The 42,590-nt window shown below is 48.1% G+C and carries 36 protein-coding genes and 2 pseudogenes; 23 read left to right on the plus strand and 15 right to left on the minus strand.

The annotated features are described in order from the left end of the window. From C1I60_RS15800 to C1I60_RS15815, 4 genes are all read left to right on the plus strand, one after another. Window positions 1–807, plus strand: an 807-nt coding sequence (locus tag C1I60_RS15800) for a carbohydrate ABC transporter permease (RefSeq protein ID WP_252361737.1), incomplete at its 5' end; no start/stop codon positions are given. A gap of 74 nt (window positions 808–881) precedes the next feature. After that, on the plus strand, window positions 882–2,267 hold the full coding sequence (locus C1I60_RS15805) for an arabinan endo-1,5-alpha-L-arabinosidase (RefSeq protein ID WP_137062602.1): 1,386 nt from the start codon (window positions 882–884) through the stop codon (window positions 2,265–2,267). Window positions 2,268–2,308: 41 nt separating this feature from the next. Beyond that, window positions 2,309–3,280 (plus strand): glycoside hydrolase family 43 protein, encoded by a 972-nt coding sequence (locus tag C1I60_RS15810; protein ID WP_137062603.1) that lies wholly within the window; start codon window positions 2,309–2,311, stop codon window positions 3,278–3,280. 305 nt (window positions 3,281–3,585) lie between these two features. Next, window positions 3,586–5,673 carry a class I SAM-dependent methyltransferase gene (locus C1I60_RS15815; protein WP_137062604.1) on the plus strand — a complete coding sequence of 696 codons (2,088 nt, stop codon included), beginning with the start codon at window positions 3,586–3,588 and terminating at the stop codon, window positions 5,671–5,673. A gap of 87 nt (window positions 5,674–5,760) precedes the next feature. Here C1I60_RS15815 and C1I60_RS15820 read toward each other — a convergent pair whose 3' ends face one another. Then, a complete protein-coding gene (locus C1I60_RS15820) occupies window positions 5,761–6,399 on the minus strand; it encodes a copper amine oxidase N-terminal domain-containing protein (protein ID WP_137062605.1) in 639 nt (212 codons plus the stop codon). Between the two features lie 324 nt (window positions 6,400–6,723). Between C1I60_RS15820 and C1I60_RS15825 the strand changes: the two genes are divergently transcribed. Then, window positions 6,724–7,149 carry a VOC family protein gene (locus tag C1I60_RS15825; RefSeq protein ID WP_137062606.1) on the plus strand — a complete coding sequence of 142 codons (426 nt, stop codon included), beginning with the start codon at window positions 6,724–6,726 and terminating at the stop codon, window positions 7,147–7,149. 24 nt (window positions 7,150–7,173) lie between these two features. On the opposite strand, the gene C1I60_RS26200 is transcribed toward C1I60_RS15825, so the two are convergent. The 5 genes and pseudogenes from C1I60_RS26200 to C1I60_RS15855 form a co-directional block, all read right to left on the minus strand. Further along, a complete protein-coding gene (locus C1I60_RS26200; RefSeq protein WP_137062607.1) occupies window positions 7,174–7,332 on the minus strand; it encodes an ankyrin repeat domain-containing protein in 159 nt (52 codons plus the stop codon). 607 nt (window positions 7,333–7,939) lie between these two features. Next, window positions 7,940–8,830, minus strand: coding sequence for an alpha/beta fold hydrolase (locus tag C1I60_RS15840; protein ID WP_137062608.1), 891 nt, complete (start codon window positions 8,828–8,830; stop codon window positions 7,940–7,942). A gap of 18 nt (window positions 8,831–8,848) precedes the next feature. Next, complete coding sequence (locus tag C1I60_RS15845) at window positions 8,849–9,289, minus strand: DUF1330 domain-containing protein (RefSeq protein WP_137062609.1); 441 nt, start codon at window positions 9,287–9,289, stop codon at window positions 8,849–8,851. A gap of 55 nt (window positions 9,290–9,344) precedes the next feature. Further along, window positions 9,345–9,956 (minus strand): DUF2239 family protein, encoded by a 612-nt coding sequence (locus C1I60_RS15850; RefSeq protein WP_137062610.1) that lies wholly within the window; start codon window positions 9,954–9,956, stop codon window positions 9,345–9,347. 150 nt (window positions 9,957–10,106) lie between these two features. After that, window positions 10,107–10,274 (minus strand): annotated as a pseudogene (locus C1I60_RS15855) (transposase); the annotation flags it as partial. 228 nt (window positions 10,275–10,502) lie between these two features. Between C1I60_RS15855 and C1I60_RS15860 the strand changes: the two are divergent. Next, a complete protein-coding gene (locus tag C1I60_RS15860; RefSeq protein WP_137062612.1) occupies window positions 10,503–10,766 on the plus strand; it encodes a hypothetical protein in 264 nt (87 codons plus the stop codon). A gap of 299 nt (window positions 10,767–11,065) precedes the next feature. Here C1I60_RS15860 and nrdF read toward each other — a convergent pair whose 3' ends face one another. From nrdF to nrdI, 3 genes are all read right to left on the minus strand, one after another. Beyond that, a complete protein-coding gene (gene nrdF, locus C1I60_RS15865; protein WP_137062613.1) occupies window positions 11,066–12,031 on the minus strand; it encodes a class 1b ribonucleoside-diphosphate reductase subunit beta in 966 nt (321 codons plus the stop codon). Window positions 12,032–12,238: 207 nt separating this feature from the next. Next, on the minus strand, window positions 12,239–14,323 hold the full coding sequence (gene nrdE / locus C1I60_RS15870) for a class 1b ribonucleoside-diphosphate reductase subunit alpha (RefSeq protein WP_137062614.1): 2,085 nt from the start codon (window positions 14,321–14,323) through the stop codon (window positions 12,239–12,241). Then, the gene (gene nrdI, locus C1I60_RS15875; protein WP_137062615.1) at window positions 14,310–14,669 is read right to left on the minus strand and encodes a class Ib ribonucleoside-diphosphate reductase assembly flavoprotein NrdI; all 360 of its coding nucleotides are present in this window, start codon (window positions 14,667–14,669) and stop codon (window positions 14,310–14,312) included. The genes nrdE and nrdI overlap by 14 nt, the downstream gene beginning before the upstream one ends. 404 nt (window positions 14,670–15,073) lie before the next feature. Between nrdI and C1I60_RS15880 the strand changes: the two genes are divergently transcribed. Continuing rightward, on the plus strand, window positions 15,074–15,439 hold the full coding sequence (locus tag C1I60_RS15880) for a DUF2500 domain-containing protein (protein WP_252361738.1): 366 nt from the start codon (window positions 15,074–15,076) through the stop codon (window positions 15,437–15,439). 64 nt (window positions 15,440–15,503) lie between these two features. After that, the gene (locus C1I60_RS15885) at window positions 15,504–16,067 is read left to right on the plus strand and encodes a GNAT family N-acetyltransferase (RefSeq protein WP_137062616.1); all 564 of its coding nucleotides are present in this window, start codon (window positions 15,504–15,506) and stop codon (window positions 16,065–16,067) included. A gap of 210 nt (window positions 16,068–16,277) precedes the next feature. On the opposite strand, the gene ahlS is transcribed toward C1I60_RS15885, so the two are convergent. Next, a complete protein-coding gene (gene ahlS, locus C1I60_RS15895) occupies window positions 16,278–17,126 on the minus strand; it encodes an AhlS family quorum-quenching N-acyl homoserine lactonase (protein WP_137062617.1) in 849 nt (282 codons plus the stop codon). Window positions 17,127–17,299: 173 nt separating this feature from the next. On the opposite strand from ahlS, the gene C1I60_RS15900 reads away from it, so the two are divergent. Next, complete coding sequence (locus C1I60_RS15900) at window positions 17,300–17,683, plus strand: winged helix-turn-helix transcriptional regulator (protein WP_137062618.1); 384 nt, start codon at window positions 17,300–17,302, stop codon at window positions 17,681–17,683. Between the two features lie 364 nt (window positions 17,684–18,047). On the opposite strand, the gene C1I60_RS15910 is transcribed toward C1I60_RS15900, so the two are convergent. Further along, entirely contained in the window at window positions 18,048–19,736 is a 1,689-nt protein-coding gene (locus tag C1I60_RS15910; RefSeq protein ID WP_137062619.1) for an ABC transporter substrate-binding protein, read from the minus strand. Between the two features lie 281 nt (window positions 19,737–20,017). On the opposite strand from C1I60_RS15910, the gene C1I60_RS15915 reads away from it, so the two are divergent. The 6 genes and pseudogenes from C1I60_RS15915 (at window position 20,018) to C1I60_RS15940 (ending at window position 25,936) form a co-directional block, all read left to right on the plus strand. Next, on the plus strand, window positions 20,018–21,085 hold the full coding sequence (locus C1I60_RS15915; protein WP_137062620.1) for a LacI family DNA-binding transcriptional regulator: 1,068 nt from the start codon (window positions 20,018–20,020) through the stop codon (window positions 21,083–21,085). A 212-nt stretch (window positions 21,086–21,297) separates the two neighbouring features. Beyond that, window positions 21,298–23,850 (plus strand): beta-mannosidase, encoded by a 2,553-nt coding sequence (locus tag C1I60_RS15920; protein ID WP_137062621.1) that lies wholly within the window; start codon window positions 21,298–21,300, stop codon window positions 23,848–23,850. 124 nt (window positions 23,851–23,974) lie between these two features. Then, window positions 23,975–24,267 (plus strand): annotated as a pseudogene (locus C1I60_RS15925) (sugar phosphate isomerase/epimerase); the annotation flags it as partial. A 187-nt stretch (window positions 24,268–24,454) separates the two neighbouring features. Further along, window positions 24,455–25,024: a hypothetical protein gene (locus C1I60_RS25715; protein WP_252361756.1), complete on the plus strand. Its 570-nt coding sequence runs from the start codon at window positions 24,455–24,457 to the stop codon at window positions 25,022–25,024. Continuing rightward, on the plus strand, window positions 24,927–25,667 hold the full coding sequence (locus tag C1I60_RS15935; protein WP_137062622.1) for a DUF1361 domain-containing protein: 741 nt from the start codon (window positions 24,927–24,929) through the stop codon (window positions 25,665–25,667). Before C1I60_RS25715 ends, C1I60_RS15935 begins: the two co-directional genes overlap by 98 nt. Before the next feature lie 71 nt (window positions 25,668–25,738). Further along, a complete protein-coding gene (locus tag C1I60_RS15940; protein ID WP_137062623.1) occupies window positions 25,739–25,936 on the plus strand; it encodes a YwbE family protein in 198 nt (65 codons plus the stop codon). 96 nt (window positions 25,937–26,032) lie between these two features. Here the strand turns inward: C1I60_RS15940 and C1I60_RS15945 are convergent, their stop codons facing one another. Together C1I60_RS15945 and C1I60_RS15950 are read right to left on the minus strand one after the other, a co-directional pair. After that, window positions 26,033–27,202, minus strand: a complete 1,170-nt coding sequence (locus C1I60_RS15945) for a glycosyltransferase family 4 protein (RefSeq protein WP_137062624.1) — start codon at window positions 27,200–27,202, stop codon at window positions 26,033–26,035. A 93-nt stretch (window positions 27,203–27,295) separates the two neighbouring features. After that, on the minus strand, window positions 27,296–28,618 hold the full coding sequence (locus C1I60_RS15950) for an MFS transporter (protein WP_434784400.1): 1,323 nt from the start codon (window positions 28,616–28,618) through the stop codon (window positions 27,296–27,298). Window positions 28,619–28,806: 188 nt separating this feature from the next. Between C1I60_RS15950 and C1I60_RS15955 the strand changes: the two genes are divergently transcribed. The 5 genes from C1I60_RS15955 to C1I60_RS15975 all read left to right on the plus strand — a co-directional run bounded on the left by C1I60_RS15955 (window position 28,807) and on the right by C1I60_RS15975 (window position 35,558). Next, window positions 28,807–29,838 (plus strand): FUSC family protein, encoded by a 1,032-nt coding sequence (locus C1I60_RS15955; RefSeq protein ID WP_170970828.1) that lies wholly within the window; start codon window positions 28,807–28,809, stop codon window positions 29,836–29,838. Between the two features lie 308 nt (window positions 29,839–30,146). Further along, window positions 30,147–32,525 carry an RNA polymerase recycling motor HelD gene (gene helD, locus C1I60_RS15960; RefSeq protein WP_252361752.1) on the plus strand — a complete coding sequence of 793 codons (2,379 nt, stop codon included), beginning with the start codon at window positions 30,147–30,149 and terminating at the stop codon, window positions 32,523–32,525. Window positions 32,526–32,633: 108 nt separating this feature from the next. Further along, window positions 32,634–34,475 carry an adenine deaminase gene (locus tag C1I60_RS15965; protein ID WP_137062626.1) on the plus strand — a complete coding sequence of 614 codons (1,842 nt, stop codon included), beginning with the start codon at window positions 32,634–32,636 and terminating at the stop codon, window positions 34,473–34,475. Window positions 34,476–34,553: 78 nt separating this feature from the next. Continuing rightward, entirely contained in the window at window positions 34,554–35,135 is a 582-nt protein-coding gene (locus tag C1I60_RS15970) for a Crp/Fnr family transcriptional regulator (RefSeq protein ID WP_137062627.1), read from the plus strand. 81 nt (window positions 35,136–35,216) lie between these two features. After that, a complete protein-coding gene (locus tag C1I60_RS15975) occupies window positions 35,217–35,558 on the plus strand; it encodes a darcynin family protein (protein ID WP_137062628.1) in 342 nt (113 codons plus the stop codon). A gap of 83 nt (window positions 35,559–35,641) precedes the next feature. On the opposite strand, the gene C1I60_RS15980 is transcribed toward C1I60_RS15975, so the two are convergent. Further along, window positions 35,642–36,571, minus strand: coding sequence for an AraC family transcriptional regulator (locus C1I60_RS15980; protein ID WP_137062629.1), 930 nt, complete (start codon window positions 36,569–36,571; stop codon window positions 35,642–35,644). A 187-nt stretch (window positions 36,572–36,758) separates the two neighbouring features. On the opposite strand from C1I60_RS15980, the gene yicI reads away from it, so the two are divergent. After that, window positions 36,759–39,083, plus strand: a complete 2,325-nt coding sequence (yicI, locus tag C1I60_RS15985; protein WP_137062630.1) for an alpha-xylosidase — start codon at window positions 36,759–36,761, stop codon at window positions 39,081–39,083. Between the two features lie 145 nt (window positions 39,084–39,228). Here yicI and C1I60_RS15990 read toward each other — a convergent pair whose 3' ends face one another. Beyond that, window positions 39,229–40,179 (minus strand): serine hydrolase domain-containing protein, encoded by a 951-nt coding sequence (locus tag C1I60_RS15990; protein WP_137062631.1) that lies wholly within the window; start codon window positions 40,177–40,179, stop codon window positions 39,229–39,231. Window positions 40,180–40,457: 278 nt separating this feature from the next. On the opposite strand from C1I60_RS15990, the gene C1I60_RS15995 reads away from it, so the two are divergent. Then, window positions 40,458–42,173: a methyl-accepting chemotaxis protein gene (locus C1I60_RS15995; RefSeq protein WP_137062632.1), complete on the plus strand. Its 1,716-nt coding sequence runs from the start codon at window positions 40,458–40,460 to the stop codon at window positions 42,171–42,173. Between the two features lie 90 nt (window positions 42,174–42,263). After that, a partial coding sequence (locus tag C1I60_RS25720; RefSeq protein ID WP_252361740.1) for an MFS transporter occupies window positions 42,264–42,590 on the plus strand: 327 nt, incomplete at its 3' end.

The following is a 42,590-nucleotide window of genomic DNA, read 5'->3' on the forward strand; positions in this document are numbered from 1 at the left end:
ATTATCTTTATTGCCCTGGCCATTGGAGCTATTGTGATGATCGCACCGTTGCTCTGGATGCTGTCCACCTCGGTTAAGGAAAAGCAGGATGTTTTTGCTCTTCCGCCAGTATGGATACCAGAAGTGTTCCAGTTCAGCAAATACAAGGAGATTTGGGAAGCAGGGCCCTTGCTCAGCGGGATTAAAAACAGTGTGATTGTGGCCGTAAGTGTTACCGTTATTGGTACTTTTACATCCAGTGTGGCCGCTTTTGCATTCGCAAAGCTGAGATTTCCTCATAAAAACAAGCTGTTTCTGGCCCTGATCGCATCCATGATGATTCCGTATCCGACGGTTATGATTCCACAGTTTATGATGTTTTCCAAGCTCGGTTGGGTAGACACGCTTCTGCCGCTGATCGTTCCGGGTCTGTTTGGGAATGTGGTCATGATCTTTTTCCTGCGGCAGTATTTACTTAGCATACCTGATGCCATTATCGAAGCTGCCAAAATTGACGGAAGCTCTTATTTCCGACTCTACTCGTCGATTACGTTCCCGCTCATTAAGCCAGCTATCGCCGCGCAGCTTATTTTATGGTTCATGGGGATATGGAACGATTATCTGGCACCTATTATTTATTTGAATTCACCGGAAACGCAAACATTGCAGCTGGTCATAGCGAACTTTAATGCGACCTATGCCATTCAGACGGATTATCCGCTCATTATGGCAGCTTCTATAGTCGCTTTGTTACCTGTGCTGATTATATTCCTGATCTTCCAGAAACAGATTATTGAGTCGGTTGCTATTTCCGGTGTCAAAGGTTAAGTGTAGCCACTGGAGGGCACGGATGAATGATGCAAGGCAATCACAAATCTAAAGGAAGGAGGGAGATAACAGTTATGGTGATGCTGCTTATGCTGGGCCTATCCGGTTGTGAGAATAACACCCCGGACCCTGTGTATCCGCAGGCTCCGCCTCCCGATCACTTGTATGATCCAAGTACGATAAATGATGAGCAGCGCTGGACGATTAACAATGCGCATGATCCTGCGATTATCAAAACAGATCAGGGCTATTATGTCTACTCCACGGATGTAAAGGTAGGCGGAGAGCTAAGACCGGGGGTCATGGTACGTAAATCAACCGACCTGATCCACTGGAACTGGGTGCAGTATGCGCTGCCTGGCATTCCAAAGGAAGCAGAGGTATGGTCGTCAGCAACCAATCTGTGGGCACCGGACGTTATTAAAATGGGCGATATCTATCGGATGTATTATTCAGCTTCTACTTTTGGCAGCACACGGTCAGCCATCGGATTGCAGACATCAAGCTCGCCGGAAGGCCCGTGGAAGGATGAAGGGCTGGTCGTTAAAACGAAGGAGCATGACAAGCTGAATGCAATTGATGCCAATCCGGTGCTGGATGCGGAGGGGAATCCGTGGATGGTATACGGCTCGTTTTTTGGAGGCATTTATATTACGCCACTTGATCCCCAGACTGGAAAGCTGAAGGAGTCTGGCTACGGGAAAAATATTGCCGCCAGAGATCGGGCAACAGAGGATGGTGCTGTGGAAGGGCCGTACATTGTGTACAATCCCGCATTCCGCAAATATTACTTGTTTGTCTCATATGATTCTTTGTTCGAGGACTATAATGTACGCGTTGCCCGCTCGGATTCGATTACAGGTCCGTATGTGGATATCAATGGACATGATATGGCAGATACCAGCTATTTGCCCCAATATGAGATCGGAAACAAGGTATTGGGTGGCTATCGGTTCAGCGAAGGAGAAGGCTGGGTTGCGCCAGGTCACAATTCCGTTCTGAAGGACGGAGAGGATTATTATATCGTGCATCATGCACGGGGAGAGACGGATAAGCGATGGCCGTATCTGCATGTACGTAAAATATTATGGACCGCTGAGGGCTGGCCTGTCGTATCGCCGGAACGGTATGCGGGCGAGCAAGAGCAGGATATACCTCAAAGATTATTATCCGGCAGTTGGGAACGCATCGTGATGAAGCAGGAAGTGGACGGTCAAGTGGAAGCTGAACCGCTTCGTCTGGAAGATGGAGGTCGGGCAACCAGCGGAATGCTTGAAGGCCAGTGGAGCTTTGACGGCAAGCGTACTTTAACAATGGATTGGAGCGATACGCCCGTTGGGACCAAGGAGCAACTGTTATTGCTTCCTTCATGGGACTGGGAGTTGGGTCGTCACACTTTAGTTTTTACAGGTATGGACGACAAGGGGATTTCCATTTGGGGTAAGCGTATCGGCGATTAATTGTATGAACTACATACTTATAAATAGAGGAGAGAAGAACTATGAATCAACCTATACCTTTTATTAATCCGGTTATTGAGCAACGGGCAGACCCTTGGATTTACAAGCATAGTGATGGATATTATTACTTTACCGGGTCTGTACCCGAGTATGATCGTATTGAGGTTCGGCGGGCACTTACTATACAGGGATTAAATACAGCAGAGCCTGTCGCCGTGTGGCATAAATATGAAACAGGTCCGTTAAGCGCTAACATTTGGGCGCCGGAAATTCATTTTATTGAGGGCAAATGGTACATTTATTTTGCAGCAGCTCGCACTACTGAAACGAAGGAAGGTCTGTTTGACCACCGGATGTTCGTGCTGGAAAATGCTTCGGCCAACCCACTGGAAGGAGAATGGGTGGAAAAGGGGCAGATCAAAACCCGTTGGGAAACATTTTCGCTTGATGGAACAGCCTTCCAGCATCATGGAATTTTGTATTATGTATGGGCACAGAAGGACCCGGACATTGTCGGCAATTCCAATCTGTACATTTCTGAAATGAGCAATCCGTGGACGCTGCGCGGTGAGCAGGTAATGATCTCGACCCCTGAATATGATTGGGAAGTCATCGGTTTTAAGGTAAATGAAGGAGCGGCAGTTCTGAAACGGAACGGACGAATCTTTATCAGCTATTCAGCCAGCGCGACTGACTACAATTATTGCATGGGACTGCTGACTGCAGACGAGAATGCAGACCTGCTCGACCCGAAATCATGGGCGAAATCACCTGAGCCGGTATTCTGCACGAATGAGGAAACGGGCCAGTTTGGACCGGGTCATAACAGCTTTACGGTTGGGGCTGACGGTAATGACGTCATCGTGTATCATGCACGGAATTACAAGGAGATTACGGGTGACCCGTTGTATGACCCGAATCGCCATACACGTGTTCAGCCGTTGAATTGGCACGAGGACGGGACGCCTCATTTTGGCATTCCGGTATCGGATGGAGTTCCTGTCGGTAAATAAGCGATACGAATGTTACAGGAGTGGCGTGTTGTATAACAGCGACGCAGTTTTCTGAACAATGCAGGAAATGATAGATTAACTACGTATAACAAGGATGATTAGATATCTTCTAAGCCGTAAGGCTGGGAGATATCTTTTTTTTCGTGGCAGCGGAAAAACCCTTATCAAAAACTCGGCTTATAATTGTTAAAAAAGTTTAATATTTTCCACGGGATGTAAACAATAAATGTATGGTAAAGTGTATTTTATACAAGGCTCTTATCTACACGTATTTACCGAATCCGAATCAATCGAGGTGAGGAAAAATGCTGCAATCGTTAAAAGCCATTGCCAACTATCGGAAAGAAAACGATCTGGCCTGGGATACGCCGACTTGGCTCAAGCTGCTCGTTTCGGCTGAGGAGCGCATTGTGAACCTGGAACGAATCCACTCTATAGGGGAGTTAAAGGATGCTAATCCTGTACTGGATTATGTGGAGCGTACGTTGCTTATTTTGGACGGGCTTCCATTGTCTTTCTGGATTAAGGAGCTGCTGGAAGACGTGCTGGTATGGTCTGAGACGGCCAAAGGAGGCACAGTACGCGAACGGCTGCGTTGGCAGCAGGAGGGCATCAATTTATTTGTGCATAATATTGGTTCCGCCCAGCTGTACGTCAGACAGGCTCAAGCGGAGAAACCGGTGTTCCCCCGCAACACTATGACTCGGATTCTGATTGAGACCCATGGATTAATCGGACAGTATATACGGGGTGAAATTCCTTTTGCGGAAAATCGGGCGCTGCTGGAAATTACCCGTAAGGGCTGGTTAAGCCACGAAGAACTGGAGCTTGCCTTACGTGCGCTAAATGAATGCATTATCGCCGGGGTAGACCCTGAGTTATGGGAGCAGGTACGGAGTGAAGTGGAGCAACTGATTGGCTGGATCGCCTGGGATAACGCGCCTGTGGCCTGGAGTGTGAAGGAACGACTGGAGAGATTACGGTCGGTTTCTATTCATGAAGGGGAACCCTTCGAGCAGGCTTACGCCGAGCTGGAGCGCGAGTTGAATGTAGATAAGGCGTTGGCTCCGTTGGAGAATCGAACGCTTTGGTATGTGGAGTCGGCTTTACAGGATTTTTCGCTTCCGGAGCTGGTGAAGGTATTTTTAGTTGCGTTACGGGATGGTACGGGACAGGAATTGCCTGCAACGGTGCGACATATCAGCTTTGAATCCCTCATGAACACGATGCATTATGACTATCGAGGTATCAAGAAAATTAATGTATACAAAAAACGAATGATTGAGAAATATTTACATGCGCTATCCTGGCAGGATATCTTGCAAGGAAAACGGAAGCATAATCCTCATTTGAATGTGATCGTGGAGCATAAAGAGGAACTGCCGAGTACCGTATTTTTCAATTTTCATTTTTCATCTGCGGCTGAGAAGCTGATCGACTTTTGCATCGAGGCGGAAAAAACGCCTTTGTATGACAAAGCTATATTATTACTGTTTGACCTGTTCGGCTTGCGTCGTGATGCTTATGATCGTTTTCACAATGAGGAAACATACCTTATGGATATGAATCAAACTGTGGATTACAAAAAGGTCATTCTGGATTATGTGACGGGGACTCGTGTACTGGATATCGGACCTGGCGGGGGGGTGCTGCTGGATCTGATTGAACAGGAGATACCGGACGTGAAGCCGCTGGGACTCGATATTTCTGTGAATGTTATTGAAGCGCTCAAACGTAAAAAGCAATTGGAGGGCCACCGCTGGGATGTGATTAAAGGAGATGCTCTCCAACTGGAGGAATTTATAGAGCCGGGGAGCATGGACACGGTCATTTTTTCTTCCATTCTCCACGAGCTGTATTCTTACATTGAACGGGATGGAGCCCGGTTCAATCTGCATACGGTGGAGGCTGCTTTGCAAAGCGCCTATCATGTGCTGGCACCGGGCGGACGTATCATTATCCGTGACGGCATTATGACTGAACCGACAGAACAGCGCAGACGAATCCGGTTCTTGGAGCCGGACGGAATGGAATGGTTGCTGCGATATGCCGAGGATTTTGCAGGTCGCCACATTGAAGTTGAGCGTGTGAGTGAGCATGAGGCTATTTTGCCTGTGAACGATGCGATGGAATTTCTGTACACCTACACGTGGGGGACGGAAGCCTATGTGCATGAAGTGCAGGAGCAGTTTGGGTATTTTACCCCTTCACAGTATGAAGAGTGTATTCGCCGCACGCTTGGATCGCACGCTATAATCCGGGAGAGCCGTCACTATTTGCAGGAGGGATATGCGGAAGCGCTGGCCGGGCGTATTGAATTTACCGATGAGCAGGGTCAGCCTGTTTCCCTGCCGGATAGCACCTGTCTGATTGTGATTGAGAAGCCGCAATAGAGTAGGTTAAGCTGATCCAGTTGAACAAAAAAAGCCTTTTGATTGCGCCAAGTGCGATCAAAAGGCTTTTTGGCATATTCGAGTGGCTTATAGAGAGATTTTTAGCGTATTTGTGTTTTCATCATAGACTAACTGCGCACCCAATCCTTTGGCGAATACCTGTACAGGTACATAAGTGGTGTCATTGATCGTCTTGGGGGCCACAGCGATTTGTTCCGCTTGTCCATTGTAAAATACGGTTTGGCTTCCCAGGGTTAACGTAACTTTGTGATTGGCCTTGGTAACCCCTATGGTTCCAGTACCGTGATCCCACACGACCTCAGCCTTCAAGCTTTCTGCTATATCGCGCAAGGGAACAAGATTTGTATTTTGGTAGATAACGGGCTTGGCTGTAAAAGAAATAGGCGTTCCATTCACGAGTACTTTCAGATTGGTTGTAGTATAAGCGGGTTTTTGGCTCTGTTGTGTACTTTGCTGCTGTTTTGATTTTTGCTTTGATTTCGAGGTTTTCTTGGATGCAGAGCTACTGGAAGAGGAAGAACTGCTGGAGGAAGAACCCCCGTTATGATAGTGATATTCTCCGTAGGAAAGGCCCCATTTCGAGCAGTTGGTCCAGCAGGTATGGCCGCCACTGGAGTCTGTTCTGCCCGGATGAGCAGATACGGATAAAGAACCGGATAGAGCGAGCAGTAAGACAGAAGCAGTTATGCCGACTTTCTTTTTCATGAATTGTAAGCTCCTTGTTAATCGAAGTTTTTATATGACCCTCAAAGTAGAAGAGAACGTTTGCAGTGTTGGGTTCTATAGAATATATCGGTAACAGCGTCTCAATAATTTACCAAAATTAAGAAAAGACGATTTTGAAAAAAAGATTTGGCACAGCACCTTGGTATTTCGGTTGAAGAAAGATAACAAACAACTCTGTTTTTATTATTACTTTTTGCATATAATACAGGAGAAATGACGGGTAACTGAATCAATTTCATAATACCCTCAGTAGCTTTTATGAAATTGATTCAACTATAAAAAATGAAGGAGTTGTGCTGAAAAATGTCAAAGCGTTTGATCCCCTATATTACGATGGATGGAAATGCGAAGGACGCGATTCAATTTTATGAAAAGGCATTGGATGCCCAACTTCTTTTTATCCAAACCTTCGGTGAAATGCCTGAAAATCCGGAATTCCCCATTCCCGCAGAGGTCAAGGAACGTGTGGGACATGCCACTCTCAAAGTCGGTGAGACAGAGCTTATGTTTTCCGACACCTTTCCTGGTTCGCCGTTTAACAGCGGGAATCAGGTGAGCATCTGTATTACCACCGACAGTGTCGAGCAATCCAGAAAAATGTTTGACGCTCTACAGCAGGGAGGACAGGTGGGGATGGCTTTGCAAGAAACCCATTTTAGTCCTGCTTATGGGAATGTAACAGACAAGTTTGGTGTCACTTTTCAAATTTTCACGGAGGGTCGGCCTTAAACAATGGAAAACGGCCTGATTTCGCTACCTTGGCGATCTGGCTGTTTTTTGTATGAATCCTCGTTCAAGAGGTTGCTCCATTAACAGACGAATGATTTCCGGTTGATCGTGATGATATGCAGCCATATGCAGACAAGTATGACCATCGCTATCCTGAATGGCGGTTCTGGCCTGGTGGGACACAAGGAGAAAGGATTTATCCCCTCGTTAGTTTTAAATAAAAATACTTATCGCTGAGTATATCAACAACAAACACATAATTAATCGAAATGACTTGTCATGTTTAGCAAAGAACTTTTGAAAATCGAGCCGAACCCTGACCATAAAAGTAACGCCAGCCATCCTAAAAAAATGGACAAAGCCAAATAAAAAACGATGGATTCAAACGAATGATTAAACGGCAAGATAAAAGCACTCATGACCGTTAAAAAAAACAATGTGGAACCCTTTATGCTTAACTATCGTTTCCCTTTACTTGAATAATTCGTTTCTGAATCTGACCATCGTCTGTTTGGAAAAATCCCCACAGAAAAAGCGCCGGCTCACGATGTTATCATGAAACCGGTGCTTATTCGATCGTTTCTACATATACGTTCAAATGGAGTCTCTGTTAGGAAGCCCCGTTAATTGATGAAATGGAACTGCTTTAACAACCGTTCCAAGAGCACCGCCGCTTCCACCCGGGTCGTATGCGCCAAGGGTGCAAATTGATTAGCGCTGCACCCCTGGGCCTACTCAGCCCCATTGGACACCGCGGGACTCCGGCTGGTTGCTATTCAGGAAGCGCGTGTTAATTGCGACGAGCCGTTCGCTCTATGCCATCAGCGGTTACTTTGTACAGTTGGTGCGGCAGGTCGTGTCCCATGCCGTCAACCAACATTAGCTCGGCGCCCGGGATGGCAGAAGCCGTGTCCTCGCCACACGCTGGGACGAACAGGGGATCGTCCACCCCATGAATGACAAGTGCTGGTACTTTTATGGTCGCCAGCCGCGGACGCCGGTCACCGGAGACAGCGATCGCAGCAATTTGTCGTCCGACACTGCCTGGATCGTAGGCTCGCTGGACTTCCTCCAGAATGAGCGCCCGATAAGCGTCCTCTTCAAACGGATAGCCGGTGCCGGAGATGAGTTTGGCAAAAGCGAGGCTGTGCGCCAAAAATCCTGCTTCATTCTCAAATGGGTTCGGCGCCGGTGTAGTCATCATCGCCATGACTTCCGGTGGAGATTGCGGAAGGGTGGGATTACCGGAACTGGACATGATGGAAGTGAGTGATAAAACCCGTTCAGGGTACTCACTGGCTGCAATCTGGGCGATCATTCCGCCCATCGACCTGCCAACGAAATGTGCCCGGTCAATTGAAAGGGCGTCGAGCAGTTCGATAGCGTCGTTGGACATGTCATCAAGAGTGTAAGGGATGTCCGGTCGCTGTCCCGACATACGAGCAGTCGCCAGTGCGTCAAAATCTAGGGTCTGATAATGGCTAAAGTGCGTCGAGTAACCTACGTCGCGATTGTCAAAGCGAATCACGCGAAAGCCCCGCGCTGCTAATATCCGACAAAACGAAACTGTCCATCGGATCATCTGGGTTCCAAGCCCGGCGATTAGGATGATAGCCTCGTCATTTTCGTTACCGAAACTGTCATAGGCCAAATCGATGCCGTTTACTTTCAGGATGTTCATGATCATCCTCTCCTCCAATTAATTCGATATCGGAAATTCTGTCATAGGCAGAAGGCGTGAATCTTCGATCGCTGCAGTCCGATGCCCAATACCGGCCAGGTAGTCTTGATGACTTGAAAAAGCAAGAAAAGACTGCGCACTGCTCTGGCGGATCAGCATAACAAGATCCCATCTTTCGTCTTCGGGTCCGATAAGAAACTCTCCGCCATCGCCAAGAAACAGCACTTCACCTCCGCTTTCACGGAGAAATGGGAGGGTGTGCTCAATGTAGCGGTTGAAAGCTTCGGCACCGCTGATCGGGACCTCCGGTGTTAGTTCAGGATTGGCTGTGTAATCGGCAACGTCACGAAAACGCAGCAGGTTCAACATGACGATGCTGCCCTCAATGCCTCGTTGCATAAACCTCATGCCAGCGCGTTGCGATGGTTCGATGTAACGAATAGATTCAAACTCTGTCATAGCGGCTCCTTTCGTAGTTCCTTATTTAAATATTTACGCCTCCACATGCTCTCATTCATAAGTTCCCTTCAGGGAATGCATTAGCGGCTAATTTTTTGACATGGTTTCTGATATCAGGTGCCCAGTCATCGATGAAGTGGTAAAAACGATCCAAATCACCAGCATACAGTGCCCGTAGAGCTTCTTCGTATTGATGGAAGTTCCCGGCCATAGCTGTCATGAAGTTATATGTTGCTTCTTGTGACTCTCGGATATTGCTCTGTTTTTCTCCAGCACGGCGAGCCTCATCAATGAGTTTTCGTAATGTTACCGACGCCCCTCCAGGTTGACTCTTGAGCCATTCCCAATGCCGTGGCAATAACGTAACCTCACCGGATACAACCCCCAGCTTGGGTCGACCGACCCGCCGTATAGGCTGGTGATTCACTTCCGTACCGGGTAGGTCACCTAACTGTTCTCCTAATCGTTTAAGCACATCATCTGTCTTCTCACGAAAATCAACATCTATTGGCTTCCCTGTGGAATCGTCAAATATAAGCAACTGTGTGAGGTCTCTGTCATCCAGAGCATCCTTCACTGTAGTAACAACGTGCTGTAACGAACCACTGGCGACGACTCCCACACCCAAAAATGCCGTGCAGTAAAAGTGCGTTAGGGCATTACTCATGCTGACCTCCTCTCTGATTGCCTCACCAATTATACCCGGGTAAAAATAAAAAATCAATATTACCCGGGTAATATTGATTTTATCGTTCGTTATGGAGGAAATAAATGCAAAAGACGCGGCCTAAGAGGACCGCGCTGTTGAGGGCTAAGTGAAATACTGTTTTAATGCATAGCAATAAGTCTTTAGTGTGTTGTTGCTTTTACCTGTCTGATCGAGGTGTTTTAAATACTTCATCACAGGAACAACTGGAACTCCTACCTCATCCAACAGCAAATATCTCTTTTTATTATCATTAAGAATTACTTCCTGTACTCTCACAATGCCACTCCCAAAGAAAGCATTTATCCTCAATATATTAAATAATTTATACTAAACTTTAAAGCTATAGTTAATATTTCTTTTAAACAAAAAATAGAGGAGATTAGTACATATAATGAACTAACCATTGAGCGGTATGGGATTACAGGTAATTGTTTTGACTTAGCGATATGGCTGCTGCACGAATTTAAAAAAGAAGGAATTGAGGCTTATCCCATCGGCCATGATTTGGGGACAGCAGAGGCGCACGTCGCTGTAATCGCTAAAAACGAAGATGGCAGACGTTATTTATGCGACTTGGGAGACCAATGGCTGATTCCAGTATTAGTAGATGCAGATCATCCAAGCTTTACATCAGAGAAATTAACAGGCTTTTTTCCAGCAGCAGATATTGAGGTTCAACCGCATCAGGATGCAGTTACAATCTTATATCACAGACCTAATGGTAAAATGAGTCGTCAGAAGTTCGATCTTGCATCCAAAGATATATGACTCAGTATGCAGAGATGACTATAACTCGTTCTTAGATGGTGCCTGTATGGTTTGTAAATATAAATAACTCAACGACTTATATGAATATGTAAAATACTTTTGGATATTGAATCATGCTGAGAAACGCAGCGAGTGGATGGATTTTGGAGAAGCGAAGCGTTCGCCTTTGCCGGGGGACTCTAACCTTAAATTCTAATCCAAAAGAACCCCCTGACAACGGCGATCGGAAAAACCATCCACTTGCGGATTGGTCTTCCTCAGCATCACCTAAACAAACTATTTTCACATATTCCTATTATCTACACTCCAAAATTAAAATCATCATCAGTCAGCGGCTCCACATTCATTGCACGCACGTAGCCGTTTCCTTTTTTAGAAAAGAAATCATGCTGCTTGGTGTGAGTGCTGATGCCGTTGATTACAATTGGATTGACTTCTTCTTCTTCAAACAGTGGATCAAAGCCCAGGTTCATCATAGCCTTATTGGCGTTGTAGCGTAAAAAGACTTTGACATCGTCCACCAGCCCGATGGGAGCATAAATTTGCTCGGTGTATTGTTCCTCGTTATTGTGCAAGTAGCGCAGCAACCCTACCAGCGTCTGGTACAGATCCCGTTGCTCTTCCTCGTCCAGCTCTGCATAAATCTCCTGTGCCAGCACACCCACATAAACACCGTGAATACTTTCGTCCCGTAAAATCAAGTCGATAATTTCTCCGCTGCATGTCATCTTGCCCTGACCCGCCAGATAGAGAGGATAGAAGAAGCCGCTATAAAATAAATAGCTTTCTAACAGCACAGACGCTGCCATAGCGAGATACAAGTCTTTTGGTGTATGAATATTCAAATAATACTGACGAATGGTTTCCGCCTTGGTCTGAAGATACGGATTTTCCTCTACCCAACGGAATATATCATCGATCTCTTCCGTAGAAGCTAGGGTTGTAAAAATGCTGCTGTACGACTTCGCATGAATTTGCTCCATCATCGCCATAAAGCTTAGTACAGCTTTGCGTTGCAGCCCGTCCACATGCTCCATAATTTGCGGCATACCTATGCCGCCTTGAATCGTATCCAGCAACGTTAAGCCGCCTAATACTTTCATATAGGCTTCTTTTTCAATATCACTGAGGGTTACCCAGCTCATTTTATCGTCGGACAGCGGAATTTCATCATCCGTCCAAAATTGCATAATGTTCTGATTCCAGAACATCAGTGTAAAATCATCGTCCGAGCGATTCCAGTTTACAGCTTGTATACCTGTCATTGTTTAGCATTCTCCCTTCAGCTTCCGAGATTTCCTAGAGTCATAACGAAATGACATAGGCGAATCATCGTATGCTTGACATACGGAAGCTGCATCCGCGAGGCCGTGTCCCAACCCATAAAGGGCGGAACATCACGCTGGATACAGCTTCTAATGAAAAGCATCGATATATATGAGGACTTCTAATGTTAATTTATGAGTACGGTCTTAGATCGAGCAGGTGAGGCACTCTTCTACAGACAGCTTTTTGGTACGTGTGTAGTACAACGATTTGAGTCCTTTGTGAGCAGCATACAGATAGCAACGTGCCAATTGGCGTGTAGTCACGTCACTGTTCACATGAAGCACGGTTGAAATTCCTTGATCCACGTGAGGCTGAATTTCTGCAATCAGGTCAAGCACTTTGAATTGATCCATTTGATACGCGGATTTATAAAAGAACACATTATCTCTTTGCAAGTAAGGCATTGGATAATAGGTCGTCGAGTTCGCATAGGTACGTGTTTCAATTTGTTCCACGATAGGCATTACGCTGGACGTCGCATTTTGAATATATGAAATGCTGGCCGTCGGCGCAATCGCCATACGGTACGCGTGATACAGGCCGTTCTTCTGCACATCTGCTTTCAGCTTGTCCCAATCCTCTGGAGAAGGAATATAAATACCGCCAAATAGCTCTTGTACGCGTTCCGTTGTCGGACGGTAATCGGTGTTCAGATAACGGTCAAAATACACCCCAGTCGCGTAATCCGATTCCTCAAAGCCATAAAAGCTTTGTCCGGCCGCTTGCGCGATCTCCATGCTCTTCTCCAGCGAGTGATAGTTCATCGTCATAAAGAAGGTACGGACAAAATCCTTCGCTTCGTTGCTTTCATAAGCAATTTTGTTCTTGGCAAGGTAGCCGTGCAGGTTCATGACACCCAGACCGACAGAATGCATCTCACGGTTTGCCTTGGCAACACCCGGCGCGTTTGCGACTTGAGTCATATCGCTGACCGAGGTCAGGGCAATCATCCCCTCGTGAACGGATTCGCGGATTTTGCCATGCTCCATCACATTTACAATGTTGAGAGAAGCCAGATTACAGCTGATATCCCGACGGATTGTATCCTGTTGGCCGTAATCTGTAATTTCAGAGGTTTCCTGTAATTGGAAAATTTCTGTGCACAGGTTCGACATTTTAACCTGACCTACGTTTTTAAGGGCATGTGCTTGATTCGCGTTACTTTTGTTCATCATGTATGGATAGCCGGATTCCAGCTGGATCATGGCAATTTTGGTCAACATGTCACGCGCGCTCATCGCAACCTTTTTCTTCACCCGGTCGTCAGCGAGCAATGTATCGTACATTTCATCCAGATCCATATCGTCCAGATGCGTACCGTAAGCCTTGTACACACTATAAGGAGCGAATACATGCAGCGGCTCATTATCCTGAGCCAGCTTATAAAAGCGGTTCGGAACAATCAGTCCGATGGAGAGTGTCTTGAGGCGTACTCTTTCGTCGGCATTGATTTTTTTACTATCCAGGAACTCCAGTACATCCCAACCGAAAATGTTGTAGTATGCAGCACCGGACCCTTTACGTTGACCCATCTGATCCGCGTAGGAGAAGCCGTCCTCCATCAGTTTCAGCACAGGCATAATGCCTTTAGCCGCGCCCTCCACACCTTTAATCGCTTCGCCACGTGACCGCAGTTTCGACAGGTTGACCGCGACACCGCCGCCGATTTTGGACAACTGCATGCAAGTGTTCAGCACGTAGTTGATCGAGTTGAGAGAGTCGTCCATTTCGAGCAGGAAGCAGGATACCAATTCCCCACGACGGCTTTTGCCTGCATTCAGGAAGGTTGGTGTTGCCGGCTGGAGACGCTGCTCCATCATCGAGCGGGACAACAAGCGCGCTGTATCGGCGTTACCGCGTCCCAAATGCAGGGCGACGACCGCTACCCGGTCAGGATAGTGCTCCAGATAAACCTTACGGTCATTGCTTTTCACTGCATAATCCGTATAAAACTTGGATGCTGCCATATAGGAAGGGAATTTAAAATGATAACTATGAGTGATATGGAAAATATCCTTAATTTCGTCAGCTGTATAGCTACTATAGAAATTTTCGTAATAATCATTCTCAATCATGTAGAGCACTTGAGCCGCTGGATCTGCAAACTTCAAGCTCCGTTCTTCGACTTCCTTCATAAACTCTTCTACAGCCTCTTGGTCCTTTTCCAATTGGAAAAAGCCATCTGTATCGCGTTTCATCAACATGTTGTTCAGTTCAATATGCCGCAACTCGGCTCACCCCCTGTTTGAAACGCTCTACATCGCCGAACGTTCCGGATAATTCAAATTTACTGATGACAGGCACGTTGTAATGGTCGGAGATCAAATCCGCGCTTTTGGCAAAGCTCTCGCCCCAGTTACGGTTGCCGCTGGCAGCCACACCCACGAGGTTTTGAGCATTTTTTTGCAAAAAGGAAGATACCCTCTCAGGTATCTGTCCAAACCCCGTTGTATATGTAATGAGTACGTATGGTTCCTCTATAGTCATTTGCTCCTGGATTTGGACCGCCGGAAGCTTGAGCTTCCCGATAAATCTTTTTACATTGCCGGTCTTGGAATCATAAGCAATCAGCATTGTATTCATCCTCCTTGACATTTGGCAAAACAGCATCTGCCCAAGGCTCGAAATCCTGTAAAGATTCGCAACCCCTTGCTGGCTGTACTTCGCCAAAATTTTTACGCTATTTATATCGGTTCTTCCATATCTGTATTTTCAAGATATATGTGTAAAATACGCGTTGCACACTATATTTAGAGTACGATTTCTATTTTATATCTATATATAGGTGAGGTCAATCACTTTTAAAAGGTTGGGCACAAGGATTGGGGGCAAGTCCAAGCGGGGTGCGGGATAAGCAGAATAACTTTTTTTTTCGTGCGAATTTTACAATTGTACTGGAGTTTTGAAGGATGAAGATGTACGATTTGTCAATAGGAGATACTGAGGTAAATCTACCTTTTACTGTAGGGGGAATACGTATGATGGGAAATGGATTTATGGATTCAGGGTCGTTTGATGCCATATTTTTTATCGTTTTTGGAATCATTGCAATTGGATTTATTGCTATCATTGCCAAGGCAATCGGTACAGGGCTTTCGAATCAAGCCGCTGAGTTGGAGCAACGTTCATGCAAGGTGGTGGACAAGAGAACGAGGGTTCACGGGGGCTCAGGCGATTTTTCAGCTTCGACAGATTATTATGTTACCTTTGAGTTTGACGGGGGCGAGCGTAAGGAGCTGGAGGTGAAGGATAGGGATTTTGGAATGATTGTCACTGGAGATCGTGGGGAGCTTCGTTATAAAGGGACACGTTTTCAGGAGTTCGTGAGAGTGATGGAAGCGTAAGCCACATTAGCTGGGAGCGGGTCGTTGCCAGGATACCATTACATTACTGGAGGGAAGATGTAATATGCCACATGTTATTGGTGAACGCATTGTGCTGAGAGAGTATCGTCAGGAGGATATACCGGAAATACGAAAATGGGTCAATGACCCGGATATTACACGCGGGTTGAGCGATGCTTTTACTTATCCTCATTCTCAGACGAACAGCGAAGCCTATGTACAGATGATGATCGATGGTAACTCCGAGATCAAGGGCTTTGTTATTGCACATAAAGACACACTGGACTATATTGGACAACTGGATTTATTTAAAATCAACTGGTTGAATCGGCACGCCACGCTCGGCATTGTGATTGGGCGCGATGATAACCTGGGCAAAGGCTACGGACGTGAAGCGATCCGGCTATTACAGAAATTTGTATTTCATACACTGAACCTGAATCGGCTGGAGCTGGAGGTCTATGCATACAACGAGCGTGCATATCGCTGCTATCTGGCCTGCGGCTTCAAGGAGGAAGGTCGGCTGCGGCAAAAGCTGTTCAGGGAGGGCCAATACTATGACGTTATTCAGATGGGCATTTTGCGAAGTGAGTATAAGGCTGCGGAGCAAACGACGGAATCTCGATAATGAAAGTACATAAGTTATTTTATTCCGTCAGCTTTCTTCAATTTTTTATGAGTGAGATTACAGGGACTACGCTCATCTTATTTCTCTTAGCCAAAGGACTTTCTCTGCAAAGTGCGAACTTCTTACTACAGGTGCGATTGCAGACAAGCGAATCATAGAAGCCCGCGAGATTGCGGGCTTTTGGGGTAGATACCTGACATATTGAACATTTTATTCGTAATATCCCTCGGTTGATTTGCGTAATTGTTTGAATTGATTAGCATCATGACCGAACCACACTTGAGAATTCGTCCGTGCAGCCAGAGTGCGGATTTTTTCCACCGTATCCCGGTAACCAAGCAGATCATAAATAATGCCTGGCGGCTTGACGGGTGGACCGTAGCTTTCCGCTGAATAAATAGCATCCGAAGCGAGGATGATCCCCCCTGTCTCCGGCAGTTCAATATGCAAGCCTATCATCCCCCAAGCATGCCCGCTGCCAAAGTTGAGGATCTTGATGCCTTCAGCCAGCTCCAGGTTATCCTGATGGCGTTTGATTGTTTTCCACTGCAAGTGATTTTTGATCCATGCATCAATGTCCGCCCAGACATAAGCTCCTTCTTTTACATTACGGGCATAGCTCTGCAGCGCACCGTTCAACTCATCCTCATGTACGATAATGGTAGCGTTTGTGAACATTTCCAGGCACCCCGCGTGGTCCAAATGCAAATGAGAGGCAATGACGTACCTAATTTCCTCGGGTCTTACGTTCAACTGCTCCAGCCGGTTATGCAGGTAGCATTCCTCACTGGCCACCCAAGGAGATGCCAATTGCGTTGATTCGGCCCAACGCCCTTCGCTGCCCATCGAGTTCGGATTACATGCTGTATCAAACAGAATCTTTCCCTCAGGATGGTCGATCAATACTGTATAAATGGGGAATTCTGCGAATTCTGTTGACGCATTAGGATTGTTAATCGTAGCCGGGTTATGCATCGCAATGATCCAGTTCTTGTCCATGCTCATTCGTCCGTTATCCATCACATACAGTTTAGGCCGCGGTTTAATAATATTTGGCATGTTTGTTTCCTCCCAATGAAGAGTAATTTACAAGTAGATCTCTGACTTCACTCGTGACGATTACGCTGCCGTAGCGGCAGGTATAGACATACCTTAATATAAAATCTAAACTTACATAAGGAGGCACTTTAATGTGTCCAGGGTACTTTTAAGTGCATAGGAGGGGGTAGGATTTGACATCTTCAATCACCAAAAAACAACCCGACATCACGCTGGCGGGTTGTGGCTATAGCAGAGTTCTCGACATTATTTCCAACAAGTGGACGGCGCTCGTCATTTACGCATTGGAGAATGGGCGCATCAGATACGGGGATATTTCAAGAAGAGTCGAGGGCATCTCCAAAAAAATGCTGACACAAACGGTACGAAAGCTGGAGCGGGATGGGCTAGTCCAACGCCATATTACACCAACAGTACCTGCTACTGTGGAATATTCGCTAACCCCTTTAGGCGAAACCTTACTTCTACCGATGAAAGAATTAAGACAGTGGGGCAGAACGAATTATTCGCATGTAGAAGAGGCAAGAGTCAATTATGATCTGAAATACAGTAAGTGAAGATTTGGATTGTGCTTATCATCGGCTTGTTGATCAGCTTTTCGAACTCGGCGGGGAATACATTTCAACAGCCACGTCAGATCGGCCTTTCCGAACAAGGCATTTGGATCATGGGAATCATCAAGGCAGCCCTGTAATCTTTCATTATACAAGCCAAACTCGAACTATACTGAACTTGAAAAATAAACATCAAAACGGAGTAGGCGGAATGGTGCTGTACAACCGAAGCGGTCGCTTTTGTCCCCGGATTTTTACCTAGTTATATGATTATTCAAGAAATCCGGGGGAGGTGGCGATAGGAAGCACCATTCGACTGCGTAGTGGCACGATAAGTAACTTTTAAGTTCAGCCCCTTTGATCGTTATTATTCCGCGTTCCACAGCTTGAGACGATTTTGGATCAGTCCGGTGTAGATTTCTTCAGCCTTCGGCACGCCTGCCTGATCCAGCTCTTGGAGCATGCGGTCATAGATAGCATCAAATTGATCGGGCTTGGCGAGTACAGCTTCGGGAATCCGTTTGCGCACAATGTCCTGCGACTTCTGATAAATGACATTGTAGTTTGTATTGGTCGGAACGGGCATGTTGTAGGCGGCGCCCCATTCTTTCACCGGAAAATCCTTTTCGTTCGGGAACAGGTCCTTCCACGTTCGAGCATTGTAGGCTTGCAGTGATTTTTTTTCGGCCCGGCTGTAATTTTCAGTAATCATCTCTGGATAGTTCGTCGTATAGTAGTTGCCGGAAGGGTCCTTGATGCCGTCACCGTAATGCGGCCCCCATATCCAGTACAAACCGATGCCCGACTCTCTCATAAAGGCGGAATTATCGGTGTTTTTACGTTGCTGCACATCGGGCGGAATAACCCGTTTGCCGTTCTCTACATTGTAATGCTGGCCTTCGATTCCCCAGTTGCGCAAAATCTGTCCTTCGTCGGAGGCCAGAAAATCCAGAAACTTGATGGCACGCACGGGATTTTTGCACGAGGTCGTAATTCCGATCCCGTATGCAGCATCAAAGCCGAGCGGCTGGAGGGAATGATCCTTGTATTTCTCGCTTAACGTAACCGGGAAATGCGCGTAGGTAAATTCATCCTTGCCCGACGCTTTGAGCGCGTTTTCGGCATCCTGATAGTTCCACTCCTGATCAATGAGTCCAATCACACGACCTGCGGCGATTTTGGACTTGTATTGATCGCTTTTTTGCACAAAAGTATCCTTATCCAGCAGTCCTTCGTTGTACATATGATTCAGCCAGCGAAAATATTCCCGTTCCTCCGGGCGTTTGTAGTGGAGAATGGCTTTACGCGTCTTGGGATCGATATAATACTCTCCATCGTCCGGTCCGCCTGTAGCGGTAACTGCCGGATTTGTTACGGTAATTTGAATTTTCCAATCTTCGGCATCCAGGGAGAGGGGGATGGTAGGTTGACCGTTAGTGGTGGGATATAGGGCTACATAGTCCTTGAGTGCTTTTTCAAAATCCTGAACTGTGCGAATTTTCGGATAGCCGAGCTTCTCCAGCGCCTGATGCTGGATTTCGAACCCGGCTTGTGCGTCAAATGCAATGTGATCTACGCCTAAATTTGTCGGAATGGTATAGATGGCGGGGTCGTCATGGCTATATTTAATACGGTTAAAATAGTCTCCGTACACTTTCTTGATATTGGGGCCGTATTTATCAATCAGGTCGGTTAAGTCAATGAGTGCCCCGGCATCGACCAGCTTACCGACATCGTTTTTGGGATAGACTAGGTCAGGATACTCTCCGCTGGCAGCCATCAAAGCAAACTTTTCCTCACTCCGGCCATTGACGGCATGTTCTCCGTTCAGTGTCACGCCCGTTTTTTTGATAATTTCCTGTCCAATTGCATCCTTCATGTTATTCCAGTTCGAGCTGGCGTCACCACCAAAAAAAGTAAGTGTAACAGGACTGGTATCATCGGGATTTTCATTTTCTGCCGTACCGCCTGTTCCGTTTGCGCAGCCCGTCGTGACGAGCAGCAACAAAGCCAAGAGAAGGATGGAGCCTTGTCGTACCGACCTGATCTTGAACATCTGCAAAATCCCCCTTTATAAGTATGATTTACATAATGTAAGTGCTTTCAATAGTAAATTGTAGAAAATACCGAACCTTACGTCAAGTCATTTATGTTGATTTGTTATGTGTTTGTTTTTTTATTATGCAAACATATTTTGGTGGATGGTGTGGATTTGTGCAAATCTATCGTTTGATGATCTCAAACAAAGTGTGCTACGATGATACCAGTTTATGGGTACACCCATGCAATTGGAAAGGCAGAGGCAAAAAAAGATTCCGAATAGGGTTGGGTGAGAAGATGCGTGGAAAAGTAACGTTGCAGGAAATTGCGGATGCGGCTGGTGTTTCAAAGTTCGCTGTTTCGCGTGCATTGTCCGGCAAGCCCGGAGTAAGTGAGGAAACGAGGGCAGTGTTGGTCAAGCTGGCTGCCCAGATGGGCTATTTTCGCAATCATCCAAAGACAACGGGGGTGGAACCTCGGGACACAGATGCCGGGGAATGGTCGGGAACTGTGCTGGTGTTATTTCCAAATATACGGCACCAGAATAGAGAATCCAGGTATTGGGGTCCTGTGTTTGAAGGCATTTCTGAGCGCTTGAATGGAAAAGGAATGAACATGCTGACGTTAACGGAGCCTTCAACAGAGGATATGTTTGCTTTGCTGAATCCAGAAGCGATCAGGGGCATTATTACGGTAGGGTCGATTTCTACTTCTATATTGCTGAATATTTATCGGATGAGCATTCCGGTCGTTATGGTGGATCATTGGGATGCTGCGTTTTTAAGCGATACGGTGTTTACAGATAACCGCACATGTATGTCTGAGCTCATGAGAAATGTGCTGTGCAGGGGCTATACCCGCTTTCAATTTGTTGGAAATATCGACGATGCTCATAGTTTCTCTGAACGTTGGGAAGCTTTTCGCTCCACACTGGAGCTTGGAGGAATAGGATTAAAGCAAAATAGAGCCTTGCTCCACATGGGTGCGCAGAAGCTTGCCGAGGAATTGGACAAGCTGACCGAGGATGAATTGCCGGAGATGTTTGTATGTGTGAATGATGTGACTGCCGGGCACGTGGTGGATGCGCTCAAACGAAAGGGAATTGACGTCCCGAGGCGCTGTGGAGTGACCGGTTTTGACGATACGAGCGAGCAGATGCCGATTTATGCTACGGTTAGAGTGGATAAGGAGCTTTTGGGCATGCGTGCGGTGGATCAATTGCTATGGCGCATAACCAACCCGGATTCCCCCGTCGAGAAAAAGCTTCTGCACGCGGAACTGGTCGTACGAGAGGGGTATGCGCCGCGGCTCAGTCAGGGTAAGGATGATCATGAACACCCGATAAGTACAATCACATATAGTTGATGTCCAGATATAGATAGGTAGTTCCATACACGCGGACTGATAAAAAAGTCGCTTTTTAGCCTTTTGGGGCGAGGGCGGCTTCTCTTTGTTGTTTTGCAATTTTTTTTGTCGCAAAAAACGATTTGACTATTTTGTTAGCTTAATGTTATTTTTGTTATGTTTATAGAGGAGTCCAGATGTTCCCAATCATCCTTATAGGGAGGCTTGCGACGATGTTCAATGTGACAGGGTTGGATAACTGGAGGTTTAGGAAAGCACCAGGTGATGAGTGGCTTAGCGCGAAAGTACCGGGATGTGTGCATACGGACCTTTTACGACATGGCAAAATTCCAGATCCTTTTATCGGAACGAACGAGGCGGAGGTACAATGGATTGACAAACAGGACTGGATATACGAAGCCTGTTTTGAAATGAATGTGGAACAGCTTCAGTGCCCGTGTGTAGAATTGGTGCTGGAGGGCTTGGATACGTATGCGGAGGTAAAAGTGAACGGGCACCCCGTTTTGTCGGCCAACAATATGTTTCGGATGTGGAGGAGGGATGTGAAGGCATGGGTTCAGCAGGGAGGGAATCGGCTGGAAATCAAGTTCCGTTCTCCGGTAGCTGAGGATCTGCCCAAGCTGGAGCAATTGGGTTACGCGCTTCCCGCGCCGAATGATCAGTCCGAAGCAGGTGGTTTGGCGGACAAAAAGGTAAGCGTTTTCGCACGTAAGGCTCCTTACCATTACGGTTGGGATTGGGGGCCGAGGCTGGTGACGAGCGGCATTTGGAGACAGGTACGGGTGGAGGCATGGTCTGGTCTGATCGTAAGAGACTTATTTATCCGGCAGGATGAAATCAGTGTAGACAGAGCCAGACTCACGGCTGTTGCAGAAATTGAAAATGCGGGTGAGATCAGAGAAGCCGATCTGCGTATTTCTGCTGACGGCAGGGAATGGCTGAAGCCTGTTCGTCTGTTGAAGGGAAGGCAAACGGTGGAGCTGGAGCTGTACATGGGGCAACCCAGGCTATGGTGGTGCCGGGGACTGGGAGAGCCGCATCTATATACGTTTGCAGCCGAGCTTGTGGAGCAGGATGAAGGAGCTGTAATCGCGGAAAAAACGGTGAAAACGGGCTTGCGTTCGATTCGTCTTGTGCGTGAACAGGATGCGGCGGGAGAGAGTTTTTATTTTGAACTGAACGGGGTTCCAGTGTTTGCGAAGGGAGCCAACCATATTCCGAATGACAGCTTTGCCCCTGAAGTGACACGGGAAAGGTATCGGCATGAGATTGCCAGCGCTGCGGCCTCTCATATGAATATGTTACGGGTCTGGGGCGGCGGTATTTATGAGGAAAATATATTTTACGAGCTGTGTGATGAATACGGTTTGTTGATATGGCAGGACTTTATGTTTGCGTGCAGCATGTACCCGGGCGATCCAGCTTTTTTGGACAATGTGTCTAAGGAAGCGGAGGACAACATCAAGCGTCTGCGTAATCATCCATGTATCGCGTTATGGTGCGGCAATAATGAGATTGATTCAGCTTGGGCGCATTATGAGGAGAACGGGGGCTGGGGCTGGAAAAAGGATTATTCGCCAGCGCAGCGAGAGTGCATGTGGTCTGATTATGAGACGCTCTTTCACGGGATTTTACCGGAAATGGTACACACCTGGTCCCCGCAGACGGCATATTGGCCCTCGTCTCCACTGATCGGCCTGTCTGGAGACCGAAATCAGCATGCTCATCCGTCTTCGACGGCGGGAGATGTTCATTACTGGGGCGTATGGCACGCATCTGAGCCTTTTGAGCATTACCATGTGCATGTGGGGCGCTTTATGAGTGAATATGGCTTTCAGTCCTTTCCCGAATACAGGTCCGTGCGTGCCTATGCGGAAGAGAACGATCTGGAACTGGAATCGGTAGTAATGCTGGCGCATCAGAAGAACGGGGCGGGCAATCGCCTGATTAAAGAATATATGGAGCGATACATGCGGGAGCCGAAGGATTTTAAAGCCTTTCTTCCCATGAGTCAGATTTTACAGGCGGAAGCGATGAAAATGGCCATTGAGGCGCATCGGCGTTGCAAGCCTTACTGTATGGGCACATTGTATTGGCAAATGAATGATTGCTGGCCCGTTGCCTCCTGGTCGAGCATGGATTATTTTGGTCGCTGGAAGGCGCTGCAATATACGGCTAAGCGCAGCTTTGCCGATGTGCTGCTGAGCGTGGCGGATACGGAGCAGGGGAATAAGGCGCTGCATATTGTCAACGATACGCTAAAGCCAGTTCAAGGCACGCTGCGGCTGACGCTTTTGCATATCCGGGGTAGCAAGGCCGTCCGTGAAGAGGACATTCAGGTAGAGCAGCAAGCTAATGCAGCTGGGCTGGTACATATACTGCCTGCCGACAAATGGCTGAATGGCCTGAACCCTGCAGAGCATATAGTGGTAGCAGGTCTGATACAAAACGGTGAGCAGGTGGCTTCCTGTGAAGTTTATTTTGCAGACACAAAAGAGATGGAGTTGCCGCAGCCGAATATTGAAGTAACAGAGGTACAGGGAAGTGGAGGAAGCAGCTTTAGCCTTTGCTCGGATGTACTGGCGAGGCATGTATGGCTGTCGGCGGAGCGGGAAGGCATTTTTAGCGACAATCATCTGGATTTGGCTCCCGGTATTCCTAAAACGGTGGGATTTTTGGCTCTGGGCAGAGGGAGCTCGGCTTTTGAGGCAGCTTCTCCAGGCAAACTGACGGTATGCTCGTTGGTAGATTGGATACAGGGATAGAAAATAAACAGCTCAGGTTTATCCGTACTTCATGTAGGCGAAGCGGATAAGCCTTTTTGCTATCTAAAGCATTTTATGATGATATGTAGAGCGTTTTCATTATGTTAATATATTTAACAAAAATCACTTGGAAGAGGTGTGTGACCGTATCGTCTTCAAGGGCTATGATGTAGCAATTGGTATCGAAACGGGTTCACGCTGCTATCAGATGCCTACCTTACAGGAGGCCAAGACGATCATAGACGATTTGAAGGACGCGCCCGTATATCTATGGTATGCATTGGACATGGCATGATCATGGACCGAATGGGATTGTACGATAATGCCAAGGAAGCCAATGAAATGATCGACTATATTCTCGGTGTCCACATTCATGAAACGATAGGGTTATCCGATCACTGGTGCCCTTATGTTCATGTCACCTATAACAAGCTGCTGAACGGAGATTTTCCGAGAGCTGATTATCTGAGCCGGATAGATGAAGCAGGGCATCACCAGCACATTTATCACAGCAGGCTGCATACGGATTTTGGCGCTCCAGTTGCTCGATATCGGCAGAAGGATACCAGCGCGACGCTCATCCGAGGTTTCATCGTTCCTGTCGTTGCGGCATGGAGATGCGCGTCTGCTGGCGGTTCAGGCAGCTTCCTATTTCTCGCCAGGCTTTGTGCCTATGCAGGAGTTGACTGTCCATGAAACCGGCTGGACGCTATTGGGTCAGCAGGTCAAGGGCTATTACGGGCCTGTTGCTGCCTCCGATCTGCCGCCTATCTCGCAGGAGGAGATCAGTCCGTGGTATCTGCTCCCGCATCACAAACGACCACTAACCCATGAACAGAAGCATGAAATCCGGGTGGATGTGTGGACGCTTCGTTTTCGTTCAGAAGGTCCGTTGGATTGCATGACACAGATTTTATTTGTTTTTGGGCGTGAGGGAAAATTCACTTGCGGGGAATATAAACTGGTTAATGGAGCGCTTCCATTGAGCTTGAAGCGATTGTGGTGTACACTGTCCAGAACAGGTGTAAATTGGAACGACAAAAGGCTGGACGGCTGTAAAGGAGGAAAAGACACACATGTATGCCCGTTTAAGATCGCTAAATTATCCTATAAAAGGGTATGTTTTTATCGTATTAGCTGTATGCTCAGTGATCAGCACTCTATGGATCATTAACGTGCAGCTGCCCTCGGGAGGACGCCCTTATCGCTTTATATGGTGGAATATGATGCTAGCCTGGATTCCCATGATCTTGACCTTGCTGCTGGACGTCATTCATTGTTCCTGGAGAAGGGGGACGAGGACGTTTTTGTTGTGGATCACGGGAGCGGTATGGCTCTTTTTTTATCCCAATACTCCGTATTTAATCACAGATTTGCTGCATGTATTTGCAAGATATCCATTTCTTGGGGAGCAGCGCTTCTGGGGAGAGCCGTATTTCTGGAATCATGTACTGGGGATGCTGTTGGTCGCTGTCCTTGGGTTGACGATGGGATTTGTATCCCTCGAATCTGTGCGACAACTGGTACAACGTGCACGCGGCGGGTTTGTAAGCTGGCTGTTTGTGCTGGCGGTACTGCTGCTCAGCAGCTTGGGCATTTATATTGGCCGTTTCTTTCGAGGGAACACGTGGGACATTATTTCTGCACCTTCCCAGTTGTATGCGCAGGTGTCCTCCATATGGGCTGATACCCTACAGCGTACTCATTTTGTAGAGTTTAGCGGGATGGTATTTGCTATTTTGTTCATTAGTTATGTGTCCACAATGTGCGTGGTTTGGATCGGCAATAGCCGTCGGGATGAATGGCGTAACTGGTGATTTCGATGCGACCGAGTGGCTGAGTAGCCGAGTAGCTTCATAAGATTGAATAGAGAGGGGGGATAGAGACAATGAACGGACACAACCGATCAGATATTCGCGCAGGGCTTCAGGTGGATATTGTGCTTAAAAAAGATCAGCCTACCGGAAAGTTGACGCGAGGAACGGTGAAGGACATTTTGACCAATTCTCCACGTCATCCGCATGGAATTAAAGTGCGTTTGGCAGACGGACAGGTTGGGCGTGTCAAGCATATCGTAGCTAATTAGAATAAAGCTGTAATGATAGTGGAGGGTGGTTATAGAATGCATGCTAAAGCATTTTCTAACCACCCTTTGATGTATCCTGAGATCCAGTTTCTGGGGCTATATATGCGTCATGGGACGGTTGTTGAGATGTATGGTTGCGGCATCCATGTAGCTATCCAGCAGCCGTTCGAAAATGCGATCCCACGTCTGTTCCATGCTGTAGGCTCTACCCGCAACAGACATAGAATCACGAAATGGTCTGTCTTTGTACAACAGGTGCACAGCTTCGGCAAAGGCAGCGGCATCTCCGGCAGGACACAACAAGCCCGTCTTCCCATGGATGAGATTATCCTTTACCCCGCCTTCATCGGCACCGACCACGGGTGTTCCGCTCGCCATGGCTTCCAGCACGACGTTGCCGAATGTTTCTGTAGTGGAGGGAAACAGGAATACATCCGCTGCGGCGTATAGCTCCGCTAATTCCTGCCCTTTCACAAAGCCAAGCCAATGGACTGCATGCTCTGGCACCCCCATGTCTGCCGCTGTTTTGGCCTTATACAGTGGACCGTCTCCTGCAATGACCAGCACAGATTCTGCCCGGACAACGTCCGGCAACTGGAGATAGGCATCCAGTAAGGTGTCTATTCCCTTCTCCAGTGCAAGTCTGCCAACATATAAAATAACGAATGCGTCTGCACGAATGCCCCATTTTTTCCATACTGCATAACGGTCCACTTTCGGTTGGAAACGTTGGGTATCAATGCCCCTGCCCCAGATTTCGAGCTGACTCATTCCTTTATTGCGCAATAGCTCCATGGTTGACCGAGAGGGTACGTATACTCTTTCACAATGTCTGTGAAACCAGAGCATGTATTTCCACAAGGCAGGTTCAAGCCAGCGAAGCTTGTAATATTCGAGGTATTTATCAAAGTGGGTATGATATGAGGCGACGAGTGGAACATGGTGTTTGGCTGCGTAGCTTGTTCCGTACAGGCCAAGGTTAAACGGGGTAGCGACATGAATCAGGTGCGGGGAAAAGGCGGTCAAACGGTCGTTAATCTGTTTGGCGTTGGGAATTGCAACTCTGCATTCCCGGTACAGCAAAAAAGGGATGCTCCGAAACCGTTCTACACCCGGCCCAGAGGGCAGATGATAGTCTGCCTCTGGTGCGAAGACAAGTGTAGATACCCCATGTTTCTCCAGATAGCCAATCCATCGTTCCAGTGTCAGGGCAGCGCCATTTACGTCAGGCGCATACGTGTCCGTAAATAATGCGACTCGAAGCATGCCTTCATTCCTCCTCCGCCATTCTCATTTATCCTATGACGTACCAAGGGAGTCCGCTTGGAGGCTCCGGCTTTTATTGTGCCATGATTTTGTTTACGGGCTTGCCGGGTTTTGTAAAAGCTGACCCGCGGACGGGCGGTTTTCTCGGAACATCCAATAGTAGACGAGGGAGGACAAAATATAAAACACACCTGTCATGCTGAACGTGATGGCATAGCCCCAGTAATTGCCGTAGGTCGTAATCAGATAGGCTTGTACAGGTCCCATGCCTGCGGTTCCTAGCATCCAGGTCGTCTGGAGAACCGAGTTGGCAATACCCCGGTTTTTATCCGATACACGTTCCACCAGAATGGCGGTTTGCAGCGGATTGGCGGCATTCATCAACGCTTGCCTGAACAGAAAGCTGATGGAAGCAATCCAGAGGACATTCGTGAAGCCGGTAATCAGGAGAAACGGGAGCGAGAGCAATTGGAAGCCAACGACAGCCTTGACCAGTCCGATTCGGCTGCTAAGTGTAGGCCCGATCAGCATGGAGAGGATCGTCATCAGCTGACCGAGAGCAATCAGCAAGCTCATCGCACTGAGCGATACGGAAAAGCGGTTCGTAAAATACAAATTGAGATACGGGATGACCAGACCTGAGCCCAACCCGAGAAAAAACTGGGCAAGCACAAATTGTCCGATGACCCGGGTATCCGAAGAAGCAGCAGGAGCAGGTGGTACTGGTAAAGCGGACGTGGATTCCGCCGTATTCGCTGATACCGGTTCAGGTGTCGATTTCGCAAGGGCCGCTTCTTCTTCGACGTGAGTTGCTTTTGTCATGAACAATAATGGTATAAAAGCGGTTAATGTTGCCGTTCCCCCGAGGAACAGAGCAACCCGCAGACTGGAGAGCTGTGTGATCCCCCACGTTTGCAGCCCATCTGCAAGCACACCCCCGCCAAAGCTCCCCATGACCTGTGCTGCGAGTACAAGAGCCGAGTAATAGCTGAATATTTTCAAGCGTTGGGCTTTGCTGATGCTTTCCGCTAAAAAGGGTACAGCCAGCACCTGAATAAAGGCGGCGAATACGCCCGAAACGACGGCGAAAACCAGCATACTGCTGCTGGTATCTGTAAAGGTACGGATGAGAAAGGCAACACCGCTGAATAACGCACCGATGACCAGCATGTGTTTGCGGCTCCTCCGATCCCCCAAAAAACCGACCGGAATAAACAGCAAGGCTGTAGCCAGTGCTTGCATGCTCACCACTCGGCCATTCATGTCATCCCCAAAGCCAAGCCCCTGGATATACAGGTTATACAGAACGGAAAACATTCCCGTACCCATCTGGTACAGCAGATTGGCGATAAAAAATAATTGGATATTACGCGGCCACTTTCGAGGCTCGTCTAACATTTTGTTAATCCATGGCACGATGCGATCCTCCTGTGACGTTGATGCAGATCAGTAAATTGTATTGATATGTATTCTAGCAGGATCTGTGCATTTCATAAACATTCCTTGGCTTCGATTTTTTTTGGGTAATAATAAAGCATGGACTTTACAATGAAATTTCATTATAGTAATTCGGTATGAATAAATTAGAAGGGTAAGCAGGAGGGATGGCTTTGGCTTTTGGAGCACGGGTGTTAAAAACGGGGATCGCAGTGACGCTCGCCCTTTTTCTGAGCATGCTTTTGAATACCCATTCGCCTGTGGGGGCAGCGATAGCCGCTATTTTTGCCATGCAACCGTCAATATACAGGTCGTGGCGTTATTTTCTGGATCAGCTCCAAACAAGCACATTAGGTGCAATCATGGCGTTGCTGGGCGGAATGGTATTTTCAAATGAACCGATTGCGGTCGGATTAGTATGTGTACTGGTACTAATGATATGTCTGAAAATAAATATGGCAGATACGGTAGGATTAACACTGGTAACCGTTGTTTCTGTCATGGAAGCCTCGGATGACTGGAAATTTGCCGTGACCCGTTTTGTGCTTACTTTAATAGGGATTGTTTCTGCTTTTGTTATTAATATTACGGTGTTTCCTCCGAAACCGAAAAGACAGTTTATCAATCAGATTCAAAGTGTATTTAACAGTATGTCCTTGCTGCTGCGCACCGCCATTTCCGATGAGATTAAGGAGTCTGTCTTTAAAGAGGAAAAAGGTAATCTGGAGGGAGCCATAAAATCGCTATCGGATAAATATCATTTGTTCGAGGAAGAGCAGAAGAAGCTCAAGCGCTCTCGGTTCAGTCAGACGAGACAGATGGTGGTATACAAGCAAATGCTCGGAAGTTTGCATAAAGGGTATGAGGTACTGGATGCGGTGGAAAGGCACTACTTCCAGTCTGTGCGACCGAAGGGAACGGATGCGTTTTTTGATGGTCATCTGGAACTGCTGATTCGGTTCCATGAACATGCGCTGCTGAAGTTTGAAGATAAGCTGAAACCGAACGAGGACGAAAGCGAAATGTTCCAGCATGCGAACGGTGAGTTTATGAAGCATGCGATTACCCGTTTTGACCACTGTCAGGAGGGGATGCTGAGACTCTCGATTGTGGCTGCTGCGATGTATGACTATGGTCATCAACTGGAGCGGTTGAGCAGACTGGCGGAACATATTCATCCTGTGGAAGAGAGCAAGTAGCGAATATATGAAAAAGCAAAAAGCGGCCGTGTTCATCTTACAGATGGACGACCGCTTTTTGCGTATATGAAAACATAAAAAAAGCCCGCTGGTTGCGAACAGGGGTTGAACTTGCTACAATAGAGGATGCTATGTTTATGGTAAAACCATGAATTTAAAGTCGTTAATTACACTTCTTATTACATTATAGCATGTTTCAAAGTGTAAGTCAATTTTCCCGGATCAGAGGGATGCCATGGGTATACCCAGGTCCATAATAGAGCATAGTTTAGCCCTGCGGTGGAGCAGGAGGAAACGGAACAGGAGTGATGTCAGTGACTACTGAGCAGCAATGGAACGAGGAACAACGGAGAGTAGAGGATGTGACTGCTGTCATTAGCGGGCGTATTCGGAAGCTGGAGACGGAGGTTGGCTCTGTACGTGGAGATGTCGTAGATATGCGTAAAGATTTTTGGGATGAGGTAACGATCAATTTCAGCGAGGCGGATGATGTGGGCGAGACCTCCACCAGCTTGCGTCAGCAATCCGAAATTTTGTCGGAAAGGGAGCGCAGGCACAAGCATTCCACTGAGGCGCTGGGCCGTCTGAAAAAGCTGCTGGAATCACCGTATTTTGCACGTATTGATTTCGCTGAGGAAGGACAGCCCGCAGAGCGTGTTTATCTGGGGATCGCCTCCCTGCTGGATCATCAGGACGAGGAATTTCTGGTCTATGACTGGCGTGCGCCTATTTCCAATCTGTATTACGATCATATGCCGGGTCCCGCTTCTTATAAGTCTCCAGCAGGGGAAATGGAAGGAGAACTGACGCTCAAGCGCCAATTCTCGATCCGAGGTGGACAGATTCGTTTTATGTTCGATACAGGGGTAACGATTGGAGACGAGCTGCTCCAGGCGGTGCTGAGCCGCAGCTCGGATGCTCAGATGAAAAGTATTGTGGCAACGATCCAAAGGGAGCAGAATCGCATTATTCGTGATGATCGAAGCCGTATGCTCATCGTACAGGGGGCGGCGGGAAGCGGCAAAACCTCTGCTGCGCTCCAGAGAGTAGCCTATTTGCTGTATAAGTACCGTGACCGCTTACGCGCGGATCAGGTAGTGCTATTTTCGCCCAATCCGATGTTTAACAGCTATGTTTCAACGGTACTTCCAGAATTAGGTGAAGAAAACATGCTCCAGGCAACGCTTCAGGAGTATTTGGAGCGTCGGCTGGGCCGGGAGTTTCAATTGGAAGACCCTTTTGAGCAGCTGGAATATGTATTGTCGGCATCTTCACAGCCGGGGTATGAGGCCAGAATGGAAGGCATCCGCTTTAAGTCTTCCAAGACGTTTTTGCAAGCCATTACCGGATATAAGGCGTATTTGGAGCAGGAGGGTATGCGTTTTAAACCGATCCGGTTTCAAGGGCGCGAGGTGGTTCCATTGGAGGAAATGGTGCATAAGTTTTATGGGTTTGATGCTTCGGTTCGGCTGGCGAATCGGCTGGAGCTGCTGAGGGACTGGATGCTCAAGGAACTGGCCCGTTTCGGTAAGGAGGAATGCTCCGCTCCATGGGTGGATCAGCAGATGGATCTGATGGAGCCGGAGGATTACCAGCGTGCTTATAATCGCATGCGGCGTAAATCCAAGAATAAGGGCCATACCTTCGACGATTTTACACGTGAACGGGAAATATTGGCGCGAATGGTGGTCAGTGATCGCTTGAAGCCTTTGCGTAAATGGATCAAAGCGCTTCGTTTTGTGGACACGACCCGCTTATACGGTGAGCTGTTTCAGAATGAGACGCTCCTGAGCCAACTGGCCGATCACGCCGAGCTGCCGGATAGCTGGAGCGAAATCAGCCGTCAAACGCTGGAACGGATGCAGGCCGGGGAACTGGCGTATGAGGACGTGACCCCCTTTTTATATCTGCGTGAGCTGATGTTGGGCTTCCGTTCCAATAGCCATATCCGTCATGTGTTTATTGATGAAGCACAGGACTATTCACCCTTCCAATTGGCTTTTTTCAAACGCTTGTTTCCACAGGCTAAAATGACCGCGCTGGGCGATTTTAATCAGGCGATCTATGCGCATGCTTCTGTGCTTCAGGATGCGGAGCCTCTCTATGAGCTGTATGGAGCGGAACAGACCGAGATGATTTCCCTGACACGCAGCTACCGCTCGACACAGGAAATTGTGGAGTTTACCCGGGGGATGGTGGCCGGGGGCGAGCATATTGTACCGTTTAACCGCAAGGGTGAGAAGCCTCGTGTTACGGAGGTACATTCGCATGAAACGCTGCATCGTCTGATCGTCGGGAACATCACGGAATTGCTGGCAGAAGGCTATGAATCCGTGGCAGTAATCTGCAAAAATGCTGGAGAAAGTGCAGCGGCTTTCGAAGCGCTCGAAGGGCAGTTGCCTGTGAAGCCAAGGCTGATCAAGAAGACAACTCCGGCTTTTGAAAAGGGAGTCCATATCATTCCGGCTTACCTGGCGAAAGGCGTAGAATTTGATGCGGTCCTGATCTATGACGGATCAGCGGAGCAATATCAGCGTGAAAGTGAGCGCAAGCTGTTCTACACTGCCTGTACACGGGCTATGCATTTGCTGCACATCTATACGATAGGCGAAATTACACCGTTCGTGAGTTCGCAGGAATCGGATACGTATACCTATAAGGTGGAAGAAAGTGATCCAGTTATGTAAGATTGGCATAATGGTGTGTATTCCAGTAACATAAGCAAATAAGTGAGGATTTTGCAAAAATCCTGAAGCAAAACAGGCAAGAAGCATAAACGGAGGTTACAAAACGTAATGGACATGAAGAGTGTATTTCAACGCCCGCCGCTGGCGGACTGTGTACCCGAGCTGGTAGCTACAGCCAGAGGGGAGCGCAAGGCATCGCTGGTTATCCGCGGAGGAACGCTGGTCAATGTGGTATCGGGCGAATTATTACCGGGAATGTCTATTGCTGTGCAGGGCTCCCGTATCGCATACGTCGGTCGGGACGTTAGCCATACCATCGGAGAAGACACAGTAATCATCGAAGCGGAAGGCCGCTATATGGCACCGGGATTACTGGACGGACATTGCCACATCGAAAGCACGCAGCTTACCGTAACGGAGTTTGCAAAAGCAGTGCTGCCGCTAGGCGTGACGGGAGGTTTTTTTGACCCGCATGAAATTTCCAATGTGCTCGGTCTGAAAGGGCTTCGCCTGATGCTTGATGAAGCACGTACGACACCGCTGGCTGCTTACTTGCAGGTGGCTTCTTGTGTTCCGTCCACAGGGCCGGAACTGGAAACGACAGGGGCCTCCTTTGGCCCTGCGGAAGTTGAGGAAGCCTTAAGCTGGGGCCCGGATATGATCGGGCTGGGCGAAGTCATGAATTTCCCGGGCGTCGTCTATGGAGACGATGTGATGATCGGGGAAATTCAGGCCACGCTGCGCGCGGGCAAGGTGGCGGACGGCCATTTTACATGGGCCTCCGACGATTGGCGGCTGCCGGTATATGCAGCCGCAGGGATTACGGGCGATCACGAATGTGTCACGCCCGAGGATGTAGCCGAGCGTATCCGGCTCGGCATGTATGCCAAAATGCGGCAGGGCTCCGCATGGCATGATGTGGCCGAGACCATCCGTGCCAGCACGGAAATGGGTCTCGACACGCGCCGCATGATGCTGGTGACGGATGACCGCAGCGCGGAATCCTTGCTCCATGAGGGTCAGATGGACTTCGTCGTCCGTCATGCTATTGCGCAGGGCGTCAAGCCCGTGACCGCGTTTCAGATGGCTACGCTGAATACGGCAGAGCGCTTCGGCGTAGCGCGGGATATCGGCTCGATCATTCCGGGGGCGATTGCCGATATTATTTTGCTCGATGGCCGTCTGGCCGAAGTGAACGTGACCGCTACAATTGCGGCGGGTCAACTGGTGGCCGAGCACGGCCAAATGGTCGCCGATTGGGATGGCTTCGCTTATCCGGCGGAAGTGATGGACACGGTCCGTCTGGGACGCGACCTGAGTGCTGCGGATTTCCGCATTGCGGCTCCCGTACAGGAGGGAGACGTGCCTGTACGTGTCATTCGTGTCACGGAAAATCATGTGGACACGAAGGAAGTGCGGATGACCGTTCCGGTCCGGGGTGGTGAGGTCACGGCAGATCCCGCGCAGGATCTGTGCAAAATAGCCGTCTTCGAGCGGCATCATGCCAGTGGCAGCCACGCGGTGGCACTCGTGACGGGCGTCGGTTTCACCGAGCCAGCCGCCATTGCCATGACCGTGGCGCATGACAGCCACAACCTGCTCGTCATTGGCAACGATGACGAGTTGATGATCCAGGCGGCGAAGCAGGCCGTGGCTATGCGCGGCGGCGTGGTGGTCGTGTCCGCCTCGGGCGAAACACGCTTCCCGCTGCCTATCGCCGGGCTGATGTCTCCTGCGCCGTTTGCAGAGGTGGCTGCGCAGTCCGAGAGCATCAGCCGGGCACTTCAGCAATCCGGCTGTGTGCTGAACAACGCGCTGATGACATTGTCGCTGCTGGCGCTGGTCGTTATCCCTGAAATCCGCCTGTCGGATCAGGGACTTGTTGTGATCGGAGCAGACGGTATCCGCAAGGTATCGCTCTTCGTGGAAGAGGATACTGCGGAAGCCTGATAGGCTAGTAGCCCCTGTTTACTGCATTTAATATCAAAAATTTTCCTTCCAAGCAGGAATACGGGGAGCAATGAGCATATGCATCAGTATTATCGTTCATTAGAGCAGATGGTTTATCAGGCCTCGATTATAGAGCAGGATTGGAACAGATTTGTAGAACGAACCCATGTGAAGCATGTGCAACAGGGAACGTATCTGATCGAAACGGGTGAACCCGTGAATCATGCCTATTTTTGCTCAGAGGGATTATTCCGTTTATTCTACACTTTAGCAGATGGCAGGGAGTATAATGTTGGCTTTTCGCCAGCAGATGATTACGTAACCTCTTACGGAGCTATGGTCCAAGGAGAGCCGTCGACCTTTACCATTGAGGCTATGGAGGATTCGATAGTCATTGAAATCCCCTATGACGTACTGAAGGAGCTTATGGATACAAGCCATATGTGGGAAAGATTCGTACGCAAGAGTGTAGAGAGACTATACATTCGAAAAGAGGAACGGGAACGCGAATTACTGTATCTTTCCGCCAAGGAACGTTACCAAGCCTTTCTGCTCAAGTATCCCGGATTGGATAAACGAATTGCCCAGTATCATATCGCCTCGTACATCGGTGTATCCCCCGTTTCGCTTAGCCGATTGCTCCGCAGCGATCCGCATTAACATAGGTTAATGCAGCTTGGAGGACAAGCAGCATACAATAACGTTAGTCCATTCGAGCTTTATAAAAAAGGGGATAGGCATATGCGGTATATGATGATTGTAATGTTGGAATTTTATCCTTCCTGGCTGGCTTTGCCTCGGGAAGAGCGTCGAAAACATGCGGCATCCTTGCAGGAGAGCATTCAAAAATATAGCGAGCATGTTCAAGTTCGTTTTTTTGATGCAGAGGCGCTTCCCGGCAAGGATTACACTGATTTCGTCGTATGCGAAACGGAGGATATGAGACAGTATCATTATATGTGGGAAGAAATTCGGGACTCGGAGCCATACACCAAGGGGTATATGAAGATAAAAGATGTGGTCATGGGCATGGAAAATGCATTTCAGTCCTATGAGTCAGAAATACTACAGATGGAAAAATAACATGGATACCCATGCAAAAGAAGGCGGATTCTTGAGCTGTTCATATTCAGCTTAGGAATTCGCCTCTTTCTTTTTGCCATCATTCAGCTTATATCTGTGACCAAGGGGGCTGCTGCAAGCATCTGCTCGGCTTCGTGCTGCTTGCGATATTGTGAAGGGGGCATGCCGTTCCATTTTTTAAAGGTTGCGATAAAATAACTCAGATTGTCAAAGCCAACCTCCAGCGCAATATCGACCACTTTGCGGTCACTTTGCTCCAGCAGTCTGCAAGCCTTCTGAACCCGGTGGTAATTGATGTATTCGACCGGGCTTTTTTGCACCATTTGCTTGAAGAAACGGCAAAAGTGTCCCTCGCTCATACGAATCTCATCCGCGATATCCCGCAAACGAATGGGCTCATGAGCATGATTGTTGATATACGCCAGCGCTTTTTTGATCCGTTCGACCTTGCTGCGTTGACCTGCCATAATCACATCCTCTCCGTTAGCCGGGGTCATATGAGGATACATGCTGGCGATGATGCCATAGAGCTGTGCCTTGGTCGCCAGCTCACGGGCAGGTGCATTCTGCTCATGGCTGGTAATGATGCGGCGTAGCGAGGTCAGCACCTCCTGTTCCCAGGGCAGGACCCCGCGAATGTGAGGGGGAACGACGAGCTTTTTGCTGATAAAGGGGTCGATAAACTGCTCCTGCACCGTATCCTGTGTCCGGCTGTGCAGCAGATCGGGATGAAACACCACAGCAGAGAATACGCAGCTTGGAGCATTTTTTAAATATCCGGCGTGAAGCTCTCCGCTGTTGACAAAAAGAGCCTCACCTTCACTGACCTCGGTGTATTCCATATCCGTCTGAAAGACGGCGCTACCCTGCTCCACGACGATAAACTCCATTTCCTCATGCCAATGAGACTCCAGCACGCTGTTTCCGTTCAACTGCTCTACGCTCGGATACACGCTGACCGGATACATAGGGTTACCATGAATGCGGTTTTCCCGCAACATTTCCCGATTCATTTCACCCGCTCCCCTCCTGATTTTTGTTTTGTATAGAAAATATCAAAATATTGATACAATACGTCAAAATAAAAGAAGTAAACCCTTACATAAATCAATATTATTATAGTAAGGATTTCGAAAAAATCCAACCAGTGATTTTATCTGGGTTCAACAATATATAGATCGAAACGGAGGAAATAAACAGATGAAATTTACAGATGGCTATTGGATGATCCGCAAAGGCTATGAGATCCAAAACCCTGCCGAAATCCGTGATATTGTGACGGAAGATGCTTCCATGACGGTATATGCGGCGACCCACCGGATTGAGCATAAAGGAGACACCCTGAACGGGGCGTTGCTGAAAGCGACCTATAGCTCGCCGATGCCGAATGTCATTCGGGTACGCTTTAACCACCACAAGGGGCGGGTGCATCATGGACCGGATTTTGAAATTCGCACCTTGCCAACAGAGGTGGATATTACGGTAGGTGAGGACACAGCGGTTCTGAAAAGCGGCAATCTGAGTGTGCGCGTCGGCCGTGGAAAGAGCTGGGACGTAGGTTTTTATGTGGAGGATCGTAAAATCACGGGTAGCGGACATCGTGGGCCAGGATACATTACAGACCCGCAGGCTCAGCCTTTTTTCCGGGAGCAGCTGGAGTTGGGAATCGGGGAGTACATATACGGCCTCGGGGAACGCTTCACTCCATTTGTGAAAAATGGGCAGGTGGTCGATATCTGGAATGAGGACGGCGGCACGAGCAGTGAGCAGGCGTACAAAAACATTCCATTTTACCTTTCTAATAAAGGGTATGGTGTGTTTGTCAATCATCCGGAAAAGGTATCGTATGAAATTGCATCGGAAAATGTCTCGAAGGTGCAGTTTAGCGTCTCCGGCGAATCGTTAGAGTATTTTATAATTGGCGGAGCTAACCCTAAAGAAGTGCTGGACAATTACACCAAGCTGACGGGCAAGCCCGCGTTACCACCAGCCTGGACCTTTGGTTTGTGGCTGACGACCTCGTTTACGACCGATTATGATGAAGCGACGGTGAATCATTTTGTGGACGGGATGGCTGAGCGTGATTTGCCGCTCTCTGTATTCCATTTTGACTGCTTCTGGATGAAGGAATACCAATGGTGCGATTTCCAATGGGATCAAGATATGTTCCCGGATCCGGAAGGTATGCTACAGCGTTTGAAAGCGAAGGGACTCAAAATTTGCGCATGGATTAACCCGTATATTGCGGAAAAATCCATTTTGTTCGATGAAGGCATGGAGAACGGGTATCTGGTCAAAACCGCCGATGGCGGCGTGTGGCAATGGGATATGTGGCAGGCGGGTATGGGGCTGGTTGACTTTACCAATCCAGCTGCGGTGGCCTGGTATCAGGATAAGCTGAAGGTGCTGGTGGATCAAGGTGTGGACTGTTTTAAAACTGATTTTGGCGAGCGGATTCCTACGAATGTGGTGTATCATGACGGCTCTGATCCGGTGAAAATGCACAATTATTACACGCATTTGTACAACAAGGCTGTATTTGACGTGCTGGAGGAAAAACTGGGTAAAAATGAAGCGGCGTTATTCGCACGTTCCGCTACGGCGGGGGGACAGCAGTTCCCGGTTCACTGGGGCGGTGACTGCTCATCGACATATGAGTCGATGGCGGAATCACTGCGGGGCGGCTTATCGCTTGGCTTGAGCGGCTTTGGCTTCTGGAGCCATGATATTAGCGGCTTTGAATTAACGGCTGCGCCGGACGTGTACAAACGGTGGGTACAATTTGGACTATTGTCCTCCCACAGTCGTCTGCACGGAAATGAATCATACCGTGTACCTTGGCTGTTCGATGAAGAATCGGTGGATGTGGTACGCAGCTTTACGAAGCTCAAATGTTCATTAATGCCGTATCTGTATCCGTCCGCTGTGGAATCCTCGGTGAAGGGTCTGCCGATGATGCGTGCTATGGTGCTGGAATTTCCGCAAGACCCGAGCTGTGCAACGCTGGATCTGCAATACATGCTGGGCGATTCCATTTTGGTGGCCCCGATCTTTAATAAGGAAGGCAACGTACAGTATTACGTACCGGAGGGCCAGTGGACGAATCTGTTGACGAATGAAACCGTGTCGGGTGGTCGCTGGGTTAACGAGCATCACGATTTTACAACCCTGCCCGTGCTGGTGAAGCCGAACACGCTGCTGGCGATCGGTCATGAGGACAGCCGTCCGGATTATGATTATGCAGAACAAGTGGCTTTTCACTTGTTCGAGCTGGGTGAAGGGCAGCAGGCTCGGACGGTTATCGTGAACACTTCTGGTGAAGAAGAGCTAACCGTTACTGTCAGTCGCAAGGCTGCTGTGATTACGGTGAAGGCAGAGGGTGCGGTTAAACCATGGTCACTGGTTCTGCGGGGTATTCACGAGGCTATTCAGGTCGAGGATGGCAGCATTCAAACGGGAGAGCAGGGTGTGATCATTACACCAGCCTCAAGCGGACAGCAGGAGCTTGTCATTCACTTGGGATAGATCATGTACACTCGCTCACAAGTAAAATTCGTCATTCTATAGTGTAGCAATGTATTGCAAAAAGGGGCTTGCCTGATCAAACGGGCAGGCCCTTTTTTGCTTTGGAGTCGTAATGGAAATTTTCAACGTAGGTTTCAATTTTTGTTTACCCTTGCTGAACAAGCATCGGTACGATGAACTGCCTGAATATGTCCACAGGAGTCCGCTTCTTTTTGAACTTGTCAGCAGTAACAATAACCACCATGTCATAAGAGGGTACGACAACAATGTATTGACCGCCAAAGCCGAGCGCGTAATAATAATCCGTTTCAGTGCTTTTCTCCGTTTCGTCTGAAAAGGAAGAAGCCCACCAGTGCCAGCCGTAAAAGGCTTTTTGGGGTTTGGCCGTAGGAAGGAGCGCACGAGTGGACTGCCGGATTGTCTCTGCCTGGATGAACTGACGGCCTTCCCGGCTTCCTTCGTTTAGGTAAAGCAGGCCAAATTGGAGCATGTCCATGGGTTTGAGATGCAGCCCAAAGCCACCCGTATGAGTGCCGTGAGGATCGGTTTCCCAGTGGTAGCTTTCAATACCCAGCGGTTGGAATAACTGCTGCTCGGCAAATTCAGCTACCGCTTGTCCAGAAGCTTGACGCAAAATGGTAGCCAGAAGCTGAGAACAGCCGGAGTTGTACTCCATTCGGGTACCTGGTACATCAGCGAGCGGCTGCGACAGCACAAATTGCACCCAGTCTGATGTTTTGCTCATCGTCGGAAATGAATTTTGCCCGCCAAATTCAGTCCAGTTAAAGCCCGCGGACATTGTTAACAGATGTTCAATCGTAATATCACGCTTTCGTATATCACTGTCCTTGGCAATCTGGGGAAAAAATTCGAGGATCGGTGTGGCTGGTTGCGGTACGATTTGCTGATCCATGGCGATGCTGACTAATGCGGCAAGCACGCTTTTGGTGCAGGAATTTATTTTATAGAGTTCATTCGCAAATTGAGGTTCACGATAGTATTCCAATGCCATGCTCCCCTGCTGGAAGATCAGGCAGCTACGGATTTCCAGCTCGGTCAGCCCGCAAACAAGCGGTGTAAGTTCCAGACTACTCAAGTAAGTCCCTCCTTGACATTTAAAGTACATAAATAAATAGTATATCATTTTTAAAGATCACCAATCTGACAAATCTCATGATCATCTAATAAGAGATGAATATAAGGAAGGCGTTACTTTTTTTTGTGTTATTTCAGAAAAGAACATATTAATTCACCATATTGTCACAATAATTTGAAAAAACTATACACTTTTCTTGTTTCGTTCAAAAACTTCAGCGAATTAAACGATATATAGTAAGTTGACATTATATTCAGACATAACTGGGGGACCGATTCATGAATTTAACGATTAAGGCTAAAATGATTCTTAGTGCGCTGCTTATTCCAGGTGTAATTGCAGCTATGCTGCTGACAAACTACATTCTGAGCGTACAAAATGAGAATAAATACAAGGATGTTGTGAATCGTGAAGAGACCATTGTATATAATTCAAAGTCTCTTCAGTTTTTATTAAACGGGATATCTAATGACGAGCGAGGATACTTGCTAACTCGGGATGAACAATATGGAAAAGGAATTGAAAGCAAGCAGAGCGAAATTGTGAAGCTGCTTCAGCAAACGGAAGCTTTGCTCGATCTGAATGCAGGAGATATGAAGAAAACGATGGATGATTTGAAAATGGGAATCAACTCCTATTTCAACCGCGTTCATGGATTACTGAATACAGCGGGTTACCGGAGTACGAGCGATATGTTCCCACCGTTTTCGGATTTACTCGATACCTATGAAAATGAACGGGTTCAACGGAAACAGCTTGATGTGAAAATGATGGCGTTCGTTAAATCTCAGGAGGACATAGTAGCGGCGAAAGTACAACAAGCCCACCAAACCATGACCAACACGATCTGGATTACGAGCATTCTGGGCTGTCTTATTATCATTTACAGTATTGCACAATCGATCATTTTGATTCGCTCCATCCGGCCGTTGTACCATATGAATGAACAGTTGCTGGAGATGTCAGCGGGCGGCGGAGATTTACGTAGTCAACTCGATATTACGTCCAGGGACGAGATTGGCATGATTGCCAGCTCGTACAACAAGCTGATCGCGGGCTTTCGCAATATTATTGTAGATGCCCAGGACACGGCGCGTACCTTAACTGTGACTGCCGAGCGGGTAAGCCTGAGCACTGAAGAAATGAATCAGGCCAATCGTCATACTTCCGGTGTGATGGAAGAGCTAGCGACTGGCATGGAGCATCAGGTCGATGACATCACACAGGCCACAGATGCAGTAAAAGAGCTTGCTCATGGACTGGAGCATATTGCGGTGACGAGCCAGCAGGTGTACAAGCTGTCGGATTCGGCTGCTAAGGACGCAGTAGCAGGAGAACAATCCATCGGTCAAGCGATGAGACAGATGGAAAAGGTAAGCGAAAGTGTAGACAGCTCTGCTCGTGCTGTACGTATGCTTAGTGAACAGGCTGAACAGATCGGAATGATCGGTTCAGTCATTACCGGCATTGCCAAGCAGACCGGGATGCTGGCGCTGAACGCGTCAATTGAAGCCGCCAGAGCAGGAGAACAGGGCAAAGGATTTGCTGTCGTAGCATCTGAGGTAAGAAGGCTGTCTGATCAGGTATCCGTCTCAGCAGCGGAAATTACACAATTTGTGCAGCATATTCAGGACCATGTTGGTCATGTCGCATCAACCATGCAAGCCGGAACAGTTGAAGTGCAGTCAGGTGTGAAGATCATGGAATCGGTCGAAACGGCATTTCGCCAGATTGGCAGCTCCATTCAACAGGTCAGCGAACAGATTCACAGTGTAAATCGGTCTGTGGAACAGATGTCCACCGGATCGGGGCAAATGGTGGGAGCCGTGGAGCGTATCCGTGAAGTAGCAGAACAGTCCGCTGGCGGAACCCAGAGCGTCAGCGCAGCGGCTGAGGAGCAGCTTGCTTCCATGGAGGATATCGCGTCATCCATTCATACGCTGGCTGAAATGTCGAAATTGCTGAATGCAAGCGTTGGAGGATTTAAGGTGTAGCTGTATAAATCCGCACTATTGTAAACACAATAACATTTGTTGAACCATTTTGGACAGCTATGTTATTACTTTTGCAAAGGTGGTAACGGGATGCAACAAAATAAAGGGAATCTGCTTGCACTAGGTTCCATCCCGCTGATGATGACGCTAGGCAATTCCATGCTGATTCCTGTTTTGCCGGAAATCGGACGTAAGCTACATGTCAGCTCCTTTCGCATTAGCATGTTGATTACGGTATATGCGGTAGTAGCCATTTTGCTGATTCCAATCGCGGGATATCTCTCCGACCGATTTGGTCGCAAGGCGGTGATTGTACCCTGCCTGATCCTGACAGTGATTGGCGGGGGAATTTCTGCGGTGGGGGCATGGCTGCTTCATGATCAGCCAGCATACTGGACCATTATTGGGGGACGGTTG

This window comes from Paenibacillus terrae (genome assembly GCF_005217525.1).
Classification (GTDB): domain Bacteria; phylum Bacillota; class Bacilli; order Paenibacillales; family Paenibacillaceae; genus Paenibacillus; species Paenibacillus terrae_C.

Excerpts from the sequence above, each read along its gene's own strand:
- C1I60_RS15805 (WP_137062602.1), top strand. The coding sequence starts at position 882 with ATGGTGATGCTGCTTATGCTGGGCCTATCCGGTTGTGAGAATAACACC.
- C1I60_RS15810 (WP_137062603.1), top strand. The coding sequence starts at position 2,309 with ATGAATCAACCTATACCTTTTATTAATCCGGTTATTGAGCAACGGGCA.
- C1I60_RS15815 (WP_137062604.1), top strand. The coding sequence starts at position 3,586 with ATGCTGCAATCGTTAAAAGCCATTGCCAACTATCGGAAAGAAAACGAT.
- C1I60_RS15820 (WP_137062605.1), bottom strand. The coding sequence starts at position 6,399 with ATGAAAAAGAAAGTCGGCATAACTGCTTCTGTCTTACTGCTCGCTCTA.
- C1I60_RS15825 (WP_137062606.1), top strand. The coding sequence starts at position 6,724 with ATGTCAAAGCGTTTGATCCCCTATATTACGATGGATGGAAATGCGAAG.
- C1I60_RS15840 (WP_137062608.1), bottom strand. The coding sequence starts at position 8,830 with ATGAACATCCTGAAAGTAAACGGCATCGATTTGGCCTATGACAGTTTC.
- C1I60_RS15845 (WP_137062609.1), bottom strand. The coding sequence starts at position 9,289 with ATGACAGAGTTTGAATCTATTCGTTACATCGAACCATCGCAACGCGCT.
- C1I60_RS15850 (WP_137062610.1), bottom strand. The coding sequence starts at position 9,956 with ATGAGTAATGCCCTAACGCACTTTTACTGCACGGCATTTTTGGGTGTG.
- nrdF (WP_137062613.1), bottom strand. The coding sequence starts at position 12,031 with ATGACAGGTATACAAGCTGTAAACTGGAATCGCTCGGACGATGATTTT.
- nrdI (WP_137062615.1), bottom strand. The coding sequence starts at position 14,669 with ATGCTGATTGCTTATGATTCCAAGACCGGCAATGTAAAAAGATTTATC.
- C1I60_RS15880 (WP_252361738.1), top strand. The coding sequence starts at position 15,074 with ATGATGGGAAATGGATTTATGGATTCAGGGTCGTTTGATGCCATATTT.
- C1I60_RS15885 (WP_137062616.1), top strand. The coding sequence starts at position 15,504 with ATGCCACATGTTATTGGTGAACGCATTGTGCTGAGAGAGTATCGTCAG.
- ahlS (WP_137062617.1), bottom strand. The coding sequence starts at position 17,126 with ATGCCAAATATTATTAAACCGCGGCCTAAACTGTATGTGATGGATAAC.
- C1I60_RS15910 (WP_137062619.1), bottom strand. The coding sequence starts at position 19,736 with ATGTTCAAGATCAGGTCGGTACGACAAGGCTCCATCCTTCTCTTGGCT.
- C1I60_RS15915 (WP_137062620.1), top strand. The coding sequence starts at position 20,018 with ATGCGTGGAAAAGTAACGTTGCAGGAAATTGCGGATGCGGCTGGTGTT.
- C1I60_RS15920 (WP_137062621.1), top strand. The coding sequence starts at position 21,298 with ATGTTCAATGTGACAGGGTTGGATAACTGGAGGTTTAGGAAAGCACCA.
- C1I60_RS15935 (WP_137062622.1), top strand. The coding sequence starts at position 24,927 with ATGTATGCCCGTTTAAGATCGCTAAATTATCCTATAAAAGGGTATGTT.
- C1I60_RS15940 (WP_137062623.1), top strand. The coding sequence starts at position 25,739 with ATGAACGGACACAACCGATCAGATATTCGCGCAGGGCTTCAGGTGGAT.
- C1I60_RS15945 (WP_137062624.1), bottom strand. The coding sequence starts at position 27,202 with ATGCTTCGAGTCGCATTATTTACGGACACGTATGCGCCTGACGTAAAT.
- C1I60_RS15955 (WP_170970828.1), top strand. The coding sequence starts at position 28,807 with ATGGCTTTGGCTTTTGGAGCACGGGTGTTAAAAACGGGGATCGCAGTG.
- helD (WP_252361752.1), top strand. The coding sequence starts at position 30,147 with ATGTCAGTGACTACTGAGCAGCAATGGAACGAGGAACAACGGAGAGTA.
- C1I60_RS15965 (WP_137062626.1), top strand. The coding sequence starts at position 32,634 with ATGGACATGAAGAGTGTATTTCAACGCCCGCCGCTGGCGGACTGTGTA.
- C1I60_RS15970 (WP_137062627.1), top strand. The coding sequence starts at position 34,554 with ATGCATCAGTATTATCGTTCATTAGAGCAGATGGTTTATCAGGCCTCG.
- C1I60_RS15975 (WP_137062628.1), top strand. The coding sequence starts at position 35,217 with ATGCGGTATATGATGATTGTAATGTTGGAATTTTATCCTTCCTGGCTG.
- C1I60_RS15980 (WP_137062629.1), bottom strand. The coding sequence starts at position 36,571 with ATGAATCGGGAAATGTTGCGGGAAAACCGCATTCATGGTAACCCTATG.
- yicI (WP_137062630.1), top strand. The coding sequence starts at position 36,759 with ATGAAATTTACAGATGGCTATTGGATGATCCGCAAAGGCTATGAGATC.
- C1I60_RS15995 (WP_137062632.1), top strand. The coding sequence starts at position 40,458 with ATGAATTTAACGATTAAGGCTAAAATGATTCTTAGTGCGCTGCTTATT.